The organism is Marinobacterium sp. LSUCC0821, from assembly GCF_012848475.1.
Taxonomy (GTDB): domain Bacteria; phylum Pseudomonadota; class Gammaproteobacteria; order Pseudomonadales; family Balneatricaceae; genus Marinobacterium_E.
In genome coordinates, this window is record NZ_CP051666.1 from 548,385 (window position 1) to 606,055 (window position 57,671).

The following is a 57,671-nucleotide window of genomic DNA, read 5'->3' on the forward strand; positions in this document are numbered from 1 at the left end:
TACGAGATCCGGTTTAGTGTAGTTCAGTTACCCTCGATTAAGCGAGAGCTTTCGCAATACGTTCGATAGCGTCGCGAAGGATATCCATACTGGTAGCAAACGATAGACGCATGTTACCTGGTGCACCAAATGCAGAACCAGGAACTAGCGCGACACCCGCTTCTTTTAGAAGGAATTCGGCCAGTGCAATATCGTCTTCGATATCAGCGCGAGCGTCGATCACAGCTTGGAAGCTTGGGAATGCATAGAAGGTGCCGTCTGCAGGAATACAGTCAACGCCTGGGATCTTGTTCAGTTCGCTAACAACGAATTCATGACGTTGTTTAAACGCAACAACCATCTCTGCAATACAGTTCTGGTCGCCTTCGAGTGCTGCGCGTGCAGCTTCCTGAGCGATTGAACATGGGTTAGAGGTTGATTGTGACTGTACCTTCTTCATAGCACCGATCAGCTTAGCTGGACCTGCTGCATAACCGATACGCCAGCCAGTCATCGAGTACGCTTTTGAAACACCGTTAAGCACGATAGTGCGATCATATAGATCAGGTGCAGCATTCAGGATGTTAACGAATGGCTGATCATTGAAACGAATGTGTTCGTACATGTCGTCAGTTGCGATCATTACGTGTGGGTGGCGCTTAAGTACATCAGCAAGTGCTTTAAGCTCGTCCAGATCGTATGCCACACCAGTAGGGTTTGATGGGCTGTTGATAACAACTAGTTTAGTTTTAGGTGTGATTGCTGCTTCTAGCTGAGCCGCAGTCATCTTAAAACGCTGTTCCTGAGTTGTAGCGACAATTACTGGTACGCCATCTGAAACTAGAACCATGTCTGGGTAAGAGACCCAGTAAGGTGCAGGGATGATTACCTCATCACCTTCGTTAATAAACGCAAGTGAAAGGTTAAAGAAGCTCTGCTTACCGCCGCTAGAGACAAGAATCTGGTTTGCTTCGTAGTTTAGGCCGTTGTCGCGCTTAAACTTCTCAATAATCGCTTTCTTAAGAGCAGGGGTGCCGTCAACAGCCGTGTATTTGGTCATACCCGTGTTAATCGCATTAATCGCCGCAGCTTTAATGTGATCTGGGGTATCAAAGTCAGGTTCACCAGCACCAAGGCCGATAATATTCTGGCCAGCAGCGCGAAGTTCTGCAGCACGGTTAGTGACTGCAAGCGTTGGTGATGGCTTGATGTTGTTAACACGGTTAGAGAGTTGAACGTCCAATCTCTTTTATCCTCTAAGAATCGATTGAGTCGGGAAGCAAATTTAATATTGGCTTCAGTCGCAAAAATGCCGACAAATTATACAGATAATTTGCGTCAGTTATAATACCTAAGCGTTAATAAAGTTAACGTGTTAAAGTACCGCGTTGTCTCGTTTTACCAAGGATGTTTGTTGATGAAAGTGCCGTTTGAAGTGCGCTCAAAATTTGAGCCTGCTGGTGACCAGCCGAAAGCGATTGAGGGGTTGGTGGATGGCCTTGAATCCGGCTTGGCGGCACAGACGCTGTTGGGTGTTACGGGGTCGGGTAAAACCTTTACTATTGCCAACGTTATTGCTCAGGTTCAGCGACCTACGATTATCCTTGCGCACAACAAAACCTTGGCTGCGCAGCTCTATGGTGAATTTAAAGAGTTCTTTCCAAATAACTCTGTAGAGTATTTCGTCTCCTACTACGACTACTACCAGCCAGAGGCCTACGTCCCATCGTCAGATACCTTCATTGAGAAGGATGCCTCGATCAATGATCATATCGAGCAGATGCGTCTATCTGCGACGAAAGCGCTGCTTGAGCGTGATGATGCGATTATCGTAGCCACTGTCTCTGCGATTTATGGCTTGGGTGACCCTAAGGCCTACCTAGCGATGATGCTTCACCTGGATAGAGGTGATCGGATCGATCAGCGTGCACTTCTGCGTCGTCTAGCTGAGCTGCAATACACCCGCAACGATATTGAGCTGCATCGAGGTACCTATCGAGTGCGCGGTGATGTGATCGATATTTTTCCTGCTGAATCTGAGCGTGAATCGCTACGTGTTGAACTGTTTGATGATGAGATTGAACAGCTGGCGTGGTTTGATCCACTCACGGGTGAGGTTTTGCGTAAAGTACCGCGCGCTACCGTCTATCCAAAAACGCACTATGTTACCCCGCGTGAAACGCTGCTTGATGCGGTTGAGCATATCAAAGATGAATTGCGCGATAGGCTAAAGCAGCTGCGTGATCACGATCAGCTAGTTGCTGCTCAGCGTCTTGAGCAGCGCACACTCTATGATATTGAGATGATTCTTGAGTTGGGTTACTGCTCGGGGATTGAGAACTACTCTCGCTATCTATCTGGCCGCGGCGCCGGTATGCCACCACCAACGCTATTTGAATACTTGCCTGATAACGCTCTGCTTGTGATTGATGAGTCGCACGTGACCGTTCCCCAATTGGGTGCGATGTATCGTGGAGACCGTTCCCGTAAAGAGACGCTCGTTGAGTATGGTTTCCGCTTGCCATCTGCTTTGGATAACCGCCCACTGAAGTTTGAAGAGTGGGAGGAGTTGGCGCCGCAAATGATCTTTGTTTCAGCTACACCAAGCAAGTATGAAGCAGCGAATGCGCAGGCTATCGTAGAGCAGGTTGTTCGCCCCACTGGCTTGATTGATCCAACTGTAGAGGTGCGTCCGGCATCGTCTCAGGTTGATGATCTGCTTGCTGAAGTGCGTCTAGTTGCGGATAAAAATGAGCGCTGTGTTGTCACTGTTTTAACTAAACGCATGGCGGAAGATCTGACCGAATATCTTGCTGAGCATGGCGTCAAGGTGCGGTACCTGCACTCCGATATTGACACTGTTGAGCGCGTAGAGATTATTCGGGATCTACGTATAGGTGAGTTTGATGTGTTGGTAGGTATCAACCTTCTTCGAGAAGGTATTGATATGCCAGAGGTGTCGCTTGTGGCTATTCTTGATGCAGATAAGGAGGGCTTCTTGCGCTCTGATACCTCGATGATTCAGACCATCGGACGTGCTGCGCGAAATGTTAACGGTCGTGCTATTCTCTATGCAGATAAAATTACCGGATCCATGCAGCGTGCGATGGATGAAACCGCGCGCCGTCGTGAAAAACAGGTTGCCTTTAACGAAGAGCATGGAATAGTACCGCGTGGCATTCAAAAATCCGTGGCCGATATTCTAGAGGGAGCGACTATTCCGGGTAAGAAGGCAGGCTCTAAAGCGTCACGTAAAGTTGCTGAAGTGGAAGCTGTTTACACGCCTGGTGATAAACCCCTCTCACCCAAGGATCTGGCGAAAGCTTTATCTCGAATTGAAGATCAGATGTACGAAGCTGCCAAAAATCTTGAATTTGAGAAGGCGGCTCAACTGCGAGATCAATTGCAGCAATTGAAACACGCTTCTTTAGAAACTGGTTGGAGCGGTGATGCAGCTCTAACGGATTGATGTTTAGGATAATTTGAAGTTTCTGGACAGCTTTGGTTGGTCAAAAAAAATTTGTCCTTTATGATGGCATTATTGAATTTTGTACTACTCTTAAGCTAAGAGTAATTCGTTAAGGATTTTATTGTGGATGAGAAACAACTCCCTTCAGAACTGACAGAAGGTTTAATCGTTGTTGCCTTAGGTGCTTCAGCTGGTGGATTGGAGGCGGTCACCTCACTGCTTCGTAATAGTTCTCCTAATGGTCATTTGGCGTTCGTTTTAGCACAGCATATGGCTCCACAGCATCGCAGTATGTTGGTTGAGTTGCTCTCTAAAAATTGTGATTACAAGGTGGTGGGTGCTGAAGAGGGGGCTACAATTCAACCAGACACCGTCTACGTTAATACGCCTAACTCAGATATTACGGTTGTTGAAGGTAAGATTCATATTACCGTCCCATCTGATGATGTTGGTGCGAAACCATCCATTGATAAGCTCTTTAAATCGGTCGCCGATAACTACGGTAGCCGTGCAATTGCTGTAGTCCTCTCAGGAACCGGTTCAGATGGTACGGTAGGTTGTCGAGCTGTGCGTGATGCCGGTGGTATCACGATTGCTCAGACGGCGGATACTGCTAAATACGATGGCATGCCAAACTCAGTTATACGAGCTCGTTTAGCGGATTTAACCTTCTCTCCTGAGGAGATTGCTAACTACCTTTCTGAAAGTCACGAGCGTCCTGTAAAATTAGCAATCAGTGGTGAAAGCGATGATGAATCCGTCGTCTCTGTTGACTCGCTGATCGATAAGATATTGACCCATACTGGGGTCGATTTCCGCCAATATAAGCGTGCAACTATCGAACGGCAATTACAGCGAAGGATTGCCGCTCTGCGTATGCCATCGATTCAAGACTACTTTAAGTATATTGATAAAGATCCCGATGAGCTGGATATCATTCAGCGAAGTTTCTTGATCTCTGTAACGGAATTTTTCCGGGATGATGAGGCCTTTGCTGCTTTGGGTAAGGCGCTCGATAATATCATCGTTCAACAACAGCAAAGTAAAGTGATCCGTATCTGGGTTCCTGCCTGTGCGACAGGTGAAGAGGTTTACTCAATCGCCATTATGTTGGCAGAGCGATTGGGGCCGAGCCTTAGGGGTTATGAAGTTAAAATATTCGCTACCGACATTAATGATTTAAGTCTTGAAGTCGCGCGTCAGGGTGTCTACGGCGATTCGGTGGTTGAGCAGCTATCCTCTGAAATGTTAGCGACCTATTTTGATTTTGATGGCATTAAGTACAAGGCGAAAAAGTGGATTCGTGACATGTGTATGTTTGCCCGTCACGATATAGCTAAGGACCCTTCATTCTTAAGGATGAATTTAATTAGCTGTCGCAACATTATGATTTATTTAAACAATACACTTCAGGATCAGCTTATTAATAACTTCCATTATGCTTTGAATAGTGGTGGTTATCTCTTCCTTGGTAAGTCCGAGTCAACTGGTAATGCGGGTGAAAAACTCTTTGAACCGGTCGACAAATCAAACAAACTTTATCGACGTAAATCAGGTGTGGTCTCTTGGGGACGTTTTAGCACAGTGCTGAACAAAGAGCTTGTGGCGCGTGACAATGCCTCTGTACAGGTTAAATCTGCAAGTCCTTCACATCGGATGAGTGAGAAGGTATTTGCTTCACTGGTTGAAAGTTATGCGCCCCCGAGCATTCAATTGAATGAGCAATTCCAGCCTGTTCAATATTTTGGTGATATATCCCCCCCTTCTTAAAGATCAACCCAGGTAAGGCTAATTTCGACATTGTTAGTCTCGCGCATCCGCAAATTCAAACGGAAGTACGGGCTTTGATTAACCGTGTAGCGCGCGGAGACCAGGATGAGATTAATCACCTTGTACGATTCCGGTTTGCCGAAAGTGAAACTATCTCTTCGGTCACTCTTACGGTTCGTCGTCTGATTGATGCTATTACCGATAGCCACTCCTATGTGATGAGCTTCGAGCGTATCGCAGAGTCACCTGTTGCAGCTATAGGTAATGCGTCAGCGGTGCCCGTGGATGCTTCAGCAGTAGAAGAGCTTGAAGATGAACTTCAACGTACTCGTGATCACCTTCAAGCAGTCGTTGAGGAGTTAGAGACTTCAAACGAAGAGTTGCAAGCGTTGAATGAAGAGTTGCAAGCTTCTATTGAAGAGTTGCAGGCGTCTAACGAAGAGCTAGAGACGACCAACGAGGAGTTACAAGCTACCAACGAAGAGTTGACCACAGTCAACGACGAGTTGCAGGCAAAATCAATTCTGCTTACTGATACCAACGAGACACTGGTCAACATTCAGCGCTCTCTAGATATGGGGCTTGTTGTAGTCGATACCGATCACCGTGTCACGCGCTTTACACCTCAGGCTGTTCGTCTGTTTGGTATCTTGCCAGATGATGTCGGACACAAGCTGACCAAGCTACCGCGTCATATTGAAATTCCTGATTTCGAGAATTTGATCGATAGGGTGGTTGAAACAGGTACCCCGGTCCGACAGCAGATAGATAGGGCGGGTGAAAAGTATCTGATGAACATCAGCCCTTACCGTCGTGATCAGGGTATCATCTCAGGTGCGGTGTTAACATTTACTGAAACGACCCGCTTGAGTGAGACGATAGACCGAGCTGCAATGTTTGGCGAAATGCTTGATACGATGGGTCGCAGTATCAATGAGGGTGTCATGATCTTCTCGCCTGGTTTTGCAGAGATGCATTTCGTGAGTGAGCGTCTCGAGAAGTTGGTAATGCGTCAGGCTGATGTGTTGAAACGAGATTCCGATACCTATCTCGATCTTATCGATGCCAAAGATCGTGATGCGGTAGTTAAGAGCTACAAGAATGCTGATCTGGATAGTTGGGATTTGACATACAAGCTCAATCGTCGAGATGGTACCGCAATTACGGTTCGAGATGTCGCCAAGCGTCACAGTCTAGATAGTGTCGATCGTGAAGTGATGAGCTCAACTATCACTGTTGTTGAATAAGCTTGACTAGTTAACCAGAGTTTATGATTCTAAAAGCCCTCGATCTCCCGTCGGGGGTTTTTTATAGCAACCAATAACTAATAAGAAAGGGTAAGTAGAATGAAAAAAATAGCTCTAGCTGCATTGTTGATGGCTGGTGTTGCCAACGCTGAGACTCATAAATTGGCAATTCATGTTGACCAGAACGATCCAGCGGTGATGAACCTTGCACTTAATAATGCCGAGAACGTTAAGTCTTACTACGAAGGTAAGGGTGATGACGTTAAGGTTGAGGTGGTTGCTTACGGCCCAGGCCTCAACATGTACCTTGAAAACTCTCCAGTCAAAGCGCGCCTAGAAACTCTTGGTATGGATAACAGCTTTCAGTTCTCTGCTTGTGGAAATACCTACAAGAAGATGAGTAAAAAAGCGGGTAAAGACCTCGTGCTACTTCCTGAATCTAAAATGGTTCCCTCTGGCGTTGTCCGTTTGATGGAGCTGCAAGGCGAAGGTTACGCGTACATTCGCCCATAGTGTCTACGGGGGTGTGAACACCCCCTATATTGAGGCCTCATGCAGCTTCTAATTGTCGATGATAGTCCGGTTTTTCGTAAGCAGTTGGAGTTTACAACAATAAAATCGGGCTTCTCTCCAATCCTATTCGAATCAGGTATTCCTCTCTGGGATTACCTCTCCCAAGGTATCTCTGAAGAGCTTTTAATTCTGCTCGATTGGGAAATGCCGGACCTAGATGGGCCGACACTTTGTCGCAAAATCCGCGATAGATTTCCGGATCATCCGATTCATATCATTTTGGTGACAGGTCGAGATGAGACGCAAAGCCTTGTTGAGGGGCTAGCAGCAGGTGCTGATGACTATGTTACTAAGCCAGTAAACTCTGATGAGTTAGAGGCAAGATTCTCTGTAGGTATCCGAAATCTTGCATTAAGACGTCGAATTCATGAGCTCAACGAACAGCGCTTAATTGCCGAGCGGCTAGTGACTGTTGCACAGCTCGCCAGTGGCGCGGCTCATGAGATCAATAATCCACTCGCCTTTATCAAATCAAATTTAGATCTTATCTCTCAGTTTGCGCCGCAACTGATTGAGCTTCTGAATCAGTTAGAGGATCCAAGCAGTTCGCTAGATTCAATAAAACACTACGCAAAATCCAAGCAACTTAATTACCTCGCTGAAGATCTTGAAGCGATGGCTGTTGAATCGCTTACTGGCGTTTCAAGGGTGCAATCTATCGTTGAGGGGTTGCTACGTTTTAATGCTGAGCAGGGCTTACATAACACGCTGGTCAACTTCTCTAAGCTTGTCACCGACGTCACCGCGGATGCTCATCTCTCTGATATTGAACCGAATCTCTTGATTGAGGGTGATGCAGGTCAGCTTACGCAGTTGGTTCTGGCTATTTTTGAGAATGCGCAGCAAGCGATTACGCAGGGTGGCCAGGTTAGTGTCTCGCTCAAACGTCATCAGAGAGAGTTACAGTTGAAAATCAAAGATAGTGGGGTGGGTATTCCCACGACTATCAAACATCGCGTATTCGATCCATTCTTTACTACCAGAGCAATTGGGCAGGGCGTCGGCTTAGGATTAAGTCTTGCTCTAGGAATTGCAAAACGCCACTCTGGCACTATTACGTTTCATAGCTCCGAGGGGATAGGAACCACCTTTCTCTTCGCCTGTCCGGTAGTGAATGATGCTCCCTAAAGAGATATTCCGTGGTTACGATGAGCATGGTGCCATCATTGTTCGTGATGATGGCAATCGTCGCTTTCTGAGTTTTGGTGAGACTGATGAGCAGAGTTGTGTGCTGAAAGCCTCGCCTGAGGTGCCACAATACACCTTCATAAGGGCGATGCTTTACCCTCTGATGCACTTTACTCCTAAGCGGGTTTTGACTCTGGGGTTAGGGGCAGGTTCGTTGACCAATGCTCTGCATGCGCAGTTGCCAGAGTTGAAGCAGACGGTTGTTGAGCTAAGTCCTCTGGTTGTTGATGTAGCACATCGCTTTTTCTACCTGCCTCGCAGTAAGCGAATTGAGATCATTACTGCAGATGCATTTGAGTTTCTGCAGCGTCCAGTTGAGCGTCGCTACGATATGGTGGTGAGTGACCTCTATAATGCGGAGGGGCTTAATGAGATTCAGATGGAGTCGGTGTTTATCGATGCTTGCCAGTCACGCTTAACTCAACAGGGATGGCTGGTCCTAAACTGTTGGAGCGACCATCGCGAAGCGGAGATTCTTGATCATCTTAAAGCGCGTTTTGAGTCCATCTATACCTGCACCACTGAAGATGGAAACTGGGTGCTGTTTGCGACCAATAGTCGCCAAGAGGTGAGTCAGTCGCAGCTTAAATCGAGCCTCAAGTCGATGAGTGATCAGTCCGGATTCGCCTTCAATAGTGTCGCTAAGCGAGTGCGTCGATTAGGGTAAATTTGTCCTGATCAAGGGTGCCAGAATCCACCTGTTTCTATACAATGATTCTTTCTAAATTCTGAGAGAGCGGGTACGGGTTCTGAATAGTTTTAACGACCCTCATCGTCCATCTAACGGGCTGGTAGCTATACACTCAAACAAGCAAGAGATGTTAAAAGATCTGCTGGTTGAGTGGATGGTTGAGCACCCACTCTCGCTGTTTCAATCTGAAACCCTGCTTGTTCAAAGTAATGGCATAGGTCAGTGGCTTAAGTTTGCGCTGGCTGAAGATCGTGCCAAAGGTGGGGCAGGTATCGCTGCCAATATCGATCTATCGCTCCCCTCCATGTTTATCTGGCGTGCCTACCGTGCAGTACTCGGTGAAGAGGCAGTCCCTAAAACCTCACCCTACGATAAGTCTCGCTTAACCTGGCGTCTATTTAGGCTGCTTGCTGAGCTTCCTAAAGAGTCAGTTTTTACCCCGCTAGAGGAGTTTCTAGAGGGTGATCATGCTGGCCAAAAGCGTTGGCAGTTGGCTGAACGTCTATCAGATCTCTACGACCAATATCAGATCTACCGTGGCGACTGGTTAGAGTCTTGGGGGCAGGGTGAAGATCGAGTGTGTGATAGTCAGGGGCTACCCCTGAACCTCGCTGAGTCTGATTGTTGGCAAGCTGCCCTCTGGCGCTTGATTGGCGATGATCTGGGTGAGCAGAAAATGTTGGCTCGTTCAGATATGCACAGACAATTTCTGGCGGCATGTAAGCGCGGTGCTGTTGATAAATCCAAGCTGCCAGCTCGTCTGATTGTTTTCGGTGTATCCGCGCTGCCACAGCAGATCCTCGAAGCGCTGCATGCACTCTCTGATCATATTCAAATCCTTTTGTGCATTCATAACCCCTGTCGCTTCTATTGGGCAGACATTATTGATGGACGTGAACTCTTTAATAGTGAACGTCGCAGGCATGCCAACAAGGGCGGCATACCTGAAAATCTGACACCAGAGTTGTCGCATCAATTTGCACCCCCTCTACTTGCTGCTTGGGGTAAACAGGGGCGAGATTTTATTCGTCTGTTAGATCGCTTTGATGAGAGTCATCAATTTAAGAGCCAGTTTGGTCTCAATCGTATCGATCTGTTCGACAATTCTTATGGCGAAGAGACCCTGCTCAATCAGATTCAGCGTTCTATTAGAGATTTAGAGCCCCTTACCGATAGCAAAATAGCTTTAGATCCCTCTGATGAGTCGCTTAGGTTTACCCAGGCATACAGCGCCCAGCGTGAAGTTGAGATATTGCAGAACGAGTTGTTAGATCAGCTTGCTAAAGATTCGACACTATCCCCTCGAGATATTCTAGTCATGGTCCCTGATGTGGATAGCTATCGTGCTGAAATCGAGAGTGCCTTTGGCTGGATGGATAAAAGTGATCCACGCTTTATTCCCTTTAGCATTAGCGATCAGAGTGTCAAAGCGCATAACGCCTTGCTGAACGGTATTGAACAGGTTTTATCTATCAATGAGTCACGAGTAGGTGTAACACATCTTCTGCAACTTATTGAATTACCCGCTGTGCAGCTTCGTTTTGGTTTCGATGTCTCTGAAGTAGCGACGCTCGCTCAGTGGATTCGCGATGCAGGTGTGCGTTGGGGGTTAGATTCCGCTCACCGATCTCTTCAAGGGATGCCGGAAGGGCTTGAGCAGAATAGTTGGCTATTTGGCCTGAAGCGGATGTTGCTAGGCTATGCCGTGGGTGAGAGTGATTCTTGGGGTGATATTGCGCCATTAAGTTCTGTGCAGGGCGTGTCGGCCAATGCAGTGGGTGGTCTATCTAAGTTAGTTCGCATCCTATCGAGTTGGTCGGAGCGGGCTGCAAAACCGCTTCAAGTTGACGCTTGGTTAACTGCAATTGAAGGACTTTTAACTGCTCTGTTTGACCCGCAATCGGTTGAAGATGAGCTGTTACTTGATCAGATTCAACGTTCACTTGCCGAGCTCGTGCAACAGGCTAAAGAGGCCGCAGTGGTTGAGGCTGTGCCGCTGAAAGTGGTTAGTGAATTACTGCTCGCGAATATCGATCCGCCCAATCTCAATCGACGTTTTATGGCAGGGGGTATCACCTTTGCAACTCTTATGCCGATGCGTGCAATCCCGTTTCGTCGCATCTATCTACTCGGTATGCAAGATGGTGCATACCCAAGAACGCAGGTCAGAAATGATTTTGACCTGATGGCACGTCCTGACCTCTTTAGGCCGGGTGATCGTTCGCGTCGCGATGATGATCGTTATCTATTCTTGGAGGCGATGCTCTCTGCGCGAGATCATTTAGGCATCAGTTGGGTAGGGCGAAGTGCCGTTGATAATAGTGAAAGGCCAGCTTCTGTGCTTGTTGCCCAGTTGCGAGATTACATCGATGCCCAGTGGCAACATCCAGAGGGTGATCTACTTAAACAATTAACAACTACACATCCGCTGCAGCCTTTTAGCCGTCGCTATTTCGAGTCAGATTCAACGCTCTTTAGTTATGCCAAAGAGTGGCGAGCAAGCTACGATTTGCTGCCACCTGACAAGGTGGTTGAGAGCCCATATCAGCAGGAGTCTCAGCTATCGTTGGATGCGCTCTCCGACTTCTTTAAAGCCCCTGCGCGTGACTACTTCAAAACTCGCATCGGCGCGACCTTGCTTCGTCCACGTGATATTCCGGACGAGTTTGAACCCTTCGAGCACAACGCCCTTGATAAGCATAGACATCTCGATCATCTACTAGAAAAAGCGGCGGATATTGAACCCGAATTTTTAGAGCAAGAGATTGATCGATTCATTGAGCAGCTCTCATTGAGTGGGCAGTTTTCTTGGGGTGGTTTTGCCGAGCGTCAGAAACGCTTGTTAAAGAGCAATGTGATAGCGACACTCCGTCATCGTGATTGGGTGCTAGCCGAGCAAGCTTGGCAGCGACTGGATTCCGAACAGCTGGCCCTCACTCTTTCAAATAGCTCGCTCTCTGCAGAGGTAACTAACCTCTATCAGGCGCAAGAGAACTATCTGGCCCTCTTTTTAACGCCCTCTGCAGTTATTACCAAGGGTGGACCAAGAGCTGATCGAATGTTAACCCTATGGCCAAAGCACCTCTTCATCTCGGCTGTGAAAGGTTCGGTTTCCTCTCGTCTTGCGGGACCAGATGGTGTCATTGAGTTGAGCCCCGTATCGCAAAGTGCAGCTATTAAGCACTTGAGTGAGATGATGCAATGGCGTCTGGCTAATCTTAATGGTCCGCTCGCCTTGGCAGCTCGCACTGCCATCAAGTTGCTTGAGTCTGATCTTGCTGGCGCTAAAACAGAGTATGAGGGTGAGCGAGAAGGTAATGAGTTGGAGCGTATTAGTGAGCTAGAGGCGCTCTGGCCAACCTTTGCTGATCTACTTGTTAATGGTTTTGAAAGCCATGCACAGGCGCTTTATGCTCCTATGCTTGAATCAGTTAATCTCTGGCGGGAGGGACAGCGATGAAGCCTATGTTGCCTCTCCATTTCCCTCTAAAGGGGACAAGTCTAATTGAGGCGAGTGCCGGTACCGGTAAAACCTATACGCTCGCGGCCCTCTATGTGCGTTTAGTCTTAGGTCAGGGTGGTGAGCAAGCCTTTCCGAAAGCGTTACTGCCACCAGAGATTCTCGTAGTTACCTTTACCAATGCAGCAACCCTTGAGCTGCGTGATCGTATTCGCCAGAACCTTGCAAAGAGTGCAGAGGTCTTTAGGGGTGCTGAAACGAAAGATCAGTTCACTCTGGATCTGGTTGCAGAGTACCCTGATGCCGAGGCACGCGAGAGTGCAGCTATTCGTCTTGAAAGGGCTGCTGACTGGATGGATGAGGCAGCCATCTACACGATTCATGGCTGGGCACAGCGCGTGCTGACGATGTTCGCCTTCGATAGCAATAGCGCCTTCAACCAGACACTGGCTGACAGTGAAAACGATATCTTGGCTGAGGCTGCTAGGGACTATTGGCGCATTCATTGTTCCCAGTTACCTGCAGCTGTAGCTGAGCAGATAGGTTCGGTGCTGGTCTCACCTACGAAGCTACAAGGTTGGGCTAAAAAGCTAGTCGGTCGTGATCTTGGGCTCTGCTGGCAGGGCAGTGAGATAGATCAAGGCATACCCCCTGAGAAGTTAAAAGCTGCGATACAACAGTGGCTAGCAGCCTGCCAAGATGCAGAGAGTAAACTTCTCTTAACTTGGAGAGAGAGTGGTAGCGCTGTTGTTGATGAGTTAAATCAGACGCTTGAAGCGGGAAGTTTCAATGGTACCCGAGTCAAAGCGGCTAAGTTGGCCGAGTCGATAGCGGCGATGAATCTCTGGATTGAAGATGGTTTATCAGTTCCTGCGCAGTCAGTGATTGAGTACCTCGTGTTTGATCAGAGCAAGATGAAAAAGGGTCAGCAGGCGCCACTGCACGCCGCTGATTCAATTATGCGTGCCTATCTCGATATACGAGCTAACCGTCCTAATCTAGCGCCAGTTGTTGGGCATGCCCTGGGCTGGATAGCGGATCGTTTTGAGTCGTTAAAGTCTCAGGTTGGGCTGCTCGATTTTAATGACCTGTTACTTAAGTTGAGGGCGGGGTTACGTGGCAAACGCGGCGCACAGCTTGCGCTGCGGATTCGTGATCTCTACCCAGTCGCTATGATTGATGAGTTTCAGGATACCGATGCTGTGCAGTTTGAGATCTTTAATAGGATCTATGGTGAGCTCGATAAACAAGCAGATTCACCCTATGCATGGTTGATGATCGGTGACCCTAAGCAGGCGATATACAGCTTCCGAGGCGCAGATATTCATACCTATCTATCCGCTCGTAAACAGGTTCAAGATTCACTTTATACACTTGATACCAATTACCGTTCGTCAAAGTCTGTCGTGACTGCGGTTAACTGCCTCTTTGAACATGCCGATACCAAGTCGCAAGGGGCTTTCCTCTTTTCACAACCTGATGAAGCATCGCCGCTGCCGTTTACGCCGATTAAAGCCAAGGGCTTGGAGCAGAGTGTAACGATAGGGGGCGATTCTCTACAGGGGCTGCGTCTTATGCATCTGGAACTATCGGATGAGACAAGTGCCGATCAGTATCGAGAGAGGCTTGCTAGGTACACAGCAGAGCGAATCGCCACTTTGTTGGCTGGCTCTGCTGAGGCTAGGGTTCTAGTGGGTGATAAGCCCCTGGTTGCTAGCGATATAGCGATATTGGTGAGAAGTGGTCGAGAGGCCGCAGCAGTGCGAGCTGCATTGAATGAGTTATCTATAGGATCGGTTTACCTCTCCGATAAAGAGAGTATCTATCAGTCAAATGAAGCGCTTGATTTATGGCGAATTCTGCAGGCAGTCGCTAACCCTCGCAGCCAGGCGTTGGTGCTCTCTGCGTTAGCTTCTCCGTTGTTGGGAATGGATAGAAATTGGCTAGCGCAGTTGCGTGATGATGAGGTGGCTTGGGAAGGTGAGGCGCAGCGTTTTATCGAACTGCAATTACTGTGGCGCCGAACAAATATCGCAGCCCTAGTACAACGCCTGATTAGTGAATTTAATCTTCCGCAACGTCTACGAGGTCGTTTGGGTGATGCGTCAGAGCGAACCTTAACTAACATGCTTCATCTCGGTGAGATTCTGCAGCGCCACTCACAAAGCTTAGATGGTGAGCTGGGCCTAATTCGTCACCTAGGTGAGATGATCAAGCAGCCACAAGGTGCCTCTGAAGAGCAGTTGGTTCGTATGGAGAGTGATGCTGGCCGTGTGCAGGTGATTACACTTCATAAATCCAAGGGTCTAGAGTACCCCTTAGTCTTCATCCCTTATGGTGTAAGTTCTCGCAAAGCCTCGATCGGTGAAGATGGATTGGTCTTTAGAGAGGGAGATAGAGCACAGCTTGAGTTGTTAAATTCGCAAGCCTCTTCAAAAGTAAAAGAGGAGAAAGAGGCTGCCGATTTAGAGCGTCTGCAAGAGGATATTCGACTCCTCTATGTTGGCCTTACGCGTGCTAAGTATTGCTGCTGGTTGGGAATTGCCAATATACGTGGTGTTGCTGACTCTGCTTTTGCATCGTTAATGAGTGTCTCGGGTAAGGGCGAGGCGTTGGCTGAATCACTGCAAAATGCATTGGTCCAACTTAATCAGAGTGATGCGATTGCGTTAGAGGCGGTAGATGAGAGTAGTGCCCCAGTCAGAAAAGTATCAGTTATTGAGACGCCTTTGATACCCGCCCGCCAGTTGGAGAGAGCAGTAGTACAAGAGCGTTGGTGGGTGACCAGTTACAGTGCGATAGCCAGTCGCGTAGAGTCATCTTCAGATGCTTTTGATGAGAGCTTGGCGCTCAGTTTAGCGGGTGAGCAAGATAACGGCACTCCAATCAATTCAGCCATCAATGAATTTGAGCAGGCTAAAGCCGGTACTATTCACGCCTTTGAGCGTGGCGCTGTTCCAGGTAACTTCTTGCACGAACTGCTTGAGAGTGCAGCGCTGCTTGGATTTGAACAGGTCGCACAGGATTCAACCCTGTTAGAAACACTTATTCCATTAGAATCGCTACCAGAGCGTTGGCAGGCTGAGCGAGGCATGTTGCTAAACTGGCTACAGGCGACCCTGGTTGCGGATCTGCAGTTAGGCTCCAACAGCCAGCTTCAATCACTGCAGCTCTATCAACCAGAGATGGAGTTTCTGTTTGCAGCTCATGAAGTTGACCTCGAACAGTTGGATGTTTTGTGTCATCAAGCGATTAACCCAGAGCTGCAGCGTCCTAAGCTCAAGCATGACCAGGTGAATGGTATGTTGAAGGGCTTTATCGACTTAACGTTCGTGGATAACGATCAATACTGGGTTTGTGACTATAAATCGAATTGGCTTGGACCAGACGCAAATAGTTATGACCTGCAAGCGATGAGCCAGGCTCTAGTGGAACACCGTTATGATCTTCAGTTGATGATCTACCTTTTGGCGCTCCATAGAATGCTGCTTGCGCGCGATAGTGAGTATAGGGCCAATCCACAGTTGGGCTATGAGACTCGAGTCGGTGGTGCTCTCTATGTTTATCTTCGAGGCTTCCCTGAAGGGGCGGGTGTTCTGAAAAACAGACCGGACTATCAATTCGTAGAGCAGATGGATCAGCTATTTAGGGGAGAGTGTTAATGGAACAACAAGATCTATTAGCCATGCCTTCTCCTGTAGATATTCGCGGTCAGATTCAGCTTTGGGAAGAGGCGGGCTGGATTCGTACTCTTGATTTAGAGCTGGCGCTTATGCTCGCTGATACTGTGCAGCTTAATGATGATTGGCCGCTGCTGCTTGTGGTGTTTGCTTCACATCAATTGGGCCGTGGGCACAGCTGTGTAGATCCTCAATCTATCTATAACGACCCTGATCGCTACCTCGCGCTACCCCCTGATGGCGCGCGAAACAGCGCTGTTATGACGCCTTCACAGTTGCTTGCCGAGATCTCGTTAGATTGTTGGATGGCACTTTTGAGTGATTCTGTTTTGATCGATCAAGGGGCAGGTTCTGCACCGCTGGTCTACGATGCGGGGCTTCTCTATCTGCGAAGAATGTGGCTGTTGGAGTGTTTGGTTGCAAGGTCCATCACTGAGAGAACCTCTAAAGATAGGGCAACCTCTGATCTGATTTCAAACGACCTTGCGACACTCTTTCCAACTCATGCTGAGTTGGATTGGCAGAAAATTGCATGTGCAGTTGCCGCCTCTTCCTACTTCTCCGTGATTACGGGTGGACCAGGTACCGGTAAAACCACGACTGTCGTGCGGCTTTTAGCACTATTAAATCAGCAAGCTTTGCGTTCAGGTATGACGCTCAATATCGCGCTTGCAGCTCCGACGGGTAAGGCAGCTGCGCGTTTGACTGAATCTATTGAGGGTGCGCTGCAATCGCTCCCTGAAGGTTACGCAGAGGGTTTGAGTTCAGAGGTTCAGACGCTGCATCGATTGCTAGGGGTTATTCCTAACAGCGGTCGCTATCGCTACCACAAAAATCATAAGTTACCGGTCGACCTGCTTGTAGTTGATGAAGCGTCGATGGTTGATCTATCTCTGTTTGCTGCAACCCTCGACGCGCTCCCTGAGCATGCTCAGTTAGTGATGTTGGGTGATAAGGATCAGCTAGCCTCTGTTGAAGCCGGGGCAGCCTTGGCTGATCTCTGTACGGATGCTGAGGTTGGTGGCTATACACAAACAAGGGTCGATTGGTTGGCTAGGGTAACGGGCTGCAAGATCGATCAATGGCTAGGTAGCCAAGGCGATAGTGGAAATCTGCAGTTGAATCAACATCTGGTTATGCTGCGAGAGAGCCATCGCTTTAGTGCTGAGTCTGGAATAGGCCAGCTTGCATCTGCCGTTAATGATGGGTTGAGTGATCGTGTTGAACAGTTACTGATCACTGAGTCCGACGATTTGCGACGTCTGAACGTGGATGAGTTACAGAGAACGCTGAAGGGGCTTGTACTCGGTGATCAACACTTTGCTGGATATAGAGCCTATCTGACTCTACTTGAGGGTGTGGTTACAGATGATCAGGCGGCTGAAGTGCTTGCAGCCTTCGACCGTTTTAGATTGCTATCGGCGCTTCGACGCGGACCGGAGGGTGTGGTTGCTTTGAACGAGCAGGTCGAGTCGATTCTGAATGCCGAGGGGCTGATAGAGCGAGACTCTCATCAAGAATCAGAGTGGTACGTTGGACGCCCTGTCATGGTTACACAGAATGATTATGTAGTAGGTCTCGCCAATGGTGATATTGGTATCACGCTGATGACTGAATCAGGCCTGCGCGTTGCTTTTGCCCAAGCTGCGAAAAGCCAAGATAAACAGAGTCATCAAGATGAGGCGGAGCGGAGAGGTAAGGTTCGATGGATTCATCCAAGTCGACTGCAGTCTGTTGAGACTGCTTATGTTATGACAGTTCATAAATCGCAGGGATCTGAATTTGAGCACGCTGCCTATCTATCACCTTCGCGTTCAAACCCTGTGTTGACTCGAGAACTTCTCTATACAGCCATTACCCGCTCTAAGAGCAGGTTTACGTTAGTTGAGATGAACCGATCGGTATTGATGCATACGGTATCGGCTAAAGTGGAGCGTGCTAGTGGGCTCTACAAGCGGTTAGCTAAAGCTCTTTTGTAACATCTCCAAAATTGAAGAGTGCTCTGGAATCGCATCAGCTGTGCCCTGTTGCATAACCTGAAGTGCAGCACCTGAAACCGCATATTTTATCGACTCTTCAAGGCTTGATCCTGCATCAAATCGACCCAAAAAGAGCCCTAGAAAGGTATCGCCCGCGCCGGTGGTATCAACAGCTGAGACCTTAGGTGCTTCAATGAAAAGCTCGCCCTGTTTGCCAATGTAGCGAACACCGGCACTGCCTTGTGTGATGAGTGTGTGTTCTATGCCAAGAGCAGCGATAGGTTTGCCGGTAGCAGCTTCAAGCTCCTGGGCCTCAATCTGATTCACGACCAACATATCGATCATAGGTAGAAGCTCAATGGTGGTCTCTGCCACAAAAGGTGCTGCAGAATAACAGAGTTTTAAACCCTTGCTCTTCGCAGTTTGGAAAAAGTAGCGTGCTTGGGTGGTCTCGTTTTGCGTGAGTGCCCAATCCCCAGAGTTCGCATCTGCGAGGGCGTTATCGATCATCGACTCACTGATCTGATGGTTGGCACCCGGGTAGACCACGATCTGATTTTCGCCACTGACATCATCAACCATCACTATGCCGTGTCCGCTTGGGTAGTCGAGCTGCTGGGTGTGTGTTAGATCGATATGGTAGCTTTTAAGCTGCTCAAAATAGTTGCTATCAGCTCGGTTCAAAGCGCCAATGTGAAATACCTGGTTTTCAGATTTGGCTATGGCAACACTCTGATTGGCGCCTTTGCCACCTAGGCCTTGGGAGTAGCTGTCAGCGGCCAGGGTTTCACCTGGGCGTACAAGGTGAGGGAGGCGGTAGAAGTGGTCGATATTGATCGAGCCAAGGTTATATATAGCCACTTAAATGAGTCTCTTATTAGCGTTTCAAAGAGTCTATCGAAGTGGCGTTTCGAAGTACAACTTACTCTTTGATACAGAGTTTTTGGGTTAGCGCTGCAATACGACGACCAAATATAAGAATCACCGAAAATGCGATAGGCCATGCAACTGCGTAAGCGTTAATCCAGCGACCGATAAAGCCTTCAGACCAGCCAGTATTCACTGATGTAATAACAAAGGTCATGACGGTAACCATGATGAGACTCATGATGACAGCTTGTACAAGTGGAGCGCGACGTTTTGGAAACATTTCGTGATATCCGTATTTATTAAATAAGCATTTGCTAATGTTGGCGGTATTATCCATATTCAGCGAGAGAAGCCAAGGCGAAATATCAATTCTTATGAATATGGGTAGATCTAATTAAATAGGATCTAATCAGAAATCGAATTATTTGGACGTTTTAGTTCAACTGCGTGATAATTCGATGAAATGTAAATTTTTAAGGTTTAATCATGGAAGAGCTAGAGACCCCTTCAACCTACCAACAGCTTCGTACTGATATCTTAGAGGGCAATATAGAGCCTGAATCCAAACTCTCTATTGGTGTTTTGGCTGAACGCTATGGTTCCAGTGCTGCACCGGTGCGAGAGGCTCTCTCGCGTTTAGCTGCCGAAGGGTTGGTGACGCGTCGTGGTCAACGTGGCTATTGGGCTGCACCCATCGATGCTGATGAGTTTGTCGAAGTTTCGCGTCTCAGAGAGATGTTAGAAGTGGATGCATTTAGGCAGTCTATACGTTTAGGTGACCTAGATTGGGAGGCGGCAATTGCAGGTGCTCGTCACCGTGAGTTGGCTGTACGTGCGCAAACCGGTGCGTTAGATGCCGATCAGATTCTAGCAAGAACCCGTGAGAACCGTCGTTTCCACATGGCTTTGATCAGCGCTTGTCCATCGCAGTGGCAGCTTCGTTTTATCTCAACGCTCTATGATCAGAGTGAACGCTTTCGCCGTCTTGCACTTAATCAAGCTCCAACCAATGAGCCAGCAGGTAAAGATGAGCACGAAGCGCTAATGCAGGCTGCCTTTGATCGTGATGAGAAGACCGCAACAGAGCTATTGCGTCTGCATATTCGTAATTCGAATGATAAGGTGATGAAGGCGCTGTTTTCTTAATTCAATTACGCTCTTCTCTGGAAGATCGCTGGTAGACTTACAAACCGCTTTAGCGGTTTGATCGCGGCTTCCCCTCCGGGGAATGCGCTCCTACGGAGCTGCGGAAAGATGTTGTAGGAGCGCATTTCCGCGAAGCGGAAAGCCGCGAAAATCCCAAAACAAAAAAGCGCCCGAGGGCGCTTTTTTAACGATCAAGTCTCAGCTTAGGCTTTAGGCACTAGAAGCTGAACACCCGCCGCTGTGTTCGAGATCGGCGCGATAAGCACGTTAACAAGCTCATCAACTGGACCTGAACAAGCACCACGCATCGCTAGCCACATAGCAAGCTCAACGCCTTGAGCACCTGCAATTTCTGTTAACTCATCGTTGGTGTAGTGGGTGAGTGACTCAGGATCAGTCACTAGCTTATCCATACACATCTGGTCGAACTCAGTGTTTAGGTAGCCTGCACGCTCGCCATCTAGCTGGTGCGATAGGCCACCAGTACCAAGTACAACAACAGTCTGGTCACTATCCCATGAACGAATAGCATCACCAATCGCTTTACCAAATGCGTATGAGCGAGATGGTTTTGGCATTGGGTGGCGCTCACAGTTGATCGCGATCGGAATCACCTTGGTACCTTTGTATGTGTGGCCTGGGTAGAGGACAGACATAGGGACAGTCGCACCGTGATCCACTTTAATGTCCTGACAAACAGTCGGGTCAAAGTCGTTCTCGATGAGGTGGTTAACGATGTGCCAAGATAGATCAGTCTCACCGGTGAGTGGTGGGATGGGTTTGATACCCCAGCCTTCGTCAGCGTTGCAGTACTCTTCTGCACAGCCGATAGAGAAGGTTGGTTTCTTGTCTAAGAACATCTCAAGACCGTGGTCGTTGTAGAATAGAACCGCGATGTCTGGTTTGTTCTCGTTGATCCAGTTACGCACAGGTACATAAGCTGCGAATAGATCTTTCCAGTAAGGGGTATCTTCAATACCGCGGTCAACCGCAACACCGATAGCTGGTACGTGTGATGTGCCGATAGCACCTAAGATTTTAGCCATTCGTTTTGCCCACTCCTTGACTGTCTAGGTATGCCTGGAACTCTTCAGTTGTCTGGCCGGTCATGATGCCGCCTACGTCCTGAACGTTTAGGCCGAGGGTTCCTGCAAACTTCGCTAGGTAATAGATACTGCCGCCATTACGAAGTAGGGCGATGATATCGCGCTTCAGGATCGCCTCTTTCTGAGCTGGGTTCAGTTTGAACTTGTCGCAGTATGCTGCTTCGTCTTGGCGAAACGCTTCGCGAGCGCTCTCTTCATTAAACGAGAAACACATCTTGTTGAGGTTGTAGCCCAATTTTGCTGCTACACCGTCAAATTTGTATGTGCCCTCAATGATTGGTTCAATCATAAGAACTCCTTATCGTTCCCAGTACAAACGCATTGGGTTATCGATCAATAGTTTACGTTGTAGCTCTTCAGTTACAGCGATATGTGGAATGACATCAACCAACATGCCGTCATCTGGTGTGTGTGACTTCATGTTAGGGTGTGGCCAATCAGTACCCCAAAGAACACGGTCTGGGAAGGCTTCAACGAGTGCGCGCATGTAAGGAACAACATCTGAGTAATCAGGTGGTGTATTCGTTAGGCGCTCTGGGCAGCTCACTTTAGTCCACACTTTGTCGTTGTTACGCATTAGGTCCATGAAACGTTGGAAGTCTGGGTGATCAACACCTTTAGCAACGTCTGGGCGGCCCATGTGGTCGACAACGATGGTTGTATTAAGTTCGTTTAGGAACGGAATCAGATCTTCAAGGTCTGGCGCTTCGAAGTAGACAACGATGTGCCAGCCTAGTGGTTTAATCTTCTCGGCAATCGATAGGAACACCTCTTTTGGTGTTGTATCAACAAGGCGTTTTACGAAGTTGAAACGAACGCCGCGAACACCCGCTTTATCCATAGCCTCTAGCTCTTCTACGGTGATTGCAGGGTCAACCACTGCTACACCGCGTGCTAGGTCGCCAGCAGTCTCAAGAGCATCAACTAGTGCTGCGTTGTCTGTACCGTGACATGAAGCCTGTACAATAACGTTACGGCTAAAGCCCAGGTAATCACGCAGTGCGAATAGCTGCTCTTTAGAGGCGTCACAAGGCGTGTATTTACGCTTAGGGTGGTACGGAAATTTGTCGGCTGGGCCAAACACGTGACAGTGCGCATCAACTGCTCCGGCAGGCGCTACAAAGTCAGGCTTTTTAGGGTTGTCGTGAAACGGGCGGTAATCTGCATCCATGATCTTAATTCCTAATTATTCAGCGAAAACTTCGCCATCAAATAGTTTTCGCGCTGTGCGTAATAGTGCAGCGCTTTTTGGTTGGCCATCCTGATCGATATCAATAACTACCGTCATTTCACCGATTGGATGCTCAACAGCAAGTGTTTTTCTGTTCCCTTCAGGCAGGTTAGCAACTGAAGCGGCAGGTGAGTTTGGTAAAATAGCTGCGGTCGCAACGCTAACTGCACCGAGTACACCGATAGAGGCGTGGCAGCGATGAGGGATAAATGTGCGTGTAGATAGTGCACCACCATCGGTCGCCTCGCTTACCATACTCATCTTAGGCACAGACTTCTCAGTCACATCGCCTAGATTCATCATTGGGCCCGCTTGTAGGCGAATCGCTTCAAGCTTAGCGCGAAGTTCGCTATTTGCTTCTAACTCTTCACGAGACTCTGTGCCGCTGATACCCATATCTGATGCGCGCATTACAACTACAGGCATGCCGTTATCAATGAGGGTACACTCGACACCGTTGATAAGGTCAACTGCATTACCCGTAGGAAGTAGAGCGCCACAAGATGAGCCAGCAGTATCTAAGAACTCAAGCGGTACAGCCGCTGAAGTGCCTGGTACGCCATCGATCTTTGATTCTCCTTTGTAGGTCACTGAGCCATTCGGTGTTGCAACTGTGGCGATAGCGATCTGTCCGGTGTTCTCCATGAAGATACGCACTTGTGTCTCATCACCGATTGCTTTAACCAAGCCCCGCTCGATCGCGAAAGGACCAATGCCTGCAAGGATATTTCCGCAGTTCTGTGCATCGGTGACGATCGCTTGATCAACGAACACCTGTAGGAATAGGTAGTCGACATCCGCATCATCGCGCTCAGATGCGCTAACCACTGCAACCTTTGAGGTTATAGGGTCAGCACCACCTAGACCGTCGATCTGACGTGGATCAGGCGATCCCATCATGCCAAGAAGAAAGGCATCACGTGCGGCGGTATCGCTCGGTAGGTCACTTTTTAAGAAGTAACCACCTTTAGATGTGCCGCCGCGCATCCACATGCAGCGAATGCCATTAGACATATTTAAGGCCTTTCTCTTCTAGGCGAGGGCGCATGTTGTAGATATCAAGGCCGAGTTCGCCGTTAGCCATGCGAACACGCTTCTCCTCTTCGCGTGCTTCGCGTGCTAGAGCCTCTTTAAGAACATCTGCAGCCTCTTCACGACGCACAACACAAACGCCATCGTCATCGGCAACGATAATGTCGCCAGGATAGATAAGCGCTTCAGCACAAACCATTGGAATGTTTACTGAACCTAGAGTCTCTTTGATGGTGCCTTTTGCGTAAACCGCTTTCGACCAAACTGGGAACTCCATCTCGCGAAGGATCTTTGTATCGCGCACGCCGCCATCAATGATGAGGCCCTGAACTCCACGAGCTTTAGCTGAGGTCGCTAGTAGGTCGCCAAAGAAACCGTCGTATGAAGGTGAAGTAGGTGCGAACACCATGATGTCGCCTGGCTGACACTGCTCGATTGCAACGTGCATCATCCAGTTGTCGCCAGCGGCGCCAGAGATAGTCACTGCGCTACCGGCAATGCCGGCACCCTGATAGATAGGGCGCATGTAATGCGCTAGAAGACCGCGACGGCCCTGCGCTTCGTGTACAGTCGCAACACCTAGTTTAGCGAGTCCTGCAATAACTTCTGGATCTGCACGTTCAATGTGCTGAACAACTACGTTCTCTGCCATGATTCTCTCCTAGAACTCGAATTAAACTTTAAGACGGCTAAATACGCGGCGAGCGTTATCTTCAAAGATCGCCTTCTTAGCTGCTGCATCAACCTTAGTGGTCGCGTCGATGTACTTCTTGGTGTCATCGAAGTAGTGGCCTGTCTCAGGGTCGATACCACGAACCGCGCCGATCATCTCTGATGCGAACAGGATGTTATCTGTAGGGATAACGTCTAGAAGACAGTCGATACCTTTCTGGTGGTATACACAGGTATCGAAGAAGACGTTGTTAAGCACGCGCTCTTCTAGTTCAAAACCTTTATCCAGTGCCATGCCACGGAAACGACCCCAGTGGTAAGGAACAGCACCGCCACCATGAGGAATGATGATCTTAAGTGTTGGGAAGTCTTTGAATACATCCGACATCATTAGCTGCTGGAACGCAGTTGTATCAGCACCTAGGTAGTGTGAGCCTGTAGTATCAAAGTTGTGGTTACACGCTGCTGATACGTGGATCATCGCAGGGATATCGTACTCACACATCTTCTCGTAGATAGGGTAAAACTCGCGAGCCGATAGACGGCTGCCGTTCCAGTGGCCGCCTGATGGATCTGGGTTTAGGTTGATACCGATAAAGCCCATCTCTTCAACTGTACGAATGATCTCTGGTACAGATTTAGCCGGATCAACGCCTGGTGACTGAGGAAGCTGAGCTACTGGTACGAAGTTCTCAGGGAAAAGATCACATACACGACGGATCAGGTCGTTCTGGTTTTCAGTCCAGAAACGGCTCGTGTGCTCGTTACCTACGTGATGTCCCATCCAGCTTGCGCGTGGTGAGAAGATAGTGAGGTCGGTGCCACGCTCCTGCTGAAGCTTAAGCTGGTTATTGATGATCGATTCACGAATCTCATCGTCGGTTACACCGAAGTCGCCTTTCTCGCCAACGAAATCTGGGTTTTTAGCAACTTCTGCTGTCTGTGCGTCACGCCAAGCGCCAACACCTGGAGGGGTAGTGGTGTAGTGACCATGAATATCGATAATCATAAGATCTATTTCCTCGTTCTAATCTATCTCTCGCGTCTGACATTTAGCCAAACTGCGTTTATCAGCTATACATACTCCAATTTTGCCTATTTGAGATCTATTAAGTTTTACCCGAAGGGGTATTAGTTTTTGATATAGGCATTTGTCGATTGTAAGAGTATTATCGCTCTCATGTTTACGAATATTCCCAATATCAGGCACCTTAGGGTATTCATTGAGGTTGCAAAGGCTGGCGGTATTAGTCAGGCGTCGAGTAGGGTTTTTCTCTCTCAGCCAGCGATGACCCAAGCAATTGCTAAACTCGAGAAGATGCTCGACGTTAAGCTATTCGATCGTCAGACCAGTGGCATGTACTTAACGGATGCCGGCAAACTCTGGATGCTGCGTGTAGAGCGTGCCTTTGATTATCTAATTCAAGGCTTCTCCGAGATTCAGGCGCATCCAGTATCGCGCCGTTTGAATCAGGGCGAACAAGCACTCTCTCAGATTACGACGACACAACTGAAGGCTTTGGTGGCTGTCAGTGATGCGCAAAACTTTAGCGTGGCGGGTCGTGCGCTCGGGGTTTCGCAATCCTCATTGCATCGTGCTTGTCGAGATCTTGAGTCGGTTTTAGGTGTATCCCTGTTTGAAAAAACAAGCTTAGGAATAGCTTCAACTAAGTTTGCTAAATCATTGACTAAAAATGTAAAACTTTCTGTATCTGAGCTTCATCAAGGGCTGCAGGAGCTCTCTGGTTTAGGTGATCGACAAGAGGTGGGTCGCTTGCGAATAGGTAGTATGCCGTTGGCAAGAACCTCGCTGATGCCCTCTGTTATAAACCAATTTAGTCGAGACTTTCCGGGTATCACTTTAGAGCTTGTCGATGGTCCTTATGAGGATCTTCTCACTCACTTACTACAAGGTGATCTTGATATTCTGGTTGGTGCTTTGCGTTTCCCACCACCGACTGATGAGCTGACCCAAGAGGAGCTCATTTCACCGCCGCTTGCGGTTGTTGGTAGAAAGGGCCATCCCGCGATTGCTCGTAATGATCTCACGCCGAGTGTACTGATGGGTTATGGTTGGGTAGTTCCGCGAAGCAGGGCACCAACAAGACAGCTTTTTGAAGATCTTATCGTCGCTAAATCGGATATTGAGGTCTCATCACTGATCGAGACCAGCTCCCAGGTGTTGATTCGCGAACTGCTGATGGGTAGTGACCGTCTAACACTAATATCTCGACATCAGGTCGAGTATGAGTTGCTAAGTGGCGCCTTAGAGGTGATTCCATTCGAGTTATCACATACTCGTCGCCCTATTGGTATTACTCATCGTACTAACTGGCAACCAACATCGGCACAGCAAAAAATTATCGATATGTTCCGATATGCCGCATCTCTTTATAGTGGAGATGAGTAATGCCTTTCACTTTTTTGAATGGCAAATGAGCTAATTTTAGTTTCAGGCTGGCATAGGGATTGTTAGCCTAGTAATCATTCTTGGATGCCTATGTTTAGCAAGAGCATCTTTCGAACCCTTAAAAAGATTTGGAGTTGATAATGAGAATTTGTGTTGCTGGCGCTATGGGCGCTTTCGGCCTTAAGCACTTAGATGCACTGAGCGCTATTGATGGCGTTGAAGTAACTTCGGTTGTTGGTACAAAACCTGATGCGATCAAAGCCTTTGCTGAAGAGCGTAATATCGGTCACTACACAACAGACCTTGCTGAATCACTTGCACGTGATGACGTTGATGCCGTGATTCTAGCAACTCCAACTCAGATGCACGCATCGCAGTCTATTCAGTGTCTAGAAGCTGGCAAACACGTGATGGTTGAGATCCCAATGGCTGATAACATTGAAGACTCAATCAAGCTTGTAGAGACTCAGAAGCGTACTGGCCTTGTTGCAATGTCTGGTCAGACGCGTCGTTTCAACCCAAGCCACCAGTGGATCCATAACAAGGTTCAGGCGGGTGAGTTGAAGATTCAGCAGATGGACGTGCAGACTTACTTCTTCCGTCGTTCAAACAAAAACGCTCTAGGTCTAGCGCGCTCTTGGACTGACCACCTGCTATGGCACCATGCTTGTCACACAGTTGACCTATTCGGTTACCAGACTGGTGAGAAGATCGTTAAGTCACAAGCACTTCAGGGTCCTATCCACCCAGAACTTAACATCGCGATGGATATGTCTATTGGTATGAAGTCAGAGAGCGGCGCAATCTGTACCCTATCTCTATCATTCAACAACGATGGCCCATTCGGTACTTTCTTCCGTTACATCTGTGATAACGGCACCTACCTTGCTCGTTACGATGATCTTTACGACGGTAACGACAACAAGATCGATCTTTCTGGTGTTGCTGTATCTAACAACGGTATCGAACTTCAGGATCGTGAGTTCATCGCGGCAATCCGTGAAGGTCGCGAGCCAAACTCAAGCGTTGCTCAGGTTCTTCCAGCAATGGAAACTTTGCACGCTCTAGAGCAGTGTCTAAACGACTAATCCCTGCTTGAATAGAAAAGGCCGCATTGCGGCCTTTTTGTTTTCTGCAGTATCTGGAAATGGCTGATAGATTTCTCGGCTTGCACTGCGTGCAATTCGCTCCTACAGTCGGACTTCGTAATGGATCACTGGAAGACGCTGAGAGTGTTGGGTCAGACCGCGGAGGGTCAGACCCGTTGCTCCGTAAATAGTTTGCCGCTCGGGGTCTGTCCCTCCGGGACTGACCCCACTTTACAATTACGCTCGAACTACAACACAAACGCCAAAAAGCCATTCAACGTTACATAGGCTGTAACGGTCGCTGCAAGCAGTGAGCTTGCTGCTACTTTACCAGCACCATAGGGCCCTGCTAAAACCGGAAACACTGTTAGCATCGGCGATGCTGCTGTAATCACAGCTGCGGTGTAAAGGATTGGATCCATAGGTCCCCAGGCTGCCAATACTGCAATCATGATGAGAGGGTGCAGTACCAGTTTAGATAGCGTAACCGTTGAGATCGCGCGCAGATCACCCTTGATAGAGTTACCTACCAAAGATCCGCCAATCATAATGAGCGCTGTTGCTGCCGCACCACTGGCTAGCATGCCTAATGACTGCTGAATAAATGCAGGAAAGTGCAGCCCTAATGCAGACATGGTTAAACCCGCAGCAACTGCCAGTAGGATAGGGTTGGATATTAAGCGTTTGCCGATTTTGCTAAGAATCTGCTTAGTTCCATCCGCAGCTGAGGTTGCCACTTTCCACTCAGTAACAAAAAGCGCAACAGGCATGACAAGGAGGTTCTCTACCAGCACACAAAGAGCAAACACTTTGGTTGCGTGGTCTGGCATCACCTGCAGCAATATAGGTAGACCCACAAACATGCTGTTTGGGATGGCGCCACCCATGGCAAGAATACTCGCTTCGCTACCTTTGCTATTGGTGAAGCGACTGATCAGAAAGTTGGCCACAAAGTAGGTGATCACACTCGCTAATCCATAGGTGATCATAAAGTCCGGTTTGATCAACTCTTGCGGTGTGCTTTTGGTTAGGTTGATCAACATAATTCCGGGTACTGCAAAGTAGAGTACGAAACGGCCTAATGCTGGAATGTGTTCTGGCAGTAACACTTTTTTGTAGACGCCCAGATAGCCCAGCGCGATTAGAAAAAAGAGGGGAGAGGTGATCGCTAATACGTTCAAGCTTCTATTCCTTGTGAAGCGGATTGGTTGCGCTATTCTACATCAAAGTGATCTGCTGGAATGAGTCTCTTTCCAGGATAATTCCAATCTTTAGAGCCATAGTTGCCCGTAAGGGCAGAGTTTTCTTGATATGGCCGCGCCCTGTCAGTAATCTTGTTGTAAATAGAGAAAAGGCGCATTGCCCTGATGCATACTCCCTCGTACCGCTCATTTAATACCTTCTCGACTCGCACTCAGTTGTTCGATTCAATTTTACATCTGTTGCTTTGGGTTTCGGGTGCAATGGCAGTGGTCGCATCTGTTAAATATCTATTGATTGGTGGGGGTAGCGAGTGGAGTTTTATCCCTCTACCGCTGACACTGTTACTTATAAAACTGTTTGGTAACGGCGTCTCTACAACGATTAAGGCATCTCTAGTCATTCTGGTGATGTTGATCAACGCTTTTTTCGTGCAGATCTACGGCGGCTCTTTAGATTTAACGCTCTGGTGTGGTCTTCTCTACCCCGTCTTTTTGAGGTTCCTAATTCCACAATCTGCGATTTTGGCTGTTGTCCCTCTATCGATCTTTATATTCGCCTGGCTCTCTCACTACGCAGTTGGACTCAATGGTGCCGTCCTCTATTCGCAGGATGATAAATTCATCGTCCATTTCCCTACGATACTTTTTGCCATTCTTGGTTACTACACCATCTCGATTATGTTCAATCAGGTCTACCGCTACACAGCGCTTAAAGAGATGGACCTTGATAATAATATGGCCCAAGGGTTGCTGGATGAGTTGCAGCTAGAAGCACACTTCAATTGGCTGCGCCACAAAAATGAGGACGATACCTCTGTTCGTGTCTACGGTATTCGCGTTGCAGGTCTTAATGTTGATAGTTCATCCCAAACTGCTCCGGAATTAACGCTGGTATCCGCCTTTAATAATCTGCTTAGAAGCCGTCTACCGATAGGTGTCAGTATTGGGCGTCTGAAAAATGGGGATTACGTCGTTATGGCGGAGCGTCGATACTGGGACGCCTTTGAGACGGGGCTTCGCTCGCTTTTACACGACAGTTTAGAGATTGATGGCAGCTACATATCTATTGAGCCATCTATAGCTACTTCTGATGCGCCAACCGACGGTGCTACTCTCAAAAATATCCTAAGTAATCTAAACACGGTCTTCGAACGTGCTCTAGAGGAGCGTAAGCTCTTTGCTCGCTACACTTTGCAGGATCGTGAACGACAGAGCTCTCGTAAGCAGTTTAGTGTTAGCGATTTGCTTGCCGCGATCGATCAGCGACAACTCGAGGTACACTTTCAGCCGAAGATCGATATTCAAAATGAAGATCAGTTAGTGGGTGCAGAAGCTCTAGTTCGCTGGCGTCATCCTGAATTAGGTTTGCTCTATCCGGGTGACTTCGTTGATGAGATGGAGCGCTCTGCAGTTCGTTTGAACTTTGTAAATTTCATCATCGAAGAGAGTGCTAAGTTCTGCTACCAGTTGCAGGAGGCGGGCCATCCCATCGAGATCTCATTCAATTTGAATGCACATGATATTCAGGACCTTCGCGTAACTGCCGATCTACATCGTGTGCAGTCTGATTACAATTTCCCACCTAACCTGATGCAGATAGAGGTGAGTGAGCATGAGACCAGCGTTAGCTTGGACTCCTTAACTCGAGCACTAAACGCAATACGTGAACTTGGTTATGGCGTATCGCTCGATGATTTCGGTACAGGTATGAGTTCACTTAGCTATTTCCAAGCACTGCCTGTAGATACGGTGAAGATAGACCGCCGATTCGTGCATGACCTACACCTCAATCCATCCTCTGAGCAGGTGGTTAGAATGATCACGAGTCTTGCTAAGAGTGAGGGCTGTGCTCTGGTGGCCGAAGGTGCTGAGGTGTCAGAAGAGATTGATGTGCTTCGCAAAATTGGGGTTAACCAGGTGCAGGGCTTCTACTTTGGAGCAGCGCTCGATGCCGAGGCTTTCTTCAAACAGTATGGTTTAACTATCAAGGAAGATGACGAATGAGTTACAGAGCAGACCCAAAACGTTACGACACAATGAAGTATCGTAAGTGCGGCCGTTCAGGTTTAAAACTACCAGCAATCTCATTGGGCCTTTGGCATAACTTTGGTGACGATACACCTCACCAAACAAAGCGCGATATGTGCACACGAGCTTTTGATTTAGGCATTACTCACTTTGATCTCGCCAACAACTATGGGCCGCCTGCGGGCAGTGCTGAGTTGGCTTTTGGTCGTATTTTAAAAGAGGAGTTCGCAGGTTATCGCGATGAGCTCATTATCTCTTCCAAAGCGGGCTACGATATGTGGCCTGGTCCTTATGGAGAGTGGGGGAGCCGTAAGTACCTTATCGCCTCTTGTGATCAATCTTTAAAACGTATGGGGTTGGATTACGTAGATATCTTCTACTCACACCGTTTTGATCCCAACACCCCGTTAGAAGAGACGATGGGGGCGTTAGATCAGATCGTGCGCTCTGGCAAAGCGCTCTATGTTGGTATCTCTTCCTACAACTCTGCTCGTACCCGAGAGGCGGTTGCGATACTGGAAGAGTTGGGTACACCCTGTTTAATCCATCAGCCTAGTTACAACATGCTCAATCGTTGGGTGGAGCAGGATGGCTTGCGCGAGACGCTCGCTGAACTTGGTGTAGGTTCCATTGCCTTTACTCCGTTGGCGCAAGGGATGCTAACGGGTAAGTACCTAAAGGGTATCCCTGAAGGGAGTCGTGCGACTCAGGGGAAATCATTAGAACCAGATACTCTAACGCCTGAGGTTATCGACTCGTTAAATCGCCTTAATGATATTGCCGCAGCCCGTGGTCAGAGTTTGGCGCAACTGGCCATCGCTTGGGTGCTGCGTGAAGAGAAGATCACCACGGCATTGATTGGTGCCTCATCAGTTTCTCAGATAGAGGAAGCGGTGGGTGCTATTGATCAACTCGAATTTACCGAAGCTGAGTTAGCTGCGATAGATGCAGCCTCTATGGATGCGGGTATTAACCTTTGGGCGCAATCCTCTGAAAGTGAATAAAGATTAAAGAGGAGCCAGCAGAATAAGTTGGCGTGTTTAATTGCATCAGCAAGAGTAGGCACTCGTTTTTACAATTTTGGATTCAGATATGACGCTCATTAATACGACCCCTTTTCAAGATCAGAAGCCCGGTACCTCGGGCCTTCGTAAAAAGGTTCGTCACTTTCAACAACCGCACTACCTCGAGAACTTTGTACAAGCCATCTTTAATGCAGTTGGCGGAGGTCAGAATGGTTGTTTAGTCGTTGGTGGCGATGGCCGCTACTTCAACCGTGAGGCAGTACAAACCATCGTTGCTATGGCCATTGCCAATGGTTACAAGGAAATTATTGTAGGCCAGGGTGGTATCCTCTCTACGCCTGCTGCTTCTTGTGTGATCCGCAAATACAAATGTTCCGGCGGTATTATCTTATCGGCTAGCCATAACCCTGGTGGGCCGGATGAGGACTTTGGCATCAAATATAATGGTGCAAATGGCGGTCCTGCAACGGAGCAGTTAACAGACAAAATCTATGCTGAGAGTTGTGCCTTAACGAGCTACAAACTAAGCGCTATAGAAGCTATCGATCTAGACCTTATCGGCACCCTTGATGTTGAGGGGGTAAAGGTTCGTATCATCGATTCAGTGTCTGATTATGCTGAATTGATGGAGTCGCTATTTGATTTCCCTGCGATGCGTTCACTTCTCTCTGGTGGCGAATTCTCATTTTGTTTCGATGCGATGCATGCTGTAACAGGCCCCTACGCAAAAGAGATTCTTATTAATCGCTTAGGTGCGCCCGCAGAGAGTGTCATTAATGCGACCCCAGAAGAGGATTTTGGTGGGCACCATCCAGATCCAAATCTAGTTCATGCTGCAGACCTTGTATCGAAAGTTAACCAAAACGGATTGGATTTCGGTGCGGCATCTGATGGTGACGGTGATCGCAACATGATCATTGGTAATAACTTCTACGTGAACCCGTGTGACAGTCTTGCTGTACTCGCTGCAAACGCAACGTTGATCCCGGGATATGCGCAGGGTCTTGCAGGTGTCGCGCGCTCTATGCCTACCAGCAGAGCCTTAGACCGTGTCGCTGCCGCTCAAGGCCTCAACTGTTATGAGACGCCGACCGGGTGGAAGTTCTTTGGCAACCTAATAGATGATGGTCGCATTACATTTTGTGGTGAAGAGAGCTTTGGAACCGGCTCTAGCCATGTTCGCGAAAAGGATGGCCTATGGGCAGTACTGTGTTGGCTAAATATTCTTGCCTCTACAGGTGAAAGTGTTGCCTCTTTGATGCGTAACCATTGGCAAAACTTTGGTCGTGATCTATTTACCCGTCATGATTATGAGGGTCTGGATAGTGCGCAAGCTGCTGAGATGATGAAAGCTTTGGATGAGAAGCTCACTAACCTTGCGGGTAGTAACTTTGATGGCTTTGTCGTTGAAACGGCTGACCAGTTTGCCTATTCCGATCCTGTCGATGGCTCTGTTAGTCAGCGTCAGGGAGTACGTATCCTCTTTACCAACGGCGCACGCATTGTTGTTCGTCTATCTGGCACAGGCACGTCCGGTGCAACACTGCGCGTCTATCTAGATCGTTTCATTAATGAAGATTTAGAGTGTGATACGCAAGCCGCTCTTGCACCTCTGTCTGCTGTTGCGTCCAAGCTGATTGGAGTTGAAGCGTTTACGGGTCGCAAAGCGCCGGATGTTGTTACCTGAAAATATCGGGGCCTGCGCGTAGCGAAGGCCCCGGAAAATTGTAGGAGCGCATTACCCGCAGGGTAAGCCGCGATCAATTCCCATTAAGGAAAGTAGTCATGAAATACCTTCACACCATGGTTCGTGTAACCGATATTGATGCATCGCTAGCCTTCTATTGTGATGCTTTAGGAATGGTTGAGATCTCCCGTAAAGAGAGTGAAGCGGGGCGTTTTACACTTATCTTTTTAGCAGCTCCGAATGATGCAGAGCGCGGCAGGGCTGAGCAGGCGCCGCTGCTTGAGTTGACCTATAACTGGGATCCGGAAGCTTATGAAGGTGGCCGTAACTTTGGCCACCTAGCTTTCGCAGTGGATGATATTTACGCTACCTGTGCCCACATGCAAGCTTGTGGTGTAGTGATTAACCGACCACCGCGAGATGGTCGAATGGCTTTTGTTCGCTCTCCCGATTTGATCTCAGTAGAGCTATTGCAAAAAGGTGATGCACTAGCACCTGCTGAACCTTGGCTATCGATGGCCAACATAGGTGAGTGGTAGCAGATTCGATGTTACAAAAAAGCCCTGTGAATAACAGGGCTTAGTGGAGTCCGATTATAGTCGACTCGCGCCTTCGGTTGACGGAGAGTCAGGGGAAACAGCTTGTGGAACCTGAGATCCTGTCACTTCCGTTACAGGGAAGATAGCGTTGATCTGTCCTGTACCTGATGCGCCAAAGTATGGTGTTACCACCTCAGCAGGTGCATTGTATTCGCTCCAGCCTAGTGCACCCATCAGCATTGCCGTGTCGTGCATAAAGCCTTCGCCGTGACCTTTGGCTGCGTATTCAGGCAGCATTTCACAGAAGTCCTTCCACTGCGCGTTCTTCCACATATCGATCACCATGTGGTCAAGATGCTCTAGGAATGGGCTCCAGATCTTGTGAGCAAATTCAGGTGCTTTACCGTTCTGTGCAAAACGGTGCGAGAGCGAACCGCTTGCGAGAATCGCAACTGTACCGTCGTAGTGCTTCTCAATCGCTTCACGAAGCGCCCAGCCAAGGCGTGCACTGTCGTTAAGGTAGTGCACCATACAAAGAGCTGAAATAGAGACAACTTTAAAGTGCTGGTCTTCATTCATGTAACGCATAGGAACAAGTGCTCCGTACTCAGGGGCGAGTGAGGTCTTGTCGTGCGCTAGGGTATCGATACCTTGCAGATTACACTCTTTAGCAATGATATGGCCGAGTTCAGGGTTGCCTGGGAACTCATAGGTCATGTGGTTGATAAAGTGTGGTAGTTCGTTACTGGTGTAGTCGCCTTTGAAGTGATCGTTACAAAGGATGTGATAACCACCGTTTACGAGCCAGTGGGTATCGAAAACGATGATGGTATCTACGCCTAGTTCACGACAACGACGGCCGATCTCTTTATGGCCGTCAATTGCTGCTTTACGCGTATCTTTACGAGGACCATCGAACTCTGAGAGGTACATCGATGGTACATGTGTAATTTTGGCTGCGAGTGCGAGTTTACCCATATTGTTATCTCACTTTCCTTTGTGTGTTTGAGTTTACCGAACGGTCCGCATCCGTTGCGTACAGGGTTATCTTAATGAGTCTTACTAAAGTCATTATTGCTTCAGCTCAACAAATAAAGAACCTTTTAGGCGTCGGGATCTAAGCTCAATATCTTGTTTAAAAGTTGATCGAGCTTCTGCATATCCTTAGAGCTCAATTTCTTGGTTAGCTGCTGATATCGCTCATCAACTAACGGAGCGACCTCATCAAACATCGCCTCTGCTTTTGGGGTTAGAGAGATGAGAACTACGCGCTGGTCTTCTGAAGAGCGGCGGCGTTTAATCAAATCCTGTTGCTCTAGGCGCGTTAGAATGCCAGTCAAACTAGGGCTCAAAAGTGAGCATCGATTGGCTAGCTCTTTGGACTCAGACTCTGGGTACTGCTTGAGTGCACGAATTACTCGCCACTGCTGCTCAGTAAGAGAGACCTCCTGCAACACAGGACGGAAGAAACTCATGGTTACTTCGCGTGCCTTAAGCAGTTTTAGAGGTATCGAATCATCAAAATCACGCATTTTAGTATTCGCTTAAATTGAGTGAATGCGCTGGCGGTTAACCAGCGCATATCAGCTTATTTACCGAGTGTTGGAACCTTGTGAGTACCATGTGCGACACACACGTTCTTAGTTTCCATGTAGAAGTCGAAGCTCCAGTCGCCGCCATCACGGCCGATACCAGACTGCTTGATACCACCGAATGGAGAAGGCAGGTTACGGTTGTTCTCAGAGTTAACCCAAAGCATACCCGCTTCAACTTTACGAGCCATACGCATTGCACGGCCAGTGTTTTCAGTCCAGATGTAACCTGATAGGCCATACTCTGTATCGTTCGCGATAGCGATCGCTTCCTCTTCAGTTTCAAACTGGATAGCAGTTAGAACAGGTCCGAAAATCTCTTCACGCGCGATACGCATGCTGTTGTCAGCGCCGGTGAATAGGGTTGGTTTAACGTAGTTACCCTGTAGAGAAATACCGTTGTTAGCTTGATCAACACGTGCACCACCAACAGCGATTTTAGCGCCATCTTCAGTCGCTAGATCCATGTAGCTTAGTACTTTCGCACAGTGGCCAGTGTGAACAAGTGGGCCCACTTCTGTTTGTGGATCCAGTGGGTGGCCTACGCGAAGGTTCTTAACGCGAGCTTCTAGGGCTTCGATGAACTTCGGTGCGATACCTTTCTGGATGAGAAGGCGGCTAGATGAAGTACAACGCTGGCCGTTCAAGCTGTAGATCATGAATACAACTGCATCTAGTGCACGTTCAAAGTCTGCATCATCAAATACAATAACTGGGTTTTTACCACCTAGCTCGAAGTGCATACGTTTTAGCGTATCTGCACCCTGACGCATAATGTGTGTACCAGTCGCTGATTCACCAACAAGAGCGACAGCCTTGATAGCTGGGTGCTCAGTTAGACGCTTACCAGCAGTCTCACCGAAACCGTTAACCATGTTCCAAACGCCTTTTGGAAGAACTTCATCTGCAATTTCAGCAAGGATGTAAGCGCTTAGCGGTGTTAGTTCAGCTGGTTTGTGTACCACGGTACAGCCTGCGGCTAGGGCAGGGGCGATCTTCCAGGTAGATAGCATGAAAGGGGTGTTCCATGGCGTGATGATGCCAACAGGACCAATCGCGTTGCGGATTGTGAAGTTGGTGTGCTCGTCCTGGTGAAGTGCCAGGCCGTTCTGCGCTTCTGGTGCTTTGTCGGCGAAGAAGCGGAAGTTAGCTGCGCCGCGAACAGCTGCCTGTTTCATGAAACGAATCGCCTGACCACAGTCCATAGACTCAACTAGTGCGATCTCGTCTGCACGCTCTACAAGTTTGTCTGCAAACTTATTAAGAATCTTTTTACGCTCAGCGCCTGGAGTGTTTGACCACTCCTGGAATGCATCTTCTGCTGCCTGACAAGCAGCATCTACATCTGCCACAGTACCGGCAACAACCTTACCTAGTGATGAGTTATCAGTTGGTGTGATGTTGTCGTATAGTTCGCCACAAGAACCCTGAGTGAATTCACCATTGATGTAGTGGCCTACAGGTGCATCAGCAAAACGTTTTAGGTAGTCGGTAGCGCGTGCTTGGTTTGTTTGTAGAGTATCGCTCATTTTTAAAACTCCTTTGGGCAAGTAATTAGTACTTGTCGCCGTAATATTCTTGTTCGCTAACCATGCGGGTCTCTAGCGCACAAATGTTCTCAATTTCACATACGATCGTGTCGCCTGGCTGACAGTCGACGATACCGTGTGGTGTACCTGTACAGATCATGTCACCTGGGTTTAGGGTCATCACTTTACTTAGGTACTCGATAACGAATGGCACATTAAAGATCATATCTTTGGTGCTGCCCTCTTGAGTCATCTTGCCGTTGACGTGAGTCGTTAGGCGAAGCGCATTTGCATCAGCAATGTCCGCTGTATCAACTATCCAAGGCCCCATAGGCAGTAAAGAGTCGCGGCTCTTGACGCGTAGGTTAGGGCGGTAGTAGTTCTCTAGGTAGTCACGGATAGCAAAGTCGTTACATACGGTGTAACCCGCTACATAATCAAGAGCATCTTCCGCTTTGATGTTTTTACCTGACTTACCAATAATTGCGACTAGTTCACACTCGTAGTGTTGGTAATCGATGTTGTCTGGGCGGTAGCTCACCTGCTTGTGACCGGTTAGGCAGTTAGCGTGCTTAACAAAGATCAGTGGCTCTTTAGGTGGTTCAAATGCCAGTTCTGTAGCGTGGTCTGCGTAGTTAATACCAAGCGCAAAGATAGTGCCTGGCTCTTTAACCGGTGGTAGCCAAGTAATTGCGTCAGAATCTAGTGCTACATTGATCTGCTCACCTTCATTTGTGGTGATCTGGTCGTTAGCGTCGATGTTGATATCTAGCTCACGGCCTTCTAGCAAAATACGTGCGCGTCTCATGTTAGGCACCTCCCAAAGTGTTGTTTAGGGTGCCTACACCCTCAATTGAAATAGCAACTTTGTCGCCTTTAGCTACGGCAACACGGTCACCGTAGAAGCCGACTGCAATCACTTCACCTTCCTGAAGGGTCATGATGTAAGAGAGTGTGTGAATAAGGGTCGCAACACTGCGCTCCATCTGAGTAAGAGGGAAACTAGATTTCACATTGCCATTTACGGCTACATCAACAGTAAGTGAATCTGGAGAAAGGCCAACTGGTGAAACGACTGCTGGGCCTACAGGTGCTGAGTTATCTAGACACTTACCTTTGATATCAGGACGGAAGTAGGTTTGCTCCGGAAGAGAGTATTCTGCTACGACTGTGTAACCTTTTACGTAGTTAAGAGCGTCAGCTTCTGAAACGCGGCAAGTCTCTTTACCGATTACTACGCCTAAACTGCCACCCACGGCCATTTCTGCTACATCAACGCCGTCGAAATCTTTTGCCCAATCTACTACTGCACCGTCAGTGCTCCAAGTGTTACGTGGCTTGTAGTAAAGCACAGGCTGAGTTGGTGGCTTAACGTAAGGTTTTTCGTTGAACGTATCGCTCATCTTCTTAAGCTGTTCGCTGTCGTTTAAGGCAACGCAGATCAGCTTACTGTGAACCAGTGTATTCGGGTTCATCCTAATCTCCTTTTAGTAACTAGCTTGGGGCTTGGTGCTGACAGGTTCAGCGCCGCCCTTGAATTTCTGTGCAAGTTTGCGAGTCTCGTTGGCAAGAATCATAGAGTCGACACCCACACCTACAAATGATGCGCCCGCTTCGATGTACTCTTGTGCCATGCTTGGGTCGAGGCAGAGTAAGCCACCCCATTTGCCAGCCGCTTTTATCTTACCTAGACCCTGCTTGATCGTTTCAACTACAACAGGGTTGCCTGCATCACCGATATAACCCATAGATGCTGATAGGTCAGAAGGGCCGATGAATACACCGTCTACACCATCTACAGCTAGGATTTCATCAAGATTTTCGATCGCTGTTGTCGTCTCTGCCTGAACAATTAAGCAGATCTCAGCGTTAGCTTTTTTAAGGTAGCCAGGGATCTGGTTCCAACGAGCAGCACGAGCTAGGGATGTCCCTAGACCGCGTACACCCTCAGGTGGATAACGAACGGCACGAACCATCTCTTTTGCCTGTTCAGCAGTGTCGATCATTGGCACGAGTAAAGTTTGCGCACCAATATCGATTAGCTGCTTAATAAGCGCAGTGTCACCAATAACTGGGCGAACGATAGGGGCAACATCATATGGGGCGATAGCCTGAAGGTGTGCCATGATCGTGCGCAAATCAAAAGGTGCATGCTCGCTATCGATCAATAGCCAATCAAAACCTGCACACGCGAGCATCTCTGCAACGCTGTTATCAGGTATGCCACACCACAAGCCGAACTGGGTTTCGCCAGTTGCTAAGCCTGCTTTAAATTGGTTTTTTGGAAGTTCCATTACATCAACCTTATTCGAAGCTTAGACCGATGCCACCTAGTGGACCGAAGTCTGCATGGATGGTGTCACCAGCTTTTACTGGAACAGGGCGGGTGAATGAGCCAGCCAAGATAACCTGGCCTGGTTCAAGGCCAAGACCATGTGGCGCAAAGCGTTTACACACCCAGCTGATCCCTTTTGCAGGGTGGCCAAGTACGCCGCCAGCTAGGCCTGTCTCTTCAATCTTGCCGTTTAGGTAGAGCATGGCGCCTGCCCAACGAAGATCCATCTCTGTTGGTTTGATTGGGCGGCCACCCATGATGATGCCGGCATTTGCTGCGTTATCAGAGATAGTGTCGTATACCTTGCGGGTATAGCCGGTCGCTGGGTCTGTACGCATGCAGCGAGCTGCAATCAGTTCTAGTGACGGAATCACATAGTCAGTTGCGTTGTATACGTCAGTGATTGATACGTTTTCGCCGAACAGTGGCTTTTTAAGTACAAACGCCAATTCCACTTCAATACGAGGATCTAGGAAGTCAGATGCCTTAAGCGTATCGCCATCTTCAAACAACATGTCATCTAGTAACACGCCGTAATCTGGTTCGTCGATATTTACAGCCATCTGCATTGCACGAGAGGTAAGACCTACCTTGTAACCAATCACTTTGCGGCCAGATGCAAGCTTTTGATCGACCCAGGTTTTCTGGATGGCGTATGCATCGCTCATATCCATCTCAGGGTAATCCAGGGTAAGTGCTGGAATCTGTTTGCGTTCAACTTCAGCTTTGTAAAGTCGGTTTGCTGCTTCGATTTGCTGCTCTTTGGTTAGCACGATAAGGCTCCTTAAAAATATCTGTATCACTCTAAAGTGAAGTGGTTTTAGTTTGCATAAAGTTTGTTAACATGTAAACTAATATTTGTTCATATATTAACTTTTTTGTTGTTAGGGCTTTACTGGCTTAAATCGATCCGTGACAATCCAGTTAGTACTTAGCATAGGAATCTGAAATGCCACATTTTGTCGTAGATTACTCAGCAAACTTGCATGACCGTTTGGACTTTCAAACACTCTTTAAAGAACTGCATACCTACGTAGTATCTACGGGCGCATTTCCGATTGGTGGCGCGCGCAGCAGAGCAATACGTTGTGATGACTACTATGTGGCAGATGGCCGAGAAGAGTTTGCGTATATCAACCTCACGTTAAAGATAGGTGCAGGACGCCCGTTTGAGCTGCGTGAAGAGGTAGCTAAGAAGGTATTTGAAATATTCACAGATTGGATGAAACCGATCACCGACAACACCTATGTGATGATCTCTTTTGAAATGTCTGAACTGGAGCCAGTTCTCAAGTTCAACATGAACAATATTCATCCACTATTTAAAGATTAAACAGACACACTATTCAGGGAAATGATCACAATGTCTCTAAAGCTTACAGATCAATCGTTACTTAAAAATCTCGCGTTTGTTAATGGCGAGTGGATTGCTTCACACTCTGGTAAAACCTTTCCTGTAACTAACCCTGCAACGGGTGAGTTGCTTGCCGAAGTACCTGACATGGATGAGGTTGATACGCACCGTGCAATTGATGCGGCTGATGCTGCATGGGATGCATGGAAAGCGGTGCCGTGTAAGCAGAAATCGAATCTTCTTCGTAAATGGTTCGACCTTGTTATGGCAAATCAGGAAGACCTTGCTCGCCTGATGACAGCAGAGCAGGGTAAACCGTTGGCTGAAGCACGTGGTGAAGTCGCTTACGGCGCTAGCTACATCGAGTGGTTTGCTGAAGAGGCTAAGCGCGTATACGGAGATACTATTCCTGCAGCGACAGGTGATAAGCGTCTAGTTGTTATCAAGCAGCCAGTTGGTGTTGTAGGTGCTATCACGCCGTGGAACTTCCCGAACGCTATGATCGCGCGCAAAATTGCGCCAGCCCTAGCTGCGGGTTGTCCTGTTGTTGCGAAACCAGCTGAAGATACTCCGCTATCATCACTTGCACTTGCAGAGTTGGCAGTGCGTGCCGGGATTCCGGCGGGTCTTATCAATATCGTGACAAGTTCACGCGCTAATGCGGCAGCAGTGGGTGGTGCGCTCACGGGTTCTGATAAAGTTCGTAAGATCTCTTTCACAGGTTCAACCCAAGTCGGCAAGATCTTAATGAAGCAGGCTGCCGATACCGTTAAGAAAGTGAGCATGGAACTGGGTGGTAACGCTCCGTTTGTAGTCTTTGATGATGCAGATTTGGATGCAGCAATCGAAGGTGTGGTTGCATCTAAATACCGCAATACAGGACAGACCTGTGTTTGTGCTAACCGAATCATTGTTCAGTCAGGTGTCTACGAAGAGTTTCTTCAGAAGCTTGCCGCTCGTGTAGCTGGCTTCAAAGTGGGTAACGGCCTAGAGGTTGATGATGCGGTTCAGGGGCCACTCATCAACGCTGCGGCAGTGGAGAAGGTAGAGCGTCATGTTCAGGATGCTAAAGAGAAGGGCGCGCGTGTCATTCTTGGTGGTAAAGCACACGCCTTGGGCGGCACCTTCTATGAACCAACTATTCTTGCTGATGTGACAACTGAAATGTGTGTTACCTACGAAGAGACCTTTGGTCCAGTAGCACCTATCTACAAGTTCGAAACAGAAGAGGAAGCGGTTGCGCTAGCAAACGATACAGAGTTTGGACTGGCTGCTTACTTCTACAGCCGCGATATTGGTCGTGTATGGCGTGTTGCTGAAGCGCTGGATGTAGGTATTGTTGGTATCAACGAAGGCATCATCTCTTCTGAGATGGCACCGTTCGGTGGTGTTAAGCAGAGCGGCCAGGGGCGTGAAGGCTCTAAATACGGTCTGGATGACTACCTAGAGATTAAATACCTCTGTATGGGTGGGATTTAACACCCAGTTAGCTCATCTCTTCTGCATATAAAGCCCTCCTAGTGAGGGCTTTATTATTTAAGCGCAAGGGACTGCTTGGACCCTCTGCTGAACTGGGCGTTCATCGACTGGCAAATGGATGATCGCTGAGAGTGCGCCTACACCGACGCCTACCCACCAAACAAGATCGTAGCTACCGTAAAGGTCATACATCTCGCCACCTAACCATACACCGACAAATCCGCCTAATTGGTGTGAGAAGAATACGATGCCGTAGAGTGTGCCCATGTAACGTAGGCCATAGATCTGCGCGATAAGACCTGAGGTGAGGGGTACGGTTGCTAACCAAAGTCCACCCATCAGTACTGAGAAGATTAAAACTGATTCAGGTGTGATGGGTGACATGATAAACGCTGCAGCAACCACCGTTCTTAGCGCATAGATCGTTGCCAACAGATATTTGCGTGAGTGTCTCGCGCCCAACCAACCAGCAAGGATAGTGCCGCCTATGTTGGCAAATCCTACAAAGGCGATTGCTGCTGCTCCCAACGCGGGGGTGCTAGAGATACCTAAAGATTCGACAAAGCTTCCTGGTGTGATGGTGCTACACACCTCAGTAATGAAAGCAGGGAAGTGGGCTGTGATAAAGGCCAGCTGATAGCCACAAGAGAAGAAGCCGATAAAGATAAAGATAAAGTTCTTATCTTTGATCGCGCTTTTAACCACAGAGCCAAGGCTCTCCGATTTATTTGTTACCGGTGCTGGTTTATCTGCTTTGATAAATGGCAGAAATGCGATGCTGAATAGAATGATCGCTGCAAGAATCATGAAGACATCCTGCCATGGGAAGTGGTTTAGCAGTGCCTGAGTTAATGGTGGCCCTACTACCTGGCCAGCAGAGCCTGCTGCAGTCGCTATGCCTAGTGCCATTGAACGATGCTTCTCTGCTGTTGCGCGGCCAACAATAGCTAGAATAACGCCAAAGCCGGTACCGGCAATACCGAACCCTACAATGATCTCTAGCAGTTGGTGTTGGCCTGGTGTGATTGCGAACGAAGAGATCGCAAGGCCAGCAGCGTAGCAGATAGCACCCAATACAATGGCGCGTCGATCCCCAAACTTCTCTGCAAGGGCACTAAATAACGGTTGGCCAAAGCCCCATGCGAGGTTTTGAATTGCAATGGCTAAAGAGAAGTCGGCACGTAGCCAGTTGAAATCATTTGCAATCGGAATCTGAAATAGGCCAAAGGATGCGCGAATGGAAAATCCTAAAAGCAGAATGATGCTGCCTGCAATGAGGACTGGGGTAAAAAGCCGAGAGTCTAGGGTGTTGGAGGTGTTCATTGATTTAGCTCTAAAATTTGATACTGCGATACTACGCTACGGATTGTTCTAAACAAACAGGTTTAGCTTTCAACAGATGCAACGACCTCTTTAAAAATCTCCTGTAGTTGTAGATGCATAGGGTGATCGGCCATCTCTTCTCGTGCCCACAGGAAGATATCTCGCGCTTGGCTAAGGCTGCGGTTAAGCTCCAAGGGTTTGAGTTGGTAATGCTGTTTCACAAGTTGCATTGGAAGGTGGGGGAGGACAGATAGATGCAGTCCTGCTTTTAGCCCCTCCAATAGAAGATACCCTTCGTTCCTATACACAACTTGGGTACGTATCTTAGAAACACCCTCCTCAGCGAGTAGGTCCATCACTTCACGTTCAAAGGGGGAGCCGTGACCAAGGCTGAGCCAACGTGCTGTGGCTAGGTCGTTAACCTCTAATGGTCTGTTGAGGTTAGCCAGAGGGTGTGTCGTACTGCAGTAGATGCCGATTGAGTCATCAGCCACCTTAGTACGAACACAGCCAGGAATCTGACGATTGGTTGCGGATGGAGCTAGGGCGAAGTCGAGCTCGTTATCAATTAACTCATCAATCACTTTAGTCGGCCTTGAGACCTCTATAGATAGTGAGATATTTGGATTAGCAGCTAGGAGTCTATTTTGAACTTCGGGCATTACAGTTGCAGCCAGAAGTGGACCCACACCAATACGCAGCTCTTTATCCAAACCTATACGATGTCTAGATGCGATGGAGGTAGCTGCCTCGACGTTGCGCTGTATGGCGCGACCTTCACGCGCCAGTGCTTCACCAACAGGTGTGCCTTTCACGCCATAGCGGCTGCGGCTAAACAGTGTTGTGCCGGCCTGCATCTCAAGTGTAGACATAACACGTGTGAGAGTTGGCTGAGTAACTGCTAGGTGTTTAGCTGCCTCTGTGAGCGAGCCTTTTTCTAGCACGACTGAAAGGTAGAAGAGATGTTTAGGATCCATACATTTTTTTTAATTTGGAAGATTAAAATGTAATTTTACACATTTTACCTCGTCGCGATAGACTTGCTTCACTCGAAAAAAATAACTATCGGAGTTAAAGCAATGTTCAAAAAGGCACTTGGTAAAACAATTCTAGCTGCAAGCATCGGTCTTTCAGCTATGTCAGCACAGGCTGTAGATATCAGCATGGAAGCAGCTACAGCACAGTCTGTTGTAGGTCTAATGCCTCAGACCATGGCATCATACCTTTCTAAGGCTGATGTCAATGTACAGTTGGCGATGGGTCAGACTCTGACTAAATCACTTCTAAAAATTGCTAACGGATCTCTAGACTCTTCTGTGATTCCGCCAGGCGCATACCTTGCACTTAAAGCAGGTAAGGGACCTTACGCGAAGATGGGTGCTGAGAAGGGCGCTGAGATGGCAAGCTCTGTTCGTGCTCTTTACGGTTTCCCAGGCTCAACTTACCATGCGATCACTTGGGCTGATAACGGCATCAATGAGTGGAAAGACGCTGCCGGTAAGCGTGTTTACATTGGTCCACCAGCAGGTGCAGCTAACGCACAGATCACATCTCTTGCGGCTGCAGGTGGCCTAGAGAAAGATACCTATGAAGGTATTAAAGCGCCTTGGGGTGCGGCAGCGCAGGCTTTCCAGGATGGTCAGTTTGACGTTTACGTGGGTTCTTTCCCAGTAGGTTCTCAGGTTGTTGCTGAGCTAAGCCTTAAGCGTCCAATCCGTATTCTAGGAATCCCAGAAGGTACTCTGCCTAAGAAAGGTCTAGGTATGGAGCCTGCTAATATTCCTGCTGGCACCTACCCAGATCAGGCGAATACTTCTGATTCAAGCTCATTCCTGACTCTTATGTTCATGGGTGTAAATGCATCGATGTCTGATGACCTTGCTTACACTATGACCAAGGTTTACATGGAGACACGTGAGCAGATGGGTAAAGACAACCGTCTTCTTAACCACCTATCTAAGTACAGCCCATTCGTAGGTGTAACAGCACCACTTCATCCAGGTGCTATCAAGTACTTCGAAGAGAATGGCTTCACTGTTCCAGCAGATCTTAAGTAACTTCCTATAAGTTATTAATCGCAGGGCTGGCTAGGCTGGCCCTGCATACTCAAATCGAGTTCAAATTATGAATACTTCTCTCGCAGCTACTATGCAGAAGTGGATCGCTTTTGCTCTGGGTATGGTTGTAGCCTTCTATGGCTTGGCTAACGTCCTACCAGCGATTGGTGACTTCCGTCTTGGACCCTTCCCAATGCACTGGTTCCGCCCAACCTTCTTTGCACTATGTGTCGCATTGGTATTGGTTGATATGTCTAATTCAAGTAAGAAAACACCTTGGTGGGTGCTTCTGATTGGATTGGCTGCTACTGCAGGCCTGTTCTGGGGTAGCTACGAGTTCTATTTCGTCGCGCGTGATATCGATGACGCGATGTTCCTGTTTGGTACCTACGAGATGTGGGTTGCCGTTTGTGCTTCAGCAGGTGCGCTATTTTTCTGTTGGCGCATCTGGGGTATGCCGGTTGCAATACTAGGTGTCATCGGTGTTGCTTACATGTGGACTGGTCACCTGTGGCCTGGACCGCTTCGCACTGTAAACAGCGGTGTTGAAGAGATGTTGGCGCAGAACCTTCTCTTCAGTCTTGATACGGGCATGATGGGTTCTACCTTCTCGATTGTTATCACTACTGTATTCCCATTCATCATTCTTGGGGCCGTGCTTGAGGGTGTAGGTGCTGGAGAGTCGATGATTCGTATCGCGTTTTACTGGATGCGTCGTACCGCAGGTGGCCCAGCATATGCAGCTGTTATGTCGTCTGGTCTATTCGGTACTGTATCAGGCAGTGCGGTTGCCAACGTTGTAGGCACCGGTGTCGTAACTATTCCAATGATTATGCGTCGCGGCTTTTCGAAAAGCTTTGCTGGTGCAGTAGAGGCTTCTGCTTCGTCGGGTGGCCAGATCATGCCACCTATTATGGGTGCAGCTGCACTTGTGATGGCAGATTTTGCTGGGGTTGGCTACCTGACCATCATTATCGCAGTGCTTGTGCCTGCGATCGCTTACTACATCAGCGTTTGTACGATGATCTACTTTGAGACTAAGCGTCTTGGTATTAAGCCTAATGAAGAAGATATCGCTAACACGCCAGTACCTAATAAGCAGGACTACCTAAACCTAGTTATGATCTTTGGACCACTGGCGGTCATTGTAGTACTGCTGATTCAAGGTATGTCTCCGTCAGGTGCTTCGATTACAGCGCTGGCACTATTGTTCCCTCTAAGCTTTATCAACCCAGAGGTTCGTAAACAGCCTGCTCGTTTGATTAAGTGTCTATCGGAAGGTGGTTCTACCTTTGCAGGTCTTCTAATGGCGATTGCAGCGGTATCGATTGTTATCTCGGCATTGTCAGCTACGGGGGTGCCGGTGAAATTTGGTGTCCTTCTCAACTCTGTTGTTACTGACTCACTAATGATTTCACTGCTTGTTGCTGCAGTAGGTTGTGTGATCTTGGGTATGGGTATGCCGACGCTACCGGCTTATGTCACTGTGGCGACTATCGCGATTCCAGCAATGCAGATGCTTGGTCTAGATACGCTTACAGCACATATGTTCGTATTTATGATTGCGGTAGGTTCTGCAATTACACCGCCAGTTGCGATTGCTGCTTATGCTGCTGCAACCATATCTGGTGGCGGGCCTATAAAGACATCTGTTGACGCGTCACGTATCGGTATCATGATCTTCTTGATCCCATTCATGTTCGCTTACAACCCACTGATGCTGAGTGTTGACCAGGAGAGCGTTCAGTTCGCTTGGCTGCCATGGGCATGGTTGATGCTGAAATTGTTGATCAGTATTCCTGTACTTTCGAGTGCGTTGATTGGTTTTGATAACTCGAAACTGAATATCTTTGAAATTGCGTTACGTATTGCATGTGTAGTGTTGATGTTTGTACCAGAGGGTTACTGGGATCTGGTAGGCCTTGGTGGTGCGCTGCTTATTATCCTTGCACACCGTCGCATGCTTGGTTTTAACAGTCTTATTAAAGAGGGTGGTGCACTATGACCAATATTATCTACATCGTTGCCGATGATCTTGGATACGCAGATCTAGGCTGTTACGGCGGTCGTGAAGCACAGTTTGGCCAGATATCTCCAAATATCGATCGCTTAGCTGCAGAAGGGATGATGTTTACAGAGGGTTACTCAAACTCTCCGGTATGTTCACCAACGCGTTTTGCCCTGATGACCATGGCGTACCAGTACCGCTTGCGTGGTGCCCTTGAAGAGCCTATTAATAGCCGTTCAAAGGGTGACCCTAAGCTTGGCTTACCTCCTGAGATTCCAACGCTGCCGTCACAACTAAAGAAAGCAGGCTACTACACAGGTCTTATTGGTAAGTGGCACCTAGGTTACCCGCCTCACTTCGGTCCGCGCGCTTCAGGTTATGAAGAGTTTTACGGCATCATGGCTGGCGGAGTGGATTACTTTAGCCATGTCAGCGGTAAGGGTGATCATGACCTCTTCATCAACGAAGATGAGCACCATGAGATTGGTTATCTAACGGACCTTTTATCTGAGCGTGCAGTCGATTTTGTACATCGTCGTGCGGAAGGTGCTAAGTCAGGTAAACCATTCTTCCTCAGCCTTCACTACACTGCACCACACTGGCCGTGGGAGACGCGTGATGATGAGGAGATCTCTAAGAACATCACAAATCTATTCCACCTTGATGGCGGTAATATCCATACCTACCAGCGTATGATTCATCACATGGACGAGGGTATCGGTAACATTATGGCTGCGCTTGAAGAGCATGGTTTAACTGAAGATACCTTGATCGTATTCACCAGTGATAATGGTGGAGAGCGCTTCTCCGATAACTGGCCATTAGTCGGTGGTAAGATGGACCTCACAGAAGGCGGTATTCGAGTGCCTTGGGTTGCGCGTTGGCCTAAAGCGATTAAAGCGGGTCAAAAATCAACACAGCACTGTATGACGATGGATTGGTCGTACACCATGCTGAAAGTTGGTGGTGGTGAAGCCGATCCAAGCTACGCAACAGATGGTGTTGACCTAACGCCTGTATTAACAGGTGAGGTTGAAGAGTTTAAACGTCCGCTATTCTGGCGTATGAACCACCGCAGCCAGCGCGCATATCGTATGGGTGAGTGGAAGTACCTCAAAGTTGATGAGCACGAATACCTATTCAACGTCGTGAATGATGCGCGTGAGCGCGCCAACCATGCGAAAAACGATCCAGATCGTTTAGCTGAAATGCGTCAGGCTTGGTTAGATTGGAATGACAGTATTCCACCTATACCAGATGATGCTACAGTGAGCCTAGGCTATGGCCGGGCTGACATGCCGCAGCGCTAAAAGTTAGCTGAGATTGGTATGGAATTTTCATCGTTGTTGTCGATAGATATAGCCGGCGTTGTTGCCGGCTTTGTCTTCTCGATGCTGATATTTATGTCTGGTGTTGGGGCTGGGGTACTGGTTGTCCCGTCGCTCATCGTTCTTTTCGGAATGGACCCAACCCTTGCCGTTGCCACAGGTTCCTTTTACGCTTTTTTAGCTAAAATTCTTATGACAGCTGGTCATGCCAAGCAGGGTGGTGTTAACTGGGGAGTAGGTCGTAAGTTCCTCTATCTCTGTGTACCAATTACCATTGTTTGTGCACTTAGTCTGACATTAATTACAGACCCAGCAGTCAGAAAAGAGGTCGATTTCTACCTCATGCTAGCCGTGCTTCTAGCTGGTATCTTATCAGTCGCTTCGATGTTCACTAAAGCGATTAGGGACTCTTTGAGTAAGTTGGGATTAACGACTCTTAGTGGTATCACAGGCTTACTCATGGGCTTTACTGGTGTCGGTGGCGGTGTACTTGTGGTGCCGGCATTGGCGTCTTCTGGTGGACTTTCCATTAAGTCAGCCGTTGCGACTTCAATACCTGTGGGGCTTATTCTCTCTTTGGCGGTCTCTTTAACCCTAGGTAGCCGTGGTTTTATGGACTACTCTATGGTGGCTTCTCTTATGGTAGGTTGTTTATTGGCCATGCCGATCGCACTAAAGGTCTTTAAGCTGCTCTCTGAGAGTGCAATTAAAAATATCACCGTTATTTTTATCTCCTTAGCTCTACTAGGGCTTGTTAAAGAGTTAGTTATTCACTGAAACAACTCTTACTATTTTTTAAAGGGAGCCATGGCTCCCATTTCTTGATTATGATCAAAGAAACTTTAGGAAGCTCTGTAAATGAGTATGATTCTCATTTAGAATCTGCTTTTACTCTTTGGTTAGATCTCCATGTCCAACACTAGTACAGACAATCTTTGGATGCTTAAGCGCGATGAGCTATGCCAGATTGTGGGCTTCGACTCGCAATTGGATAGTGCCATTAAAGCGCGTATAGATGAGTTGGGTTTTCGTACTGGGGCAAACATTCTCTGTACTCAAGCTCCTCGCTTGGGTGCGCCTAAGTTGTATCGCGTAGGTAATGCTGTCTACTCTTTAGAAAAGCCTGTCGCCTTAATGGTTCAGATTCAAAGGATTGAGTCGTAGTGAAAAAACTTCTATTAGTGGGTAGTCCTAACTCAGGTAAGTCGATGCTATTTAATCGTCTGACCGGTATGAATCAACGTGTTGCAAACTTTCCAGGTATTACCGTCTCTACATCTACAGGACCTGCGATAGACCGTTCCGATCTTCTAGTTGTTGATTTCCCTGGTACCTACTCACTGACGCCCATTTCGGGAGAGGAGCAGGTATCTGTAGAAGCTTTCTACAAATTCCTTGAAGCGAAACCAGGAGAGATTGAGGCGGTTGTCTGTGTTGTAGACTCAACGCGCATGGAGAAGGGGTTGGTTTTTGCATTGCAGGTACGTGAGGCCTGTTTACGAGCAGGTCACCCGGTGATGATCGCCGCTAATATGAGTGATGTTCTGGCGCGTCATAATCAGTGTGTTGACGCTGATGGCCTAAGTGCAAAACTCGATATGCCTGTCGTGCCAGTCTCTGCTAGAAAGGGTGAGGGGGTTGCTGAGGTTTTACGCCAAAGTCGCAATGGCATTCCGCTGTTAACGCGTTCACTTACAGAGAGTTTTATTGCTGTTGATCAGGGTCATTTTCGTAACCTAGCTGAAGAACTTGCCAACGAGTATGGGCCTAAGGGTGACTATCTTCTTCTGGCGCATAATCGTGCCGATCGATTCTTTTTGAATACGATCACAGGTGGTATTAGCTTTGTATTGATTATGTTTCTGCTTTTCCAATCAATATTCACCTGGGCTGCGCCATTAATGGATGGTGTAGAGGCTGTCATAGCTTCTATCGCTGAATCGGTTCTGCCGTTAATTTCAACGGGTTGGGTTCATGATTTTGTGAATGATGCGCTTTTTGGTGGGTTAGGGGCGTTTCTTGTCTTTGTGCCACAGATCTTCATCCTGACCCTGGTAGTGGGTGTGATGGAGGACTCTGGCTATCTGGCGCGTGCTGCGGTGATTTGTCACCGTCCTCTGCGTATGTTTGGTCTTACCGGGAAAAGCTTTGTACCGATGCTTTCGGGCGTTGCCTGTGCTATTCCAGGTATCTACGCTGCACGTACCATTGAATCGCCACGCCGTCGCTGGTTGACCTATCTTGCGATACCTTTGATGCCCTGTTCTGCGCGCTTACCTGTTTATGGTCTATTAATCGTTACCTTTGTGCCAAATTTACCTCTTCTTGGCGGTCTATTTGGTATGCAGGGGTTGGCTATGCTCGGTATCTACTTGTTCGGTATCGTTAGCGCTCTGTTGGTTGCTGCTGTTGTTTCACGTGTAGAGGTAAGCAGTAAGAGCGATGTGCCATTTGTTCTTGAGATGCCGCCGTATCGTTTGCCTGGGGGTAGGGCTTTGCTCCGTCATGCATGGGATCGTAGTGGTGACTTCGTAATGCGTGCCGGACCAATCATCTTTTGGGTAAGTCTTGTGGTTTGGGTGCTTGGCTACTTCCCTAACTATGGTGCTAGTTTGAGTGACTCATGGCTGGGCCATCTTGGTCGTTTTCTTGAACCGGTATTTGAGCCACTTGGTTTGGATTGGAAATACGGTGTTGCAATTATCGCCTCCTTCCTTGCACGTGAAGTTTTTGTGGGTACCTTGGGTACTCTCTATGGCATTGAGGGGGCAGGTGAGGAGTTTGGCTCGCTAGCAACACAGATCCAAGAGTCAGGTATCTCGTTAGCATCAGGTATTGCGCTGTTCATCTTCTTTGCGCTTGCTGCGCAATGTATCTCGACTCTTGCAACGCTTCGCCGTGAGAGCGGCTCCTGGAAGCTGCCTATAGGTATGTTTTTTGGGTATGGGGTGATGGCTTACTCGTTGGCGTTTATTGCTTATCGGGTGGTTTTGTAATCATTGATCGGGGTTGTCTCTTTGGGCCAATCCCTCCTACCAAAGCGGTTTATCGCGGCTTGCCTTACAGGCAATGCGCTCCTACATTCGAGCTTCGCACATAACCCGCTACAGAGTCCTGATGTAGGAGCGCATTGGCGCCACGCGCCAAGCCGCGATCGATTAGCTTCGCTAATCGTATTTATCATTTCCCTACAAATTTCAGGCATAAAAAAGAGCGCCGAAGCGCTCTTTTTTGTGTGTCGGTAATCGTTCGATTACTGACCCATCTGCTGCTTGATTAGGTCACCGATAGTGGTTGGACCTGATACTTCAACTTCTACGTTCTGTGCTGCTTTGATAGCTGCTTTTTCGTCAGCCTGATCTTTAGCACGGATAGAGAAGTTGATTACGCGGTTGCGACGGTCAACACCAACGATCTTACCTTCAACGCTGTCACCAACTTTAAGAGCGGTAGTAGCGTCTTCGATACGCTCTGCAGCGATATCAGAAGCTTTAAGAACTGCTTCGATGCCTTCTGCAAGTTCAACAGTAGCTGCACGTGGCTCAACAGCGATAACTTTACCAGTTACAACTGCGCCTTTTTCGTTAGCTGCTAGGAACTCAGAGAATGGATCGCTCTCAAGCTGTTTGATGCCAAGAGAGATGCGCTCTTTTTCTGCGTCGATAGATAGGATAACTGCTTCAACTTCGTCACCTTTCTTGAATTCACGAAGAGCAGCTTCAGCGTCAGCTTCCCAAGTGATATCAGACATGTGAACAAGGCCATCTAGATCGTTAGCTAGGCCAACGAAGATACCGAAGTCAGTGATAGTCTTGATAGTACCAGACACTTTATCGCCAGCAGCGTACTGCTCAGAGAAAGATGCCCATGGGTTAGCAGTACACTGCTTGATACCCAAAGAGATACGACGACGTTCTTCATCAACGTCAAGAACCATAACTTCTACCGCATCGCCAAGCTGAACGATTTTTGATGGGTGGATGTTTTTGTTAGTCCAAGACATTTCTGATACGTGTACAAGACCTTCAACGCCATCTTCTAGAGATGCGAAGCAGCCGTAATCAGTCAAGTTAGTTACTTTAGCGTTAGCACGTGTGCCAGCTGGGTAACGGTTCTTGATAGCTTCCCATGGATCTTCAGAAAGCTGTTTTAGACCTAGAGAGATACGACCGTTCTCTTTATCGAACTTGATGATCTTAACTGAGATCTCATCACCTGGGTTTAGCATTTCGCTTGGGTGAGAGATACGTTTCCACGCCATGTCAGTGATGTGTAGAAGACCATCAACACCGCCAAGATCGATGAACGCACCGTAGTTAGTAAGGTTCTTAACGTAACCTTTAACTTCCTGGCCTTCTTCAAGGTCAGCAAGGATCTCGTCACGTTGAGCGCTGTTCGCTTCCTGCATTACTGCACGGCGAGATACAACTACGTTGTTACGTTTCTGGTCGAGCTTGATCAGTTTGAATTCCAGCTCTTTGCCTTCAAGGTGGTCAACGTCACGTACTGGGCGTACATCTACCAATGAACCTGGTAGGAAACCCTGGATGTTGTTAACGTTAACTGTGAAGCCGCCTTTAACTTTGCCCGAGATGTAACCCGTAACAACTTCTTCAGCTTCAAATTTAGCCTGAAGTACTTCCCACGCTTCTGAACGCTTAGCTTTCTCACGTGAAAGCTTAGTTTCACCAAAGCCATCTTCAACGGCTTCTAGTGCAACTTTAACGTCATCACCGATTTTGATTTCTAGTTCGTTAGCGTCGTTAAGGAACTGAGAGCGAGGAATGATCGCTTCAGACTTAAGACCAGCGTTAACGGTAACCCAATCAGAATCGATATCAACAACAGTACCAGTTACAAGTGTACCTGGAGTCATTGCTAGTTCTTGGAGGGATGCTTCAAACAGTTCAGCAAAGCTTTCGCTCATGAAAGTGTCCTATATATGGTGCCTAGAACGGCACGCTAGCCTATACCATCAGCTGCATAGGGTCGGTTTATTAAATCGCTTTTAGATTGGCACTAAGCTGATGGATGTACCACCCAAAGCGAGAAAGCGCAGAATTATACAGAAATAGCGGGGTAGAGGATAGTCTGGCGTGGTGTTTTTTTAACCAGCCAAACGCGACTGATCCTCTTTGAAGAACATCTGAATCATATCGATGGTTAACTCGCTCGCCTCTTTGAGTACAGCTTCACTATCAGGGTTAACCGGCTGTGATTTGGCGTCTGTTTCACTCAGCAGATCATCGAGCGATTTTATTGGCGTTTCACCTTTTGCATTACGGCGTTTGTTCTCTAGATCAATTTGAGCTTGATCGATTGAATCACGCTGCGCGGTAAGGGCTGTTTCGTTGAGTGGCAACCACTCTTGTGCCTTCTGTTTCTTAAGAAACTCGAGCGTGCCCCACATGTGGTTGAAGTCTGGATCGTTGGCTACGCGTTGCAGGTAGCGATTCTTCAGCTCTGGAATCCAGCGATCGAGTGAGCTGTAGCGTGCATAGCGTACAGGTCTTACCTGGTCCCAAGGAAGTGCGAAATCAAGAGCGCTTTCGCCGATTTCACTCTCGTCGATCATAGGCGGAAAGTTGATATCCGGTGCTACACCTTGGTGTTGTGTGCTCTCGCCAGAGATGCGGTAGAACTTAGCAGTCGTGTACTTTAGCTGACCATGCTTAAGTGGTTGCAGTGTCTGCACTGTGCCTTTACCAAAGGTGCGGCTGCCAACGATAAGACCGCGGCGGTAGTCTTGAATTGCGCCTGCAAAGATCTCAGAAGCCGATGCGCTGAGACGGTCAATTACAACCGTGAGCGGGCCAGTCCAGGTTGTATCTGGGTTGTAGTCGCCTAACACATCAACTCGCCCGTTTAGATCGCGAATCTGTACAGTAGGGCCGCGGCTAATGAAGAGTCCTACAAGCTCGTTTGCTTCACGCAGTGAGCCGCCACCATTTTCACGGAGGTCGATAACTAGGCCATCGATATTCTCTTTTTTGAGATCCTCTATCAACTTAGCTACGTCACGTGTGGTGCTTCGGTAATCTTTATCACCTGCTTGAAGTGCTGCGAAATCTATATAGAAGGTTGGTATGTCGATGATTCCGATTTTGTACGGTTGGCCATCGCGCTTCACTTCAAGGATGCGTGATTGTGCTGCTTGCTCCTCAAGAGCGACCTTATTTCGAACAAGGTTTATCACTTTGCGTGTGGTTTTATCTGCTGAGCTTGCCGGAATAATCTCTAAACGAACGATTGAGCCTTTAGGGCCGCGTATACGATCGACCACGTCATCTAGACGCATGCCGACAACATCTTCGATTTCACCCGATTCGCCCTGGCCTACACCTACGATGAGATCAGCGGGTTTTAACTGGCCACTCTTATCGGCAGGACCTGCAGGAACTAGGCTAACCACCTTGGTATTCTCATCTTCGCTCTGAAGTACGGCACCGATGCCTTCAAGCGAGAGGCTCATATTGATTTTGAAGTTCTCAGAGGTGGCAGGTGAGAAGTAGGCCGTATGTGGGTCGTAAATACGGGCCATGACATTAGCAAAGCTCTGGAAGACGTCTTCGCTGTTGGTCTGTTCTGCACGTTTAAGTTGGCCAGAGTAGCGTTTAATTAGTGTCTCTCGTGCTTCATCTACCGAATTATCGGAGAGTTTTAAATTCAGCACAGCGCTTTTGAGGCGGCGTGCCCAGTAGTCGTCGATCGCCTGCTGGCTTGTAAACCAGGGCTTTTTATCGCGGCTAATTTCGAGTTTATCGTCTCTGTTAAAGTTGAATGGCTCTTTGGATTCAAGTCGGCCGATTAGGCTATCGCTTCGCTCCTTGAAACGCTTCAAGAATAGATCATATGCTGCAAATGCAAAGCTTAGGTTGCCAGCACGAAGCTCGTCATCTAGCTTGGTTTGTCGACTTGCAAAGCTGTCAATATCGCTTTGTAAAAGGTAGGCACGGCCTGGGTCAATGGCGTCGAAATAGCGATTAAAGATCTCTGTAGACAACTCATCATCGAGTTGAAGCTCACGGTAGTGGTGACCCTCAAGGGCTGCAACGAGCGACTGAATGGCATCAGAGTGGACTGGCTCAGGTTTAAGGTTTGCTTGAGTTTGTGAAGCAAAAGCAGATAACAGTAGTAGTATCGAGAGCAGCGTTGCCCGCATGAAACAAATCCTTAATCGTCGCAAGAGCTAAAAACAGTAGCGCTCAGTGTAGGCTAGTGGCATGGATGATGTAAAATAGTTAATCTTTCTACGCATTTTACGGAGTTACGGTTTTGCGAGTATTTGGTCTACTTCTATGTGTCACCCTCTTGGCCGGTTGTGATGGCTCTTCTGAACACCAACCTATTGAAGATAAAGAGGCCTTCCGTCAGTCGCTTCTTGAAAAGGCGTTGAACGATGATACGCGCAAAGCGGGTAATGAGTTTTTGGCAAATAATCTGAAACAACCGGGCGTGCAGGTGACTGCATCGGGTCTTCAGTATCGCATCATTACGGATGCGACGGGTGCTAAGCCAGCCCGTGATCAAATCGTTGAGGTGCAGTATCAGGGGCGTCGAGTGGATGGCGGTATCTTTGATGCAACCGCTGAGGGTAAGTCGATCAAGTTTCCTCTCAATCAAGTTATAGATGGCTGGCGAGAAGGGCTTTCAATGATGAGTGTTGGCTCAGAGTGGGAGCTTTTCATCCCTGCCGATTTGGCTTATGGCGCACGCAGTCCAAGCGTTGATATTCCAGCCAACTCGACAATCATATTTACAGTTAAGTTGCTTGGTATTTCAGATGCAGGAGCACAGGAGTAATAATGGATCTTCAAAATTTTAATCAGCAGTTGATCGATTTTATCGCTGATAGCCCAACCCCGTTTCATGCAGTTGAGAGTATTAAATCTCGCCTTGATGCTGCCGGTTTTAGTGAGCTTCTTGAGAGTGACTCTTGGAGTGTAAAGGCAGGTGAAGGTTACTACCTTGTCCGTAACCAGTCATCGATCATCGCTTGGCGTCAGCCTGAATCCTTTGATGCCGGTATCCGCATGGTGGGTGCGCACACTGATTCTCCTTGTTTGCGCGTAAAACCGACTCCAGAACTGTACCGCTTCAACTATCAGCAGTTAGGTGTTGAGGTATATGGCGGTGCGCTACTCAATCCATGGTTCGATCGTGATCTATCACTAGCTGGTCGTGTTACCTGTAAAACTGCGGCTGGTGATTTGGTCAACAAGTTGATCGACTTTAAAGATCCAATTGCTGTGATTCCAAGTCTTGCTATTCATATGGATCGTGAAGCGAATGATTCACGTACTGTGAACAAACAGCTGCATCTGCCGGTTCTTATGGGGCAGGGTGAGGATAAGATGGATTTCCGTGGACTACTAAAAGCACAACTGCAGAAGCAGGGTGTTGAGGTAGCACAGGTGCTCGATTACGAACTCTCTTTTTATGATACCCAGCGTCCGGCTTACATAGGTTTGAACCAAGAGTTTCTTGCATCGGCACGATTAGATAACCTACTGAGCTGCTATATCAGTCTACAAGCTTTAATTGCGGCTGATAAAGGCCAGGCCCAGATGTTGATCTGTACTGACCATGAAGAG

General features: G+C 48.1%; 47 protein-coding genes (1 of these 47 only partly in view). 26 read left to right on the forward strand and 21 right to left on the reverse strand.

Going from position 1 to position 57,671, the window contains the following annotated elements; genetic code table 11:
* Positions 1–37: 37 nt before the first annotated feature.
* Positions 38–1,222 (reverse strand): pyridoxal phosphate-dependent aminotransferase, encoded by a 1,185-nt coding sequence (locus HH196_RS02790; protein ID WP_169450566.1) that lies wholly within the window; start codon positions 1,220–1,222, stop codon positions 38–40.
* 174 nt (positions 1,223–1,396) lie between these two features.
* On the opposite strand from HH196_RS02790, the gene uvrB reads away from it, so the two are divergent.
* From uvrB to recD, 9 genes are all read left to right on the forward strand, one after another.
* Complete coding sequence (gene uvrB / locus HH196_RS02795; protein ID WP_169450567.1) at positions 1,397–3,448, forward strand: excinuclease ABC subunit UvrB; 2,052 nt, start codon at positions 1,397–1,399, stop codon at positions 3,446–3,448.
* Between the two features lie 123 nt (positions 3,449–3,571).
* On the forward strand, positions 3,572–5,218 hold the full coding sequence (locus HH196_RS02800; protein WP_169450568.1) for a chemotaxis protein CheB: 1,647 nt from the start codon (positions 3,572–3,574) through the stop codon (positions 5,216–5,218).
* Positions 5,219–5,292: 74 nt separating this feature from the next.
* Positions 5,293–6,465 carry a PAS domain-containing protein gene (locus HH196_RS02805; RefSeq protein ID WP_169450569.1) on the forward strand — a complete coding sequence of 391 codons (1,173 nt, stop codon included), beginning with the start codon at positions 5,293–5,295 and terminating at the stop codon, positions 6,463–6,465.
* A 99-nt stretch (positions 6,466–6,564) separates the two neighbouring features.
* Complete coding sequence (locus HH196_RS02810) at positions 6,565–6,978, forward strand: DsrE family protein (RefSeq protein ID WP_169450570.1); 414 nt, start codon at positions 6,565–6,567, stop codon at positions 6,976–6,978.
* Positions 6,979–7,017: 39 nt separating this feature from the next.
* A complete protein-coding gene (locus HH196_RS02815; protein ID WP_169450571.1) occupies positions 7,018–8,166 on the forward strand; it encodes a sensor histidine kinase in 1,149 nt (382 codons plus the stop codon).
* On the forward strand, positions 8,153–8,893 hold the full coding sequence (locus HH196_RS02820; protein ID WP_169450572.1) for a spermidine synthase: 741 nt from the start codon (positions 8,153–8,155) through the stop codon (positions 8,891–8,893). Before HH196_RS02815 ends, HH196_RS02820 begins: the two co-directional genes overlap by 14 nt.
* 151 nt (positions 8,894–9,044) lie before the next feature.
* The gene (gene recC, locus HH196_RS02825) at positions 9,045–12,377 is read left to right on the forward strand and encodes an exodeoxyribonuclease V subunit gamma (RefSeq protein WP_169450573.1); all 3,333 of its coding nucleotides are present in this window, start codon (positions 9,045–9,047) and stop codon (positions 12,375–12,377) included.
* Positions 12,374–16,039, forward strand: coding sequence for an exodeoxyribonuclease V subunit beta (recB, locus tag HH196_RS02830; RefSeq protein ID WP_169450574.1), 3,666 nt, complete (start codon positions 12,374–12,376; stop codon positions 16,037–16,039). The genes recC and recB overlap by 4 nt, the downstream gene beginning before the upstream one ends.
* Positions 16,039–18,036, forward strand: a complete 1,998-nt coding sequence (gene recD, locus HH196_RS02835; RefSeq protein ID WP_211160810.1) for an exodeoxyribonuclease V subunit alpha — start codon at positions 16,039–16,041, stop codon at positions 18,034–18,036. The genes recB and recD overlap by 1 nt, the downstream gene beginning before the upstream one ends.
* Here the strand turns inward: recD and HH196_RS02840 are convergent.
* A complete protein-coding gene (locus HH196_RS02840) occupies positions 18,016–18,897 on the reverse strand; it encodes a ribokinase (protein WP_169450575.1) in 882 nt (293 codons plus the stop codon). The genes recD and HH196_RS02840 overlap by 21 nt on opposite strands.
* A gap of 61 nt (positions 18,898–18,958) precedes the next feature.
* A complete protein-coding gene (locus HH196_RS02845) occupies positions 18,959–19,186 on the reverse strand; it encodes a DUF2798 domain-containing protein (protein ID WP_169450576.1) in 228 nt (75 codons plus the stop codon).
* Positions 19,187–19,392: 206 nt separating this feature from the next.
* On the opposite strand from HH196_RS02845, the gene HH196_RS02850 reads away from it, so the two are divergent.
* The gene (locus HH196_RS02850) at positions 19,393–20,052 is read left to right on the forward strand and encodes a GntR family transcriptional regulator (protein WP_169450577.1); all 660 of its coding nucleotides are present in this window, start codon (positions 19,393–19,395) and stop codon (positions 20,050–20,052) included.
* A gap of 203 nt (positions 20,053–20,255) precedes the next feature.
* Here HH196_RS02850 and HH196_RS02855 read toward each other — a convergent pair whose 3' ends face one another.
* The 6 genes from HH196_RS02855 to HH196_RS02880 are packed head-to-tail and all read right to left on the reverse strand — an operon-like array spanning position 20,256 to position 25,102.
* On the reverse strand, positions 20,256–21,098 hold the full coding sequence (locus HH196_RS02855; RefSeq protein ID WP_169450578.1) for a class III extradiol dioxygenase family protein: 843 nt from the start codon (positions 21,096–21,098) through the stop codon (positions 20,256–20,258).
* Entirely contained in the window at positions 21,091–21,447 is a 357-nt protein-coding gene (locus HH196_RS02860; protein WP_169450579.1) for a protocatechuate 4,5-dioxygenase subunit alpha, read from the reverse strand. Before HH196_RS02860 ends, HH196_RS02855 begins: the two co-directional genes overlap by 8 nt.
* Positions 21,448–21,456: 9 nt before the next feature.
* Entirely contained in the window at positions 21,457–22,332 is an 876-nt protein-coding gene (locus HH196_RS02865; protein WP_305791998.1) for an amidohydrolase family protein, read from the reverse strand.
* A gap of 12 nt (positions 22,333–22,344) precedes the next feature.
* A complete protein-coding gene (locus tag HH196_RS02870; protein WP_169450581.1) occupies positions 22,345–23,403 on the reverse strand; it encodes a 4-oxalomesaconate tautomerase in 1,059 nt (352 codons plus the stop codon).
* Positions 23,396–24,073, reverse strand: coding sequence for a 4-carboxy-4-hydroxy-2-oxoadipate aldolase/oxaloacetate decarboxylase (locus tag HH196_RS02875; protein ID WP_169450582.1), 678 nt, complete (start codon positions 24,071–24,073; stop codon positions 23,396–23,398). The genes HH196_RS02870 and HH196_RS02875 overlap by 8 nt, the downstream gene beginning before the upstream one ends.
* A gap of 21 nt (positions 24,074–24,094) precedes the next feature.
* Entirely contained in the window at positions 24,095–25,102 is a 1,008-nt protein-coding gene (locus tag HH196_RS02880) for an amidohydrolase family protein (RefSeq protein ID WP_169450583.1), read from the reverse strand.
* A 171-nt stretch (positions 25,103–25,273) separates the two neighbouring features.
* Here HH196_RS02880 and HH196_RS02885 point away from each other — a divergent pair, with 171 nt between their 5' ends.
* The gene (locus tag HH196_RS02885; RefSeq protein WP_169450584.1) at positions 25,274–26,503 is read left to right on the forward strand and encodes a LysR family transcriptional regulator; all 1,230 of its coding nucleotides are present in this window, start codon (positions 25,274–25,276) and stop codon (positions 26,501–26,503) included.
* Between the two features lie 140 nt (positions 26,504–26,643).
* Positions 26,644–27,591 (forward strand): Gfo/Idh/MocA family oxidoreductase, encoded by a 948-nt coding sequence (locus HH196_RS02890; protein ID WP_169450585.1) that lies wholly within the window; start codon positions 26,644–26,646, stop codon positions 27,589–27,591.
* Between the two features lie 248 nt (positions 27,592–27,839).
* On the opposite strand, the gene HH196_RS02895 is transcribed toward HH196_RS02890, so the two are convergent.
* Positions 27,840–28,772, reverse strand: a complete 933-nt coding sequence (locus HH196_RS02895; RefSeq protein ID WP_169450586.1) for an AEC family transporter — start codon at positions 28,770–28,772, stop codon at positions 27,840–27,842.
* Positions 28,773–28,958: 186 nt separating this feature from the next.
* Here HH196_RS02895 and HH196_RS02900 point away from each other — a divergent pair, with 186 nt between their 5' ends.
* The 4 genes from HH196_RS02900 (at position 28,959) to HH196_RS02915 (ending at position 34,072) form a co-directional block, all read left to right on the forward strand.
* Positions 28,959–30,797 (forward strand): EAL domain-containing protein, encoded by a 1,839-nt coding sequence (locus HH196_RS02900; RefSeq protein WP_169450587.1) that lies wholly within the window; start codon positions 28,959–28,961, stop codon positions 30,795–30,797.
* Positions 30,794–31,825, forward strand: coding sequence for an L-glyceraldehyde 3-phosphate reductase (gene mgrA / locus HH196_RS02905; RefSeq protein WP_169450588.1), 1,032 nt, complete (start codon positions 30,794–30,796; stop codon positions 31,823–31,825). The genes HH196_RS02900 and mgrA overlap by 4 nt, the downstream gene beginning before the upstream one ends.
* An 88-nt stretch (positions 31,826–31,913) precedes the next feature.
* Positions 31,914–33,533 carry an alpha-D-glucose phosphate-specific phosphoglucomutase gene (locus tag HH196_RS02910; protein ID WP_169450589.1) on the forward strand — a complete coding sequence of 540 codons (1,620 nt, stop codon included), beginning with the start codon at positions 31,914–31,916 and terminating at the stop codon, positions 33,531–33,533.
* Between the two features lie 98 nt (positions 33,534–33,631).
* Positions 33,632–34,072 carry a VOC family protein gene (locus tag HH196_RS02915; RefSeq protein ID WP_169450590.1) on the forward strand — a complete coding sequence of 147 codons (441 nt, stop codon included), beginning with the start codon at positions 33,632–33,634 and terminating at the stop codon, positions 34,070–34,072.
* Positions 34,073–34,126: 54 nt separating this feature from the next.
* Here HH196_RS02915 and hpaD read toward each other — a convergent pair whose 3' ends face one another.
* The 7 genes from hpaD to hpaH form a co-directional block, all read right to left on the reverse strand.
* Entirely contained in the window at positions 34,127–35,050 is a 924-nt protein-coding gene (hpaD, locus tag HH196_RS02920; RefSeq protein WP_169450591.1) for a 3,4-dihydroxyphenylacetate 2,3-dioxygenase, read from the reverse strand.
* A gap of 125 nt (positions 35,051–35,175) precedes the next feature.
* On the reverse strand, positions 35,176–35,604 hold the full coding sequence (hpaR, locus tag HH196_RS02925; RefSeq protein WP_169450592.1) for a homoprotocatechuate degradation operon regulator HpaR: 429 nt from the start codon (positions 35,602–35,604) through the stop codon (positions 35,176–35,178).
* Positions 35,605–35,660: 56 nt separating this feature from the next.
* Positions 35,661–37,193 carry a 5-carboxymethyl-2-hydroxymuconate semialdehyde dehydrogenase gene (hpaE, locus tag HH196_RS02930; RefSeq protein ID WP_169450593.1) on the reverse strand — a complete coding sequence of 511 codons (1,533 nt, stop codon included), beginning with the start codon at positions 37,191–37,193 and terminating at the stop codon, positions 35,661–35,663.
* A gap of 25 nt (positions 37,194–37,218) precedes the next feature.
* Positions 37,219–38,001, reverse strand: a complete 783-nt coding sequence (locus HH196_RS02935; RefSeq protein WP_169450594.1) for a fumarylacetoacetate hydrolase family protein — start codon at positions 37,999–38,001, stop codon at positions 37,219–37,221.
* 1 nt (position 38,002) lies between these two features.
* On the reverse strand, positions 38,003–38,668 hold the full coding sequence (locus HH196_RS02940) for a fumarylacetoacetate hydrolase family protein (RefSeq protein ID WP_169450595.1): 666 nt from the start codon (positions 38,666–38,668) through the stop codon (positions 38,003–38,005).
* Positions 38,669–38,680: 12 nt separating this feature from the next.
* Positions 38,681–39,487, reverse strand: coding sequence for a 4-hydroxy-2-oxoheptanedioate aldolase (gene hpaI, locus HH196_RS02945; RefSeq protein ID WP_169450596.1), 807 nt, complete (start codon positions 39,485–39,487; stop codon positions 38,681–38,683).
* A gap of 10 nt (positions 39,488–39,497) precedes the next feature.
* A complete protein-coding gene (gene hpaH / locus HH196_RS02950; RefSeq protein WP_169450597.1) occupies positions 39,498–40,301 on the reverse strand; it encodes a 2-oxo-hept-4-ene-1,7-dioate hydratase in 804 nt (267 codons plus the stop codon).
* A 176-nt stretch (positions 40,302–40,477) separates the two neighbouring features.
* Here hpaH and HH196_RS02955 point away from each other — a divergent pair, with 176 nt between their 5' ends.
* Both HH196_RS02955 and HH196_RS02960 read left to right on the forward strand, forming a co-directional pair.
* The gene (locus HH196_RS02955) at positions 40,478–40,861 is read left to right on the forward strand and encodes a 5-carboxymethyl-2-hydroxymuconate Delta-isomerase (RefSeq protein WP_169450598.1); all 384 of its coding nucleotides are present in this window, start codon (positions 40,478–40,480) and stop codon (positions 40,859–40,861) included.
* A 30-nt stretch (positions 40,862–40,891) separates the two neighbouring features.
* Complete coding sequence (locus HH196_RS02960) at positions 40,892–42,361, forward strand: NAD-dependent succinate-semialdehyde dehydrogenase (protein ID WP_169450599.1); 1,470 nt, start codon at positions 40,892–40,894, stop codon at positions 42,359–42,361.
* Between the two features lie 57 nt (positions 42,362–42,418).
* Here HH196_RS02960 and HH196_RS02965 read toward each other — a convergent pair whose 3' ends face one another.
* Together HH196_RS02965 and HH196_RS02970 are read right to left on the reverse strand one after the other, a co-directional pair.
* On the reverse strand, positions 42,419–43,684 hold the full coding sequence (locus tag HH196_RS02965) for an MFS transporter (protein ID WP_169450600.1): 1,266 nt from the start codon (positions 43,682–43,684) through the stop codon (positions 42,419–42,421).
* Positions 43,685–43,746: 62 nt separating this feature from the next.
* Positions 43,747–44,661: a LysR family transcriptional regulator gene (locus tag HH196_RS02970; protein ID WP_169450601.1), complete on the reverse strand. Its 915-nt coding sequence runs from the start codon at positions 44,659–44,661 to the stop codon at positions 43,747–43,749.
* Between the two features lie 102 nt (positions 44,662–44,763).
* On the opposite strand from HH196_RS02970, the gene HH196_RS02975 reads away from it, so the two are divergent.
* The 6 genes from HH196_RS02975 to HH196_RS03000 all read left to right on the forward strand — a co-directional run bounded on the left by HH196_RS02975 (position 44,764) and on the right by HH196_RS03000 (position 52,073).
* The gene (locus tag HH196_RS02975) at positions 44,764–45,741 is read left to right on the forward strand and encodes a TAXI family TRAP transporter solute-binding subunit (protein WP_169450602.1); all 978 of its coding nucleotides are present in this window, start codon (positions 44,764–44,766) and stop codon (positions 45,739–45,741) included.
* 67 nt (positions 45,742–45,808) lie between these two features.
* Positions 45,809–47,746 (forward strand): TRAP transporter fused permease subunit, encoded by a 1,938-nt coding sequence (locus tag HH196_RS02980; protein ID WP_169450603.1) that lies wholly within the window; start codon positions 45,809–45,811, stop codon positions 47,744–47,746.
* On the forward strand, positions 47,743–49,059 hold the full coding sequence (locus HH196_RS02985) for a sulfatase (protein ID WP_169450604.1): 1,317 nt from the start codon (positions 47,743–47,745) through the stop codon (positions 49,057–49,059). The genes HH196_RS02980 and HH196_RS02985 overlap by 4 nt, the downstream gene beginning before the upstream one ends.
* 18 nt (positions 49,060–49,077) lie before the next feature.
* Positions 49,078–49,854, forward strand: a complete 777-nt coding sequence (locus HH196_RS02990) for a sulfite exporter TauE/SafE family protein (protein ID WP_169450605.1) — start codon at positions 49,078–49,080, stop codon at positions 49,852–49,854.
* Between the two features lie 132 nt (positions 49,855–49,986).
* Positions 49,987–50,241 (forward strand): FeoA family protein, encoded by a 255-nt coding sequence (locus tag HH196_RS02995; protein WP_211160811.1) that lies wholly within the window; start codon positions 49,987–49,989, stop codon positions 50,239–50,241.
* A complete protein-coding gene (locus tag HH196_RS03000; RefSeq protein WP_169450606.1) occupies positions 50,241–52,073 on the forward strand; it encodes a ferrous iron transporter B in 1,833 nt (610 codons plus the stop codon). Before HH196_RS02995 ends, HH196_RS03000 begins: the two co-directional genes overlap by 1 nt.
* Positions 52,074–52,330: 257 nt before the next feature.
* Here HH196_RS03000 and rpsA read toward each other — a convergent pair whose 3' ends face one another.
* Complete coding sequence (gene rpsA, locus HH196_RS03005) at positions 52,331–54,004, reverse strand: 30S ribosomal protein S1 (protein ID WP_169450607.1); 1,674 nt, start codon at positions 54,002–54,004, stop codon at positions 52,331–52,333.
* Positions 54,005–54,184: 180 nt separating this feature from the next.
* Positions 54,185–56,239, reverse strand: a complete 2,055-nt coding sequence (locus HH196_RS03010) for a carboxy terminal-processing peptidase (protein WP_211160812.1) — start codon at positions 56,237–56,239, stop codon at positions 54,185–54,187.
* Between the two features lie 113 nt (positions 56,240–56,352).
* Between HH196_RS03010 and HH196_RS03015 the strand changes: the two genes are divergently transcribed.
* Together HH196_RS03015 and HH196_RS03020 are read left to right on the forward strand one after the other, a co-directional pair.
* Complete coding sequence (locus HH196_RS03015) at positions 56,353–56,880, forward strand: FKBP-type peptidyl-prolyl cis-trans isomerase (protein WP_248276879.1); 528 nt, start codon at positions 56,353–56,355, stop codon at positions 56,878–56,880.
* 2 nt (positions 56,881–56,882) lie between these two features.
* Positions 56,883–57,671, forward strand: the 5' portion of a protein-coding gene (locus tag HH196_RS03020) for a M18 family aminopeptidase (protein ID WP_169450609.1). It continues 489 nt past the right edge of the window; only the first 789 of its 1,278 coding nucleotides appear in the window; it begins with the start codon at positions 56,883–56,885; its stop codon lies off the right edge, out of view.

What these genes read in the sequence shown, in the direction of transcription:
- HH196_RS02820 (WP_169450572.1), top strand. Translation starts at nt 8,153, where the DNA reads ATGATGCTCCCTAAAGAGATATTCCGTGGTTACGATGAGCATGGTGCC.
- HH196_RS02990 (WP_169450605.1), top strand. Translation starts at nt 49,078, where the DNA reads ATGGAATTTTCATCGTTGTTGTCGATAGATATAGCCGGCGTTGTTGCC.
- HH196_RS02935 (WP_169450594.1), bottom strand. Translation starts at nt 38,001, where the DNA reads ATGAGACGCGCACGTATTTTGCTAGAAGGCCGTGAGCTAGATATCAAC.
- recD (WP_211160810.1), top strand. Translation starts at nt 16,039, where the DNA reads ATGGAACAACAAGATCTATTAGCCATGCCTTCTCCTGTAGATATTCGC.
- rpsA (WP_169450607.1), bottom strand. Translation starts at nt 54,004, where the DNA reads ATGAGCGAAAGCTTTGCTGAACTGTTTGAAGCATCCCTCCAAGAACTA.
- HH196_RS02875 (WP_169450582.1), bottom strand. Translation starts at nt 24,073, where the DNA reads ATGGCAGAGAACGTAGTTGTTCAGCACATTGAACGTGCAGATCCAGAA.
- HH196_RS02995 (WP_211160811.1), top strand. Translation starts at nt 49,987, where the DNA reads ATGTCCAACACTAGTACAGACAATCTTTGGATGCTTAAGCGCGATGAG.
- HH196_RS02975 (WP_169450602.1), top strand. Translation starts at nt 44,764, where the DNA reads ATGTTCAAAAAGGCACTTGGTAAAACAATTCTAGCTGCAAGCATCGGT.
- HH196_RS02915 (WP_169450590.1), top strand. Translation starts at nt 33,632, where the DNA reads ATGAAATACCTTCACACCATGGTTCGTGTAACCGATATTGATGCATCG.
- recB (WP_169450574.1), top strand. Translation starts at nt 12,374, where the DNA reads ATGAAGCCTATGTTGCCTCTCCATTTCCCTCTAAAGGGGACAAGTCTA.
- HH196_RS02815 (WP_169450571.1), top strand. Translation starts at nt 7,018, where the DNA reads ATGCAGCTTCTAATTGTCGATGATAGTCCGGTTTTTCGTAAGCAGTTG.
- hpaE (WP_169450593.1), bottom strand. Translation starts at nt 37,193, where the DNA reads ATGAGCGATACTCTACAAACAAACCAAGCACGCGCTACCGACTACCTA.
- HH196_RS02845 (WP_169450576.1), bottom strand. Translation starts at nt 19,186, where the DNA reads ATGTTTCCAAAACGTCGCGCTCCACTTGTACAAGCTGTCATCATGAGT.
- HH196_RS02810 (WP_169450570.1), top strand. Translation starts at nt 6,565, where the DNA reads ATGAAAAAAATAGCTCTAGCTGCATTGTTGATGGCTGGTGTTGCCAAC.
- hpaI (WP_169450596.1), bottom strand. Translation starts at nt 39,487, where the DNA reads ATGGAACTTCCAAAAAACCAATTTAAAGCAGGCTTAGCAACTGGCGAA.
- HH196_RS02860 (WP_169450579.1), bottom strand. Translation starts at nt 21,447, where the DNA reads ATGATTGAACCAATCATTGAGGGCACATACAAATTTGACGGTGTAGCA.
- HH196_RS02880 (WP_169450583.1), bottom strand. Translation starts at nt 25,102, where the DNA reads ATGATTATCGATATTCATGGTCACTACACCACTACCCCTCCAGGTGTT.
- HH196_RS02850 (WP_169450577.1), top strand. Translation starts at nt 19,393, where the DNA reads ATGGAAGAGCTAGAGACCCCTTCAACCTACCAACAGCTTCGTACTGAT.
- HH196_RS02965 (WP_169450600.1), bottom strand. Translation starts at nt 43,684, where the DNA reads ATGAACACCTCCAACACCCTAGACTCTCGGCTTTTTACCCCAGTCCTC.
- hpaD (WP_169450591.1), bottom strand. Translation starts at nt 35,050, where the DNA reads ATGGGTAAACTCGCACTCGCAGCCAAAATTACACATGTACCATCGATG.
- hpaR (WP_169450592.1), bottom strand. Translation starts at nt 35,604, where the DNA reads ATGCGTGATTTTGATGATTCGATACCTCTAAAACTGCTTAAGGCACGC.
- HH196_RS02885 (WP_169450584.1), top strand. Translation starts at nt 25,274, where the DNA reads ATGTTTACGAATATTCCCAATATCAGGCACCTTAGGGTATTCATTGAG.
- recC (WP_169450573.1), top strand. Translation starts at nt 9,045, where the DNA reads ATGTTAAAAGATCTGCTGGTTGAGTGGATGGTTGAGCACCCACTCTCG.
- HH196_RS02940 (WP_169450595.1), bottom strand. Translation starts at nt 38,668, where the DNA reads ATGAACCCGAATACACTGGTTCACAGTAAGCTGATCTGCGTTGCCTTA.
- HH196_RS02910 (WP_169450589.1), top strand. Translation starts at nt 31,914, where the DNA reads ATGACGCTCATTAATACGACCCCTTTTCAAGATCAGAAGCCCGGTACC.
- HH196_RS02960 (WP_169450599.1), top strand. Translation starts at nt 40,892, where the DNA reads ATGTCTCTAAAGCTTACAGATCAATCGTTACTTAAAAATCTCGCGTTT.
- mgrA (WP_169450588.1), top strand. Translation starts at nt 30,794, where the DNA reads ATGAGTTACAGAGCAGACCCAAAACGTTACGACACAATGAAGTATCGT.
- HH196_RS02855 (WP_169450578.1), bottom strand. Translation starts at nt 21,098, where the DNA reads ATGGCTAAAATCTTAGGTGCTATCGGCACATCACACGTACCAGCTATC.
- HH196_RS02890 (WP_169450585.1), top strand. Translation starts at nt 26,644, where the DNA reads ATGAGAATTTGTGTTGCTGGCGCTATGGGCGCTTTCGGCCTTAAGCAC.
- uvrB (WP_169450567.1), top strand. Translation starts at nt 1,397, where the DNA reads ATGAAAGTGCCGTTTGAAGTGCGCTCAAAATTTGAGCCTGCTGGTGAC.
- HH196_RS02985 (WP_169450604.1), top strand. Translation starts at nt 47,743, where the DNA reads ATGACCAATATTATCTACATCGTTGCCGATGATCTTGGATACGCAGAT.
- HH196_RS02955 (WP_169450598.1), top strand. Translation starts at nt 40,478, where the DNA reads ATGCCACATTTTGTCGTAGATTACTCAGCAAACTTGCATGACCGTTTG.
- HH196_RS02970 (WP_169450601.1), bottom strand. Translation starts at nt 44,661, where the DNA reads ATGGATCCTAAACATCTCTTCTACCTTTCAGTCGTGCTAGAAAAAGGC.
- HH196_RS03010 (WP_211160812.1), bottom strand. Translation starts at nt 56,239, where the DNA reads ATGCGGGCAACGCTGCTCTCGATACTACTACTGTTATCTGCTTTTGCT.
- HH196_RS02870 (WP_169450581.1), bottom strand. Translation starts at nt 23,403, where the DNA reads ATGTCTAATGGCATTCGCTGCATGTGGATGCGCGGCGGCACATCTAAA.
- HH196_RS02980 (WP_169450603.1), top strand. Translation starts at nt 45,809, where the DNA reads ATGAATACTTCTCTCGCAGCTACTATGCAGAAGTGGATCGCTTTTGCT.
- HH196_RS02900 (WP_169450587.1), top strand. Translation starts at nt 28,959, where the DNA reads ATGCATACTCCCTCGTACCGCTCATTTAATACCTTCTCGACTCGCACT.